This is a genomic window from Oxalicibacterium sp. (assembly GCF_057353965.1).
Genome location: NZ_JBMQZD010000007.1, coordinates 340323 through 395963 on the forward strand (window position 1 = coordinate 340323; position 55641 = coordinate 395963).

General features: G+C 60.8%; 55 protein-coding genes, 2 tRNA genes, 1 pseudogene and 1 riboswitch (2 of these 59 running past the window's edge). Of the genes and pseudogenes, 28 read left to right on the forward strand and 30 right to left on the reverse strand.

The features are described from left to right. A tRNA-Val gene (locus tag ACO1VH_RS13400) sits at positions 1-46 on the reverse strand; it reaches 30 nt to the left of the window's first position. Positions 47-249: 203 nt separating this feature from the next. On the opposite strand from ACO1VH_RS13400, the gene ACO1VH_RS13405 reads away from it, so the two are divergent. Next, positions 250-666 (forward strand): PACE efflux transporter, encoded by a 417-nt coding sequence (locus ACO1VH_RS13405; protein WP_486244971.1) that lies wholly within the window; start codon positions 250-252, stop codon positions 664-666. On the opposite strand, the gene ACO1VH_RS13410 is transcribed toward ACO1VH_RS13405, so the two are convergent. Further along, positions 633-1775 carry a mechanosensitive ion channel family protein gene (locus tag ACO1VH_RS13410; RefSeq protein ID WP_486244972.1) on the reverse strand — a complete coding sequence of 381 codons (1143 nt, stop codon included), beginning with the start codon at positions 1773-1775 and terminating at the stop codon, positions 633-635. The genes ACO1VH_RS13405 and ACO1VH_RS13410 overlap by 34 nt on opposite strands. Before the next feature lie 217 nt (positions 1776-1992). Here ACO1VH_RS13410 and pip point away from each other — a divergent pair, with 217 nt between their 5' ends. The 9 genes from pip to ACO1VH_RS13455 all read left to right on the forward strand — a co-directional run bounded on the left by pip (position 1993) and on the right by ACO1VH_RS13455 (position 8406). Further along, positions 1993-2964 carry a prolyl aminopeptidase gene (gene pip, locus ACO1VH_RS13415; protein ID WP_486244973.1) on the forward strand — a complete coding sequence of 324 codons (972 nt, stop codon included), beginning with the start codon at positions 1993-1995 and terminating at the stop codon, positions 2962-2964. A gap of 89 nt (positions 2965-3053) precedes the next feature. Further along, positions 3054-3512 (forward strand): energy transducer TonB family protein, encoded by a 459-nt coding sequence (locus ACO1VH_RS13420; RefSeq protein WP_486244974.1) that lies wholly within the window; start codon positions 3054-3056, stop codon positions 3510-3512. Positions 3513-3567: 55 nt separating this feature from the next. Beyond that, positions 3568-4350 carry a YdcF family protein gene (locus tag ACO1VH_RS13425; protein ID WP_486244975.1) on the forward strand — a complete coding sequence of 261 codons (783 nt, stop codon included), beginning with the start codon at positions 3568-3570 and terminating at the stop codon, positions 4348-4350. Between the two features lie 104 nt (positions 4351-4454). Next, positions 4455-4889 (forward strand): hypothetical protein, encoded by a 435-nt coding sequence (locus ACO1VH_RS13430; RefSeq protein WP_486244976.1) that lies wholly within the window; start codon positions 4455-4457, stop codon positions 4887-4889. A 138-nt stretch (positions 4890-5027) separates the two neighbouring features. Then, the gene (locus ACO1VH_RS13435) at positions 5028-5510 is read left to right on the forward strand and encodes a hypothetical protein (protein ID WP_486244977.1); all 483 of its coding nucleotides are present in this window, start codon (positions 5028-5030) and stop codon (positions 5508-5510) included. Between the two features lie 116 nt (positions 5511-5626). Further along, positions 5627-7057 carry a dihydrolipoyl dehydrogenase gene (locus ACO1VH_RS13440; protein WP_486244978.1) on the forward strand — a complete coding sequence of 477 codons (1431 nt, stop codon included), beginning with the start codon at positions 5627-5629 and terminating at the stop codon, positions 7055-7057. 200 nt (positions 7058-7257) lie between these two features. Then, positions 7258-7560, forward strand: coding sequence for an ElaB/YgaM/YqjD family protein (locus ACO1VH_RS13445; RefSeq protein ID WP_188421660.1), 303 nt, complete (start codon positions 7258-7260; stop codon positions 7558-7560). 15 nt (positions 7561-7575) lie between these two features. Beyond that, complete coding sequence (locus tag ACO1VH_RS13450; protein ID WP_486244979.1) at positions 7576-7962, forward strand: phage holin family protein; 387 nt, start codon at positions 7576-7578, stop codon at positions 7960-7962. A 15-nt stretch (positions 7963-7977) separates the two neighbouring features. Then, positions 7978-8406 (forward strand): hypothetical protein, encoded by a 429-nt coding sequence (locus tag ACO1VH_RS13455; protein ID WP_486244980.1) that lies wholly within the window; start codon positions 7978-7980, stop codon positions 8404-8406. 64 nt (positions 8407-8470) lie between these two features. On the opposite strand, the gene ACO1VH_RS13460 is transcribed toward ACO1VH_RS13455, so the two are convergent. Continuing rightward, the gene (locus ACO1VH_RS13460; RefSeq protein WP_486244981.1) at positions 8471-9034 is read right to left on the reverse strand and encodes a c-type cytochrome; all 564 of its coding nucleotides are present in this window, start codon (positions 9032-9034) and stop codon (positions 8471-8473) included. Between the two features lie 206 nt (positions 9035-9240). On the opposite strand from ACO1VH_RS13460, the gene ACO1VH_RS13465 reads away from it, so the two are divergent. Continuing rightward, positions 9241-9316 (forward strand) — tRNA-Arg (locus ACO1VH_RS13465). A gap of 282 nt (positions 9317-9598) precedes the next feature. Here the strand turns inward: ACO1VH_RS13465 and ACO1VH_RS13470 are convergent. The 3 genes from ACO1VH_RS13470 to ACO1VH_RS13480 all read right to left on the reverse strand — a co-directional run bounded on the left by ACO1VH_RS13470 (position 9599) and on the right by ACO1VH_RS13480 (position 11268). Further along, positions 9599-9763, reverse strand: a complete 165-nt coding sequence (locus tag ACO1VH_RS13470) for a hypothetical protein (protein ID WP_486244982.1) — start codon at positions 9761-9763, stop codon at positions 9599-9601. 210 nt (positions 9764-9973) lie between these two features. Continuing rightward, on the reverse strand, positions 9974-10669 hold the full coding sequence (locus tag ACO1VH_RS13475) for a YoaK family protein (RefSeq protein WP_486244983.1): 696 nt from the start codon (positions 10667-10669) through the stop codon (positions 9974-9976). Next, positions 10666-11268, reverse strand: a complete 603-nt coding sequence (locus ACO1VH_RS13480; RefSeq protein WP_486245156.1) for a hypothetical protein — start codon at positions 11266-11268, stop codon at positions 10666-10668. The genes ACO1VH_RS13475 and ACO1VH_RS13480 overlap by 4 nt, the downstream gene beginning before the upstream one ends. Between ACO1VH_RS13480 and ACO1VH_RS13485 the strand changes: the two genes are divergently transcribed. After that, the gene (locus ACO1VH_RS13485) at positions 11152-12261 is read left to right on the forward strand and encodes an amidohydrolase family protein (protein ID WP_486245149.1); all 1110 of its coding nucleotides are present in this window, start codon (positions 11152-11154) and stop codon (positions 12259-12261) included. The genes ACO1VH_RS13480 and ACO1VH_RS13485 overlap by 117 nt on opposite strands. Before the next feature lie 172 nt (positions 12262-12433). On the opposite strand, the pseudogene ACO1VH_RS13490 reads toward ACO1VH_RS13485, so the two are convergent. Next, positions 12434-13263, reverse strand: a pseudogene (locus ACO1VH_RS13490) (LysR family transcriptional regulator). Between the two features lie 131 nt (positions 13264-13394). Here ACO1VH_RS13490 and ACO1VH_RS13495 point away from each other — a divergent pair. Further along, a complete protein-coding gene (locus ACO1VH_RS13495) occupies positions 13395-14072 on the forward strand; it encodes an ankyrin repeat domain-containing protein (protein ID WP_486244984.1) in 678 nt (225 codons plus the stop codon). A 101-nt stretch (positions 14073-14173) separates the two neighbouring features. On the opposite strand, the gene ACO1VH_RS13500 is transcribed toward ACO1VH_RS13495, so the two are convergent. The 3 genes from ACO1VH_RS13500 to bglX all read right to left on the reverse strand — a co-directional run bounded on the left by ACO1VH_RS13500 (position 14174) and on the right by bglX (position 18198). Then, the gene (locus ACO1VH_RS13500) at positions 14174-15055 is read right to left on the reverse strand and encodes an EamA family transporter (RefSeq protein ID WP_486244985.1); all 882 of its coding nucleotides are present in this window, start codon (positions 15053-15055) and stop codon (positions 14174-14176) included. 288 nt (positions 15056-15343) lie between these two features. Then, complete coding sequence (locus ACO1VH_RS13505; protein ID WP_486244986.1) at positions 15344-15604, reverse strand: hypothetical protein; 261 nt, start codon at positions 15602-15604, stop codon at positions 15344-15346. Positions 15605-15882: 278 nt separating this feature from the next. Beyond that, the gene (bglX, locus tag ACO1VH_RS13510; RefSeq protein WP_486244987.1) at positions 15883-18198 is read right to left on the reverse strand and encodes a beta-glucosidase BglX; all 2316 of its coding nucleotides are present in this window, start codon (positions 18196-18198) and stop codon (positions 15883-15885) included. A gap of 485 nt (positions 18199-18683) precedes the next feature. On the opposite strand from bglX, the gene ACO1VH_RS13515 reads away from it, so the two are divergent. Further along, positions 18684-20198: a glucan biosynthesis protein G gene (locus ACO1VH_RS13515; RefSeq protein ID WP_486245150.1), complete on the forward strand. Its 1515-nt coding sequence runs from the start codon at positions 18684-18686 to the stop codon at positions 20196-20198. Positions 20199-20329: 131 nt separating this feature from the next. Here the strand turns inward: ACO1VH_RS13515 and ACO1VH_RS13520 are convergent, their stop codons facing one another. From ACO1VH_RS13520 to ACO1VH_RS13535, 4 genes are all read right to left on the reverse strand, one after another. Next, complete coding sequence (locus ACO1VH_RS13520; RefSeq protein ID WP_486244988.1) at positions 20330-20749, reverse strand: CBS domain-containing protein; 420 nt, start codon at positions 20747-20749, stop codon at positions 20330-20332. Positions 20750-20824: 75 nt separating this feature from the next. Continuing rightward, entirely contained in the window at positions 20825-21061 is a 237-nt protein-coding gene (locus tag ACO1VH_RS13525) for a hypothetical protein (protein WP_486244989.1), read from the reverse strand. 60 nt (positions 21062-21121) lie between these two features. Then, positions 21122-21451 (reverse strand): plasmid stabilization protein, encoded by a 330-nt coding sequence (locus ACO1VH_RS13530; protein WP_486244990.1) that lies wholly within the window; start codon positions 21449-21451, stop codon positions 21122-21124. A gap of 47 nt (positions 21452-21498) precedes the next feature. Beyond that, a complete protein-coding gene (locus ACO1VH_RS13535; protein WP_486244991.1) occupies positions 21499-21681 on the reverse strand; it encodes a hypothetical protein in 183 nt (60 codons plus the stop codon). Between the two features lie 226 nt (positions 21682-21907). On the opposite strand from ACO1VH_RS13535, the gene ACO1VH_RS13540 reads away from it, so the two are divergent. Continuing rightward, positions 21908-22111: a hypothetical protein gene (locus ACO1VH_RS13540; protein WP_486244992.1), complete on the forward strand. Its 204-nt coding sequence runs from the start codon at positions 21908-21910 to the stop codon at positions 22109-22111. 55 nt (positions 22112-22166) lie between these two features. Here ACO1VH_RS13540 and ACO1VH_RS13545 read toward each other — a convergent pair whose 3' ends face one another. The 5 genes from ACO1VH_RS13545 to ACO1VH_RS13565 all read right to left on the reverse strand — a co-directional run bounded on the left by ACO1VH_RS13545 (position 22167) and on the right by ACO1VH_RS13565 (position 27373). Beyond that, on the reverse strand, positions 22167-23774 hold the full coding sequence (locus tag ACO1VH_RS13545) for an MFS transporter (RefSeq protein ID WP_486244993.1): 1608 nt from the start codon (positions 23772-23774) through the stop codon (positions 22167-22169). Next, positions 23771-24145: a DoxX family protein gene (locus ACO1VH_RS13550; protein WP_486245151.1), complete on the reverse strand. Its 375-nt coding sequence runs from the start codon at positions 24143-24145 to the stop codon at positions 23771-23773. Before ACO1VH_RS13550 ends, ACO1VH_RS13545 begins: the two co-directional genes overlap by 4 nt. A gap of 108 nt (positions 24146-24253) precedes the next feature. Beyond that, positions 24254-26143: an amidohydrolase gene (locus ACO1VH_RS13555; RefSeq protein WP_486245152.1), complete on the reverse strand. Its 1890-nt coding sequence runs from the start codon at positions 26141-26143 to the stop codon at positions 24254-24256. 163 nt (positions 26144-26306) lie between these two features. Next, positions 26307-26573, reverse strand: coding sequence for a XapX domain-containing protein (locus tag ACO1VH_RS13560; RefSeq protein WP_486244994.1), 267 nt, complete (start codon positions 26571-26573; stop codon positions 26307-26309). A 113-nt stretch (positions 26574-26686) separates the two neighbouring features. After that, positions 26687-27373 carry a hydrolase gene (locus tag ACO1VH_RS13565; protein WP_486244995.1) on the reverse strand — a complete coding sequence of 229 codons (687 nt, stop codon included), beginning with the start codon at positions 27371-27373 and terminating at the stop codon, positions 26687-26689. A 389-nt stretch (positions 27374-27762) separates the two neighbouring features. On the opposite strand from ACO1VH_RS13565, the gene ACO1VH_RS13570 reads away from it, so the two are divergent. Further along, entirely contained in the window at positions 27763-28686 is a 924-nt protein-coding gene (locus tag ACO1VH_RS13570) for a LysR family transcriptional regulator (protein WP_486244996.1), read from the forward strand. A 38-nt stretch (positions 28687-28724) separates the two neighbouring features. Here ACO1VH_RS13570 and cphA read toward each other — a convergent pair whose 3' ends face one another. Both cphA and ACO1VH_RS13580 read right to left on the reverse strand, forming a co-directional pair. Beyond that, entirely contained in the window at positions 28725-31292 is a 2568-nt protein-coding gene (cphA, locus tag ACO1VH_RS13575; protein WP_486244997.1) for a cyanophycin synthetase, read from the reverse strand. A 102-nt stretch (positions 31293-31394) separates the two neighbouring features. Next, positions 31395-33590, reverse strand: coding sequence for a cyanophycin synthetase (locus tag ACO1VH_RS13580; protein ID WP_486244998.1), 2196 nt, complete (start codon positions 33588-33590; stop codon positions 31395-31397). Between the two features lie 289 nt (positions 33591-33879). On the opposite strand from ACO1VH_RS13580, the gene ACO1VH_RS13585 reads away from it, so the two are divergent. From ACO1VH_RS13585 to ACO1VH_RS13595, 3 genes are all read left to right on the forward strand, one after another. Further along, positions 33880-36132 carry a cyanophycin metabolism-associated ABC transporter gene (locus tag ACO1VH_RS13585; RefSeq protein WP_486244999.1) on the forward strand — a complete coding sequence of 751 codons (2253 nt, stop codon included), beginning with the start codon at positions 33880-33882 and terminating at the stop codon, positions 36130-36132. Further along, positions 36129-36602 carry a cyanophycin metabolism-associated DUF1854 family protein gene (locus tag ACO1VH_RS13590; protein ID WP_486245000.1) on the forward strand — a complete coding sequence of 158 codons (474 nt, stop codon included), beginning with the start codon at positions 36129-36131 and terminating at the stop codon, positions 36600-36602. Before ACO1VH_RS13585 ends, ACO1VH_RS13590 begins: the two co-directional genes overlap by 4 nt. A 61-nt stretch (positions 36603-36663) precedes the next feature. Then, positions 36664-37632: an NAD(P)H-dependent flavin oxidoreductase gene (locus ACO1VH_RS13595; protein ID WP_486245001.1), complete on the forward strand. Its 969-nt coding sequence runs from the start codon at positions 36664-36666 to the stop codon at positions 37630-37632. Between the two features lie 95 nt (positions 37633-37727). On the opposite strand, the gene ACO1VH_RS13600 is transcribed toward ACO1VH_RS13595, so the two are convergent. Beyond that, positions 37728-38303: a TMEM165/GDT1 family protein gene (locus ACO1VH_RS13600; protein WP_486245002.1), complete on the reverse strand. Its 576-nt coding sequence runs from the start codon at positions 38301-38303 to the stop codon at positions 37728-37730. 18 nt (positions 38304-38321) lie between these two features. After that, positions 38322-38490: riboswitch (yybP-ykoY riboswitch) on the reverse strand. 150 nt (positions 38491-38640) lie between these two features. Here ACO1VH_RS13600 and ACO1VH_RS13605 point away from each other — a divergent pair. Further along, positions 38641-38970, forward strand: coding sequence for a hypothetical protein (locus tag ACO1VH_RS13605; RefSeq protein WP_486245003.1), 330 nt, complete (start codon positions 38641-38643; stop codon positions 38968-38970). A gap of 65 nt (positions 38971-39035) precedes the next feature. Here ACO1VH_RS13605 and ACO1VH_RS13610 read toward each other — a convergent pair whose 3' ends face one another. The 3 genes from ACO1VH_RS13610 to ACO1VH_RS13620 all read right to left on the reverse strand — a co-directional run bounded on the left by ACO1VH_RS13610 (position 39036) and on the right by ACO1VH_RS13620 (position 42039). Then, complete coding sequence (locus tag ACO1VH_RS13610; RefSeq protein ID WP_486245004.1) at positions 39036-39821, reverse strand: phytanoyl-CoA dioxygenase family protein; 786 nt, start codon at positions 39819-39821, stop codon at positions 39036-39038. A gap of 90 nt (positions 39822-39911) precedes the next feature. After that, positions 39912-41444, reverse strand: coding sequence for a sensor domain-containing diguanylate cyclase (locus ACO1VH_RS13615; RefSeq protein ID WP_486245005.1), 1533 nt, complete (start codon positions 41442-41444; stop codon positions 39912-39914). Between the two features lie 127 nt (positions 41445-41571). Beyond that, complete coding sequence (locus tag ACO1VH_RS13620) at positions 41572-42039, reverse strand: 2,4'-dihydroxyacetophenone dioxygenase family protein (RefSeq protein WP_486245006.1); 468 nt, start codon at positions 42037-42039, stop codon at positions 41572-41574. Between the two features lie 106 nt (positions 42040-42145). Between ACO1VH_RS13620 and ACO1VH_RS13625 the strand changes: the two genes are divergently transcribed. Continuing rightward, positions 42146-42979 (forward strand): aldo/keto reductase, encoded by an 834-nt coding sequence (locus ACO1VH_RS13625; protein ID WP_486245153.1) that lies wholly within the window; start codon positions 42146-42148, stop codon positions 42977-42979. 27 nt (positions 42980-43006) lie between these two features. Here ACO1VH_RS13625 and ACO1VH_RS13630 read toward each other — a convergent pair whose 3' ends face one another. Further along, a complete protein-coding gene (locus ACO1VH_RS13630; RefSeq protein WP_486245007.1) occupies positions 43007-43591 on the reverse strand; it encodes an IMPACT family protein in 585 nt (194 codons plus the stop codon). Between the two features lie 139 nt (positions 43592-43730). Continuing rightward, positions 43731-44873 (reverse strand): YeiH family protein, encoded by a 1143-nt coding sequence (locus tag ACO1VH_RS13635; RefSeq protein ID WP_486245008.1) that lies wholly within the window; start codon positions 44871-44873, stop codon positions 43731-43733. Positions 44874-44993: 120 nt separating this feature from the next. Between ACO1VH_RS13635 and ACO1VH_RS13640 the strand changes: the two genes are divergently transcribed. Then, on the forward strand, positions 44994-45884 hold the full coding sequence (locus ACO1VH_RS13640) for a LysR family transcriptional regulator (RefSeq protein ID WP_486245009.1): 891 nt from the start codon (positions 44994-44996) through the stop codon (positions 45882-45884). Between the two features lie 255 nt (positions 45885-46139). Then, positions 46140-47861: a methyl-accepting chemotaxis protein gene (locus ACO1VH_RS13645; protein WP_486245010.1), complete on the forward strand. Its 1722-nt coding sequence runs from the start codon at positions 46140-46142 to the stop codon at positions 47859-47861. Between the two features lie 84 nt (positions 47862-47945). Here ACO1VH_RS13645 and ACO1VH_RS13650 read toward each other — a convergent pair whose 3' ends face one another. Next, positions 47946-48587, reverse strand: coding sequence for an NrsF family protein (locus tag ACO1VH_RS13650; protein ID WP_486245011.1), 642 nt, complete (start codon positions 48585-48587; stop codon positions 47946-47948). Then, positions 48584-49168, reverse strand: coding sequence for a sigma-70 family RNA polymerase sigma factor (locus tag ACO1VH_RS13655; RefSeq protein WP_486245012.1), 585 nt, complete (start codon positions 49166-49168; stop codon positions 48584-48586). Before ACO1VH_RS13655 ends, ACO1VH_RS13650 begins: the two co-directional genes overlap by 4 nt. Before the next feature lie 124 nt (positions 49169-49292). Between ACO1VH_RS13655 and ACO1VH_RS13660 the strand changes: the two genes are divergently transcribed. The 4 genes from ACO1VH_RS13660 to ACO1VH_RS13675 all read left to right on the forward strand — a co-directional run bounded on the left by ACO1VH_RS13660 (position 49293) and on the right by ACO1VH_RS13675 (position 51858). Beyond that, positions 49293-50087 (forward strand): DUF1223 domain-containing protein, encoded by a 795-nt coding sequence (locus ACO1VH_RS13660; protein WP_486245013.1) that lies wholly within the window; start codon positions 49293-49295, stop codon positions 50085-50087. Between the two features lie 11 nt (positions 50088-50098). After that, on the forward strand, positions 50099-50692 hold the full coding sequence (locus ACO1VH_RS13665; protein WP_486245014.1) for a cytochrome b/b6 domain-containing protein: 594 nt from the start codon (positions 50099-50101) through the stop codon (positions 50690-50692). A 57-nt stretch (positions 50693-50749) separates the two neighbouring features. Then, positions 50750-51481: a molybdopterin-dependent oxidoreductase gene (locus ACO1VH_RS13670; RefSeq protein ID WP_486245154.1), complete on the forward strand. Its 732-nt coding sequence runs from the start codon at positions 50750-50752 to the stop codon at positions 51479-51481. 83 nt (positions 51482-51564) lie between these two features. Next, on the forward strand, positions 51565-51858 hold the full coding sequence (locus tag ACO1VH_RS13675; protein ID WP_486245015.1) for a pentapeptide MXKDX repeat protein: 294 nt from the start codon (positions 51565-51567) through the stop codon (positions 51856-51858). A gap of 106 nt (positions 51859-51964) precedes the next feature. Here the strand turns inward: ACO1VH_RS13675 and ettA are convergent, their stop codons facing one another. Further along, the gene (ettA, locus tag ACO1VH_RS13680) at positions 51965-53632 is read right to left on the reverse strand and encodes an energy-dependent translational throttle protein EttA (protein WP_486245016.1); all 1668 of its coding nucleotides are present in this window, start codon (positions 53630-53632) and stop codon (positions 51965-51967) included. A 223-nt stretch (positions 53633-53855) separates the two neighbouring features. Between ettA and ACO1VH_RS13685 the strand changes: the two genes are divergently transcribed. Further along, positions 53856-55641: the 5' portion of a potassium transporter Kup gene (locus tag ACO1VH_RS13685; RefSeq protein ID WP_486245017.1), read on the forward strand. It continues 92 nt past the right edge of the window; only the first 1786 of its 1878 coding nucleotides appear in the window; the start codon lies at positions 53856-53858; its stop codon lies beyond the right edge, outside the window.

Genomic DNA, 55641 nt, shown 5'->3' on the forward strand with positions numbered 1-55641 from the left:
CCTACGCCTTGTAAGGGCGCCGCTCTACCAACTGAGCTAAGCACCCGCAAAATGCGCACTGCTCAGTCAAACCATGTTGGTGTCGGCCAACACTGCCTGAAGGGGCAGAAGTATAGAACACATTCCTGGAAAAGTCACCCCGTTTTTATAAATCTTTGCCGCGAAGCGCGGCCGGCTGGAATTGCGCCGGTTTCCTATAATGGAGGCCCTGCTTTTGTTCTTGTCGAGATTGTCATCAATACCACGTTATTGCGGCGCATCGTCCATGCCGTCCTGTTTGAATTCTTCGCATTGATCATCCTGGTGCCGCTGATGTCCTACGGCTTCGGCATGGAGATGCTGCATTTCGGCGCGCTGGCGCTGATCCTCGCCTTGTGCGCCATGGCCTGCAACATGGCGTACAACCATGTGTACGAGGCATTCGAGCACAAGTTCGGCTGGCGCCGCACGGTGCGCATGCGCGTATTCCATACGCTCGGATTCGAAGCCTGTTTCATGGCCGTCGCATTGCCGTTGACTGCATGGTGGCTGGGCATCACGGTGCTCGACGCGTTATTCCTGGATCTGACGTTCTCCGTTTTCTTCATGATCTACGCGTTCTGCTACAACTGGATTTTCGATATCGTCCGGCATCACCTCGCAAAACGTCCGCCGTTGTCGCGTTGACCTTCGGGTGCTGTTTCGGTGCCTTCCGCAGACGATGCGATATCCGGCTGCCGCATAGTCAATTCGGTGGCGGGTGCAAGCTGCATCACCAGATTCGGATAGGCAAAACCGATGTCGCGTTCGGCGCAGGCGCGCATCAGATCCAGATTGATCTGCTGTTGAATATCCATGTAGACGTTGTAGTCGGGGCTAAGGACGTAGTAGACGACTTCGAAGTCCAGACTGCTGGTGCCAAACTTGAAGAAATGGGCCCGATCGAACCGTATGTTTGATTGCGCTTCGATGGCGCTGCGTACGAGACCGCCGACGATGGCAACTTTGTCGATCGGCGTTTCGTACTTGATGCCGAAGGTAAAAACCACGCGCCGCTCCGCCATGCGCTTGTAATTGCGGATTGCGGATTTGAGCAGTTCCGCGTTCGAGCGGATCAGTTGTTCACCGCTCAGGCTGCGCAGCCGCGTGGTCTTCACGCCGATATATTCGACGGTGCCCATCAGGTCGTCGACGATGATGAAGTCGCCGACCTCGAAGGGTTTGTCTAGGCCGATCGACAGCGAGGCGAACAGGTCGCTGAGGATGGTCTGCAGCGCCAGCGCGATTGCCACGCCGCCGATGCCGAGGCTGGCGACGAAGGCCGTGATGTTGACGCCGAGATTGGCCAGCACGGCGAGCAACACGGTCAGCATGATCGCCAGGCGCAGCAGGAAGACCATGGTCGTGGTGGTCGCCCGGTTGCGTAGCGCCGGATCGGTATTGGGGTCGACCACCTTTTCCATCCACGTGCTGATGGCGCGATTGAGCCAGATCGCGACCTGCAGGCCGACGACGATCACCAGCGCCTGCGACAGCCTGGTTTCCGTCTTGGCCGAGAATTCCATCATGTGCAGGCCGATCAAAATGGCCAGCAGGAAGATCAGGAAATTCTTGGTGCCAGCCAGCGCGGCGGCAATCACGTCGTCGACGCGACTGGCGGTGCGTTCCGACAAGGCGGTGATGTGGCGCGTGAGAAAGTGCGAAACGAGGCTTAGCACCAGATAGGCGAGGGCGGCCACGACCAATGCCTGCAGCCAGCCTTCGATCGGCGCCCAATTCTGCAACCATGCATCCATCGGCACTTCCTCCTTTGCAGTCGGCAATGTAATGACAGAGTTTGCATGGCAAAAATAGTTCGTTGCCGGCATTGCCTTGCGGCATGGAGTCGGCCTTGCCGGTGTCACATCGAAGTAATTGATGTGAAGGCAATACCGACACAATGCAGCGAAGGTGCGCGCCAGCACCGCACGGCAACAAGCTTGGATACAATCGCGGCATCATTCCGGAGACGACATGGACGATTCTTCCGCCGCATCACCGTTGTTCCCGCCTGTGCAGCCATTGCACAGCGGCAGGCTGCAGGTCAGTGCGCTGCATACGCTGCATTGGGAAGAGTGCGGCAATCCGGCCGGCATTCCGGTGGTCTTCCTGCACGGCGGACCGGGCGGCGGCATTTCTCCGGTACATCGCCAGTTCTTCCATCCGCAGCATTACCGCATCATCCTGTTCGATCAGCGCGGCGCCGGCAAATCGACGCCGCTTGGCGAGTGGCGCGACAATACGACATCGCTGCTGATTGAGGATATCGAAGCGTTGCGCACCATGCTGGGCATCGAGCAGTGGCTGGTGTTCGGCGGTTCGTGGGGCAGTACGCTGGCGCTCGCTTACGGGCAGGCGCATCCGGAACGCTGCCTCGGCTTCATCCTGCGCGGCATCTTCCTGTGTACGCAGCCGGAAATCGACTGGTTCTTGTACGGCATGGCGGCGTTCTTTCCGGAAGCGCATGACGCTTTCGTCGCACCGATCCCATTGGAAGAACGCGGCGACTTGTTGCGCGCCTATCAGCAGCGTCTGTTCGGCGACGATGCCGAAGCGTCGCTGCAGGCCGCGCGCGCGTGGAGCCGCTACGAAGGCAGCTGCCTGTTCCTGAAGCCCCGACCCGAGATGGTGGATGTATTCAGCGACGATGCGGTGGCGCTCGGCATCGGGCGGCTGGAAGCGCATTACTTCCTGCATCGGGGTTTTTTCGACGACGATCAGTTGATACGCAATATCGATCGCATCCGGCATCTGCCGGCGATCATCGTGCAAGGGCGTTACGATGCGGTCTGTCCGCCGTCGGCTGCGTGGCGCTTGCATCAGGCATGGCCGCAGGCCAGATTGCAATGGATCGCCGATGCAGGTCATGCTGCACTCGAACCCGGCACGGCATCGGCGCTGGTGGCGGCAACCGAACAGTTCCGGTTGCAGCGCAGCTTCGACTGACGCGGATGCCGCAATGCAAGACAGGTTTGCCTGTCATACAGAAACAACTTTCACTTTTCAACAAACAGGATTCAGCGAACAGGATGGCGATGAAAAACGGATTACGGCTTCTTTCCCTGTGCGTCGTGCTGGCCGTCACGGCTTGCAGCAGTCTCGATGTGCATCAGCAAGTGGGTACAACCGCAGACGGCACATCGGCGGCCGATTCGCTGGGCGAATACAAGCTGGCGCTGGCGCAACGCGTTTCCCAGGTCAATTCCACGCATGTCTTCATCGGGCGGCCGCAGGCGCTGCTGCGCTCGGTCGTGGTCATACGTTATGTGGTCGACGCCAACGGGTCATTGGTGCGCAGCGAAATCATGCGTTCGAATCGCGATCGCGCTACGGAATCGACCGCGCTGACGACCTTGCGCAGGACGTCGCCTTTTCCCAAGCCGCCGGCCATGCTGTTGCGCAACGGCCGTGTCGAACTGGTCGAAACCTGGTTGTTCAACAATGACGGCCGTTTCCAGTTGCGCACCGTTGCCGAGCCGCAGATGGGCGAATGAGCCAGCCGTTACTTTCTTCCTGCAATAACCGACAACAGAAACGACAGGAACACGGATGAGTCTCAGCTGGATCATCAATTCGACGGCAAGTGCCATCTTGCTGCCGCCGCTCAATCTGGTATTGCTGTGCGCGCTCGGCTTGTGGCTGCGCCGCCGCTGGCCACGCGGCGGCAAGCTGCTGTCGATCGTTTCGCTGTTGCTGCTGCTGTTGCTCAGTACGCGTATGGGCGCGACATTGCTGATCGCACCGCTGGAAGCATGGAATCCGCCGTTGCAACCGGCACAAGCGACAGGCGCGCAGGCGATCGTCGTGCTCGGCGGCGGCCGCATTGCCGATGCGCCTGAATACGGCGACCAGGACATTCTTTCCGCCACCACGCTGCAGCGTGCAAGCTATGCCGTGCGGCTGCAGCGCGAGACCGGTTTGCCGGTGCTCGCCAGTGGCGGACAGCCCGACGGTTCGAAGGAATCGGAGGCCGCGATCATCGCACGTACGCTGCAAGCCTTTTCTGTTCCGGTGAAGTGGCTGGAAGGCGAGTCGAACAATACAGCCGAGAATGCACAGTTTTCGGCGCGCATGCTGCGTGCCGACGGCATCACGCGCATATTGCTGGTGACCGATGCCCTGCACATGCAGCGTGCGAAACGTATCTTCCGCGAAGCGGGCCTGGATGTGGTGGCCGCGCCCACGATTTTTTATACGGCGCAGCGATGGTCGCCGGACGATTTCCTGCCGAAGGCGGTATGGCTGCAACGTTCTTCCTACGCAATGCACGAGTGGATCGGTCTTGCCTGGTATCAGTTGCGGCATCGCAATGCAGTCCGTAATCAACCCTGATCACCCTGAATGTAACGCACTGATACACAGTATTTTCCTTTCGGGCGAACCACCGGGCGCCAGCCTTCTCCAATCATGACCTTCCCATTTTTCAAGGAGCTGTCATGGATTTACAGAAGACAATACGTTCTCTCTCCTTCGTGGCGCTCGCTACGGTATCGTCGATTGCCCTGGCGCAAAGTGCCGGTGTGGGCGTGGGAGCAGGCGCCAACGTCGGAGCCGGCGGTGCATCGACCGGAGCAAATGTCGGCGCAGGTGCAAATACGGGCGCAGCCGGTGTGGGCGGCAATGCCGGTGGTGCCGTCACGGGACGAGGAGCGGGCGGTGCCGTGCTGAGTCCGGACAACGTGAATCGTCCGAGCGTCAATACGCCCGATACACGCAGCAGTACCAGCACGTCGACCGAAGCCAGCCGACGCAACGAGCAGCAGCGTATGGAGCGGGAACGGCGCGATACCGAAATGCGCATGGATCGCGAGCGCCGCGAGGCGGAAATGAGCGGACGGTCGGAAACGCGCATGCGTGCACCGAGCCAGTGACGGCAATTGCATGAAAAAAGCGGCCTGCGCGGCTGCTTTTTTTTCGCGGTCCTGCCTGCCGACGGTTTGCTGCACATGGCGGATTCTGTTTAAATGATCGCTCTGGTCGACGAGCGACATTTTCACGGGATGCTCTCCATGATTGCTGATAAACGGCCACCGAAGCTGTATTACTTTTCCGAACGTACCGAACTGGAACGTTCGCTGACACTGGGCGAATTCCGTTTGGTAACGCCGCCGCAATCTCCATTGCAGGCGACTCCCGCCAACGATGCCAATTACCTGATTCTGAGTCTTGCGCAAAGCTGGGATGGCGCATTGTTCGAAGGCAAGCGCGACAGTACCGCCTATCTGGTCGTTCATGATGCCGAAGCATTCGGCGAACGCCTGCATCGCACCGTGCAGAAAATCCTGCCGAACTGGGCTGGCATCGATGCGGCGATGTCGTACGGTGCATCCAGCCCGCTGGGGCGTTTGTTCTCGCTGCCAAAGGAGCGTGCCGCCGAAAAGGAATGGCGCTTTGCATGGCGGCCGATGCGCAACGGCCTGTCGGCCAAGCCTGTCGTGATCCAGCTCGGCAGCATTGCCGACATTGCCGAACTCCGCATCGCAAACGCCTGATGCGGGGCGGCACGATGCCGCCATGTTGCGAAAGACGTTGCGCGTGAGAGGGCGCGATGGCGTGACATGGCATCGTGGCTTGTTGTCGTAACTTCTGTCGTGCCTGAAGGAGAACGATGAAGACCGTACACACCGAAGTGGCCGTGATCGGCGCCGGCAGCGCCGGCTTGTCTGCCTTCCGTGCCGCCAAGGCACGTGGCGTCAGTGCATTGCTGATCGAGGGCGGCGCCTATGGTACGACATGCGCCCGCGTGGGCTGCATGCCGAGCAAGTTGCTGATTTCGGCTGCGGACGTGGCGCATGCCGCTGCGACTGCCGATGCATTCGGCGTACAGGCCGACGTGCGCGTGGATGGCCGTGCAGTCATGCGCAGGGTCAAATCCGAACGGGACCGGTTTGTCGGTTTCGTCGTTGACAGCATCGATCGCGTGCTACCTGGCGAACGCTTGCGCGGCCATGCGCGGTTTCTTGCTGCCGATACGCTGCAGGTCGGAGAAGATGTGCAGGTCAAGGCGGCGCGCGTGGTGATTGCGACCGGCAGTTCACCCTCGGTGCCGGATGTGCTGCGGGGATTGGGCGATCGCGCGATCGTCAGCGACGATGTGTTCGACTGGGATGACTTGCCCGAATCCGTCGCTGTTGTCGGTGCCGGCGTGATCGGGTTGGAGCTGGGGCAGGCATTGCACCGGCTCGGCGTGCGGGTGGCCATATTCGGCCGCAGCGACCGGCTGGCACAAATCGCGGACGATGAACTCAACGAGGCGGCGGTTTCCTGCCTCGGCGATGAACTGGACTTGCGTCTGGGCGCTGCCGTTCTGTCGGCAAAGCAGGAAAACGGGCAGGTCTTGCTGCATTCGCGCGATGCCGATGGCCGCGAACGTACGGAACATTATCGTTACGTCTTGGCGGCGACAGGCCGCAGACCGAATCTCGCCGGGCTTGGACTGGAGCATACCGGACTGCAACTGAACGAACGCGGTATCCCGTTGTTCGATCCATTGACGATGCAATGCGGCGACAGCACGATCTTCATCGCCGGCGATGTCGATGGTGACAGGCCGTTACTGCACGAGGCAGCCGACGAGGGCCGTATCGCCGGCAGTAACGCGGCGCGTTATCCCAACGTAGCTGCCGGTTTGCGGCATGCTCCCATGGCGATTGCCTTCACCGATCCGCAGGTGATGGCCGTCGGGCAGACGGCGCGAACATTGAAACCGGGGCAGTACCAGACCGGTCGGATTTCCTTCGCGAATCAGGGACGCAGTCGCGTCATGCTGCAAAACCGCGGCATGCTGAAAGTCTACGGCGAACGCGGCACGCATCGTTTCCTCGGTGCCGAAATGGTCGGGCCGCGCGCCGAACACATCGCGCATCTACTGGCCTGGGCCTGCCAGAGCCAGATGACGGTGGACGACATGCTTTCCATGCCGTTCTATCACCCGGTGGTCGAAGAGGGCGTGCGGACTGCCTTGCGCGATCTGAAGGAAAATCTGATGAAACAGGTCTACGAAATCGAGCACTGTTCGGACTGCACGCCAGGCATCTGATTGCCGTTTGTGTGCGGTAACGCCTGTTCGTGCGCGGCGGACTGTGGTAAAACCTTTCATGAACGCGACTTTGATGACGTGCTGCAACCAAACGGGGATGCAGCTGTCAGAACTGAGCCTGACGGCAATCGCGGAAGCGGCAATTCAATCTGCAGTACCGTCCGAAGCGGATACTGATTTCAATAAAAAGAGGTCATCACATGAAAGCATCTACTTTGAAAACGACACGTACCGATATGAAAGCTCTGGTCAAGGACGCGCAGGAATTGTTCCGCGAAGCGGCCAGTGCCACCGGCGAACGCGCCGACGAGTTGCGTTCGCGCGGCCTGCAGCTGCTCGATTCCGCCGTGGTCAAGGCGCAGGAAGTCCAGACCGCCGCGATCGAAACCGGCAAGGAAATCGCCGAGAAGACCGACGACTACGTACATGAAAATCCATGGCGCGCCGTGGCGATCTCGGCCGGCGTCGGCCTGTTGATCGGCCTGCTGGTCTCGCGCAAGTAAGCGGCTGCCGTCCCCATGGAACAGCAAAACCCGCGCTCGTCGCAGGAAGGGCTGATCAGCGGCCTGGCCAGTCTGGGCCGCAACATGTTCGGCCTGATGATGAGCCGGATCGAACTCGCTGCGCTGGAACTGGCGGAAATTCGCGCCAATGTGCTGAAGCTGGCGGTTCTGTTCGTGCTCGGCATCATCGCCGCATGGTTCGCCGTCGCTTACTGGACGGCGCTGATCGTTTATCTCAGCTGGCCGTCGCTGGGCTGGAAAATCCTGCTGATCATCGCGGTGATAGCAACGGCCGTTGCCATCGGCATGCTGTTCTATGTGAAATCGCTGCTGCGGCAAGGCAAGCTGTCGATGCCGGCGACGATGGACGAGCTGCGCAAGGATCATGATGCGCTGCTGTAACGGAAGGAATCGGACATGACGAATCGCGATCCGAACGATCCGAAAAACCGCACCGAGACGCTGGCCGAGCAGAAGGAACGGCTGATCCTGCAATGCCGTGCCTACCGGATTGCCGTCGGCAATGCCAGAAGCGTGGTGCGCGCGAACATGGGGCGGGAGGCGATCGCAAAGACGGCGGTCGGCATGGTCAGCGCGCGTGCGCAATCGGCATTGGCGAATTTCTCCGATCTGGTCGATTTCCGCAGCCTGTCTGGCGCCAAGCTGCAGAAGCTGCTGCCGCTGGTGATCAGCGGCGCTTCGCTGCTGTCCAGGCGTGCGCTATGGAAGCCGGTGCTGCGTGGCGCGGCTGTCGTTGGCGCAGTCGGTACGGGCTTGTATCTGTTTTCCCGGCGCAAGAAGACGCACGAACAGCACGAGCACATCGCCCGGCATAAGCAATTGTGATTTGCCGATGCAGAAATAAAAAAGCCGACTGATGTCGGCTTTTTTATTGCGTGTATGCGAAGAACTACTTGGCTGGTGCTGCGGCGGCATCGGCAGCGGGCGCTTCCGCCGGAGCCTTCGGCGCAGGGACTTCCGGCTCCTTGAACTTCGCACCTGCGGCGTTGGCCATCATCACGACCACACGTTCGACCTCGATATCGTCCAGATCGGGATTGCCACCTTTGGGCGGCATCGCGCGCAAGCCTTCGATCGCATGCTTGGCCAGCGTATCGTAGCCTTCCGCGATACGGGCTTTCCAGGCTGCGGCATCGCCGAGTTTCGGCGCACCGGCAACACCGGCCGTGTGGCAGGCGGCGCAGGTTGCCTTATAGACCTCTTCGGCCGACTTCAATACCTTGGGCGCGCTCGGATCCTTCAGATGGAAATCTTCGGCGGCAACAGGCTTGATGCGCTGGGCAATGGCTTCCGGCGTCATCGCGTCGGAGCCGGCACCGGTCTGCTTGTCATTGGTGACGTAGATGACCAGCAGGACGATACAGACGATAGGGACAAGGAAACCGGCCAGGACGGCCAGAATCAACTGCTTAGGCGTTTTGATTGCGGATCCTTCGTGGTGTGCGTCGCTCATTATTCCCCTCATTACAATTTTTAGAAATCGTTATAAGGCGCGGGACTCCCATCCGCGCGGGTGATGCTGCTGCTCGACCTTGCCGGATTCGGCAAACCACTGATTATAGTCACAAATAATTGCCGTTGAGCGGGAAAACAGGCTTTGCGTGGACGGAAAGAGAGAAAAACGGTATTCTTCAGGCCTCCTCAGAAGTTCTTCCCTCCGCGGCTGTAGCTCAGTGGATAGAGTATTGGCCTCCGAAGCCAAGGGTCGTGGGTTCGATCCCCGCCAGCCGCGCCAATGTAATCAAAGACTTAAATTCCCGTTCGCCATAAAAAGTATTTTGGTGAAATTTCTCGGGATGGGCCTTCGCGCTGTATTTACTGACGCGAGCAAGGCTCGCTCAGACCTTCGGAACCTTCGCGTTTTACAAGACAATCGAAGCGGTGTTTTGTTCTTCTCTCGCTTTTTTTTATAAGTAACACCAGCCAAGCGACACCATCGTCGCATTGCTCGTGATCTTCCTTTACCTTGCTTGTTAAAAGAAAGGACCCGCATGCGGGCCCTTTCTGAGTGAAGCTCTTAGCAATTGCCTTTCTTGGCCTGGCCGGGAGGACAGAAAGTCCCGCCATTTCCCGGGCCGCCTGGGCCGGGATCAACCACGACAGCGCCATCAGGCGTATAGACTGCGCATCCGCTCAGCAAGGTGGTGGCGACCACCGCCAGAATTCCTAAAAATTGTTTCATCGTAGATCCTCTGTTGGATTTCTTCATCTTGTCTCGCGCCATTCAGGCCAACATCAAACAGGAATCTTCGTGTTGACGCTGGTGACAGAGATCAGTGTAACTGACGGTGAAGCGTTTTGGTGATGCAGTATCCATGATTGATACTGAAGCGAATCAGCGAATCTCTATGAACCGCAATACCTACATTCCTGAGAGAACGAGGTTGCGCAGCTAGCTGCGAACCTCATGCCATGTCTCGATGCAGGCGAGAATCAGAACCAGGGCGATAGGTAGCCACAATGCGTGGAATCCGAATCGAAGATACGCAAAAGCTGCAATAAGCGATCCGGTGCCAAAGAGAATGATGGGCCAGAGATACTTCGCGCATTTGTTCAGCGCCGCCTTGTTGCCGCCTTCCTTCAGAAGCTGAAAGAATTCGACGACGAGTTGCGTAACGTTGCCTGTCATCATCACGGTTGGCGCAAGATCGGGCAGCAGCAACCGACCACAAGCACTATGTACGCCCATTGCCAGCGTGCCCATCACTCCTGCAAAGATCGCCGCACTCGACATGTTTTCTTCAATCGGGCCGGCGATCAGTCCGGTGAGCATGAATGCCGTGAGAAGCACCATCTCGACCACATACAGGACGATGAGTGCATTGCGTTCTTTCTTTTCCCATGCCGAGGCAATCATCGTGGCCAGCGCCACGCCGACGATAAACGCCGGAAAGGCCAGAATTTTCAGAAGCGGAAAAGTATGCTCGGGCGTTGCGAGCTCTGCGCCGAGCAGCACAAGGTTGCCGGTGATGTGCGCCGTGAACAGGCCGAACAGCGCCATGAAGCCGACGGCATCGACGTACCCGGCCAGGAAACTCAAGCTGATGTTCAGCGTCAATGCCGAAGGAGTTTTTCTATCGGTTCTCATTCGCCTCTGTAGCAATTGCGTTCAGTCTTTCGGGCGGCGATGCCAACGGCCCAGGCCATGAATACGACGGCTTGAAGACGGTGCGTGTCCTCCAGCTGCCATTCGCGACGTGCGTGATACGGAAGAATGCAGATCGAATGTAAAACGCCGCTTGATCTTGGCGTACGCCCGATCATAGGAGGGCAGAGATCGGCAAACTTGTTCGGAGGCGCACTATTTGTTGCCGATTTGCCCGGATGGCGGTTTCTTGCACGCCGGGAATGGCGGGTGCGAATGGCGAAGAATTTGAAAAACGAATGCCACCAATTCCAATATTTAATTGGTGAATGCAAGCCAGGACCCTTATCTTGTACCTCAATAGAAGCCAATGAGGGCGTTGCCGTACGGGACGCCTTCTGTAATGACACCACGTTTCGTGAAGGTACAGGATGAACGATCGCATATTTACCAACGCCGTCGATGCTGATGGCAAACCTCTCCATATCGCCGTCAAAGATGGACGTATAACCGCTATCGGTCAGCAGCGCCCGGAAACGGGGACGGCCGAAGTCGTCGACCTGGGCGGGAAGCTGATATTGCCCGGTTTTGTCGATGGCCATATTCATCTGGACAAGAGTTTTGTCGGCGATCGTTGGCGGCCGCATCAGCCTGTCACGAGTTTGCGGGAACGGCTGGCGATCGAAAAGCGCGAGCTGGCGACGGCACCGCCCATCGTCGAGCGTGCGGATGCGTTGATTCGTCAGGCGGCATCGTTCGGCACGATTGCCATGCGCTGTCACGTCGATGTGGATGCGACAACCGGTCTGACGAACCTGCGCGCCGTCATGGAAGCGCGCGAAAAGTGGAAAGACCTGATCGACATAGAGCTTGTCGCCTTCCCGCAGGCGGGTGTGATGTCCTGTCCCGGAACGGCTGAAATTCTGGAAGCGGCGATTCGTGAAGGCGCACAGGTCGTCGGCGGCATCGATCCCACGACGCTGGATGGCGATGCCGACGGACAGCTTGACATCATCTTCGATATCGCCGACAGGTACGGCGTCAAGATCGATATCCATCTGCATGAGCCGGGCGAAACGTGCATCCAGCAATTGCACCGCATTGCATCGCGCACGCGTGCGCTGGGAATGTCCGGTCGCGTCGCGGTCAGTCACGCTTATGGACTGGGCGATGTGTCCGCTTCCGAGCTGGACCAGATTGCCGAAGTGCTGCGTGCGGCCGGCATTGCCATCATGACCAATGCGCCGGGCAACCATGCCTTCCCGCCCATCCTGCGCTTGCGCCAGGGTGGTGTCACGATGTTTACCGGCAACGACAACATCCAGGATGCCTGGTGGCCTTACGGCAATGGCGACATGCTGCAACGCGCGATGCTGATCGGTTATCGCTCGGGTTTCTACACGGATGAGGAACTGGAAACCGCCCTGCAGATGGCGACCGATGCCGCCGCCAGCGTGATGGGCAAAGCCGACTATGGCTTGAAGGTGGGGAACGAAGCGAGTTTTGCTATCGTCAAGGCGCCGAACGCGGCTGCTGCGGTCGCCGCGGTGCCTTACGAGCGTTCCATCGTCAGGCACGGCCAGTTCTGGGAATGATCGGTCGGCCTGGATAAGCGCCGAATCGTTTGCGTGTTATCCGGAACGCGGTTCGGATGAAATCCGTATTTGCTTGCCAGCGATAGACGACGTGCCCTTGCAGAGATTGTTGCTCCGCGGGCATGCGGTCTGTCGCATGCGGTGAATCAATGCTGTGAATTAATGCAGTGAATCAGGGCATTTCACGCTCGATCACTTTTCCCAGAATGGCGGCAAGCTCCTTGACCAGGGGATCGGCAGTTGCGCGGTGATGAATCGCGATTTCGAATGCGGTGATCGGTTGAAATCCGTGTTTGCGATTAAGAACGGTATGTCCCGATGTAACGGCTCTTGGTGGCAGCAGGCTGATTCCTATGCCATGTGCGACTGCTTCCTGAATGCCGGCGAGGCTGGAACTGGTGAAGCTGATGCGCCAGCTGCGACCTGTCGCTTCTATTGCATTGATCATGTCGTCCCGATACAAGCCGCGAAGCGGAAACGTGACGAGAGGAATGGGATCCTGTGCGAAGCAGGGATACCTGGCGCTGTCTATCCATGCCATGGGCTCGGGCCGGCAGAAGACAGCCTCGCGGCTGTGGCGACGTTGCTTCATGAGAATCAGATGGTAACTTCCAGTTTGACCTTGGGATTCTTTCGATTGAAGGCTGCCAAAGCCGGTATGGTTTTTCCGGTGACGAAGTCGTCGGGCACGCCGAGCCGCACGGTGATCGATGCGCCGCCGGAAAGCGCCTCGCCCAGTTGATCGCTGACGGCGAGCAAGTGTCTGGCGTATCCCAGCAGGAGTTCGCCGGCATCCGTCGGATGGATTTCGCGGTGCCCGCGTTCGAGAAGCTGTTGACCGACCATCTCTTCCAGCCGGCGCACCTTCTGACTCACTGTGGATTGCGTGGAATGAAGCCGTGTCGCCGCGGTGGTGAAGCTGCCACAATCGGCCACCATGACGATCGCCTTGAGCAGGTCCAGATCAAAAGGCACTCTATTCGATTTCGGACTGATAGCCATCGGATATTTAACTTCTAAATATGTCGTTGGACTTCTATCATGCCTGAATCGCGTGCCCAACGCTTGAGGTGACGTAGTACAAGTTGCCTTGTCCGAGCGTCGCATCTTTCCGTTTCATCAGGAGATATTCCATGCTCATCGAGCGACTTTCCATCTTTCTAGGAGTTATCGCCGCCATGTTTGCTTCAGTGACTGTCGCTGCCGGAGGTGGCGCACCTGAAAACCAGTTGCGCGATGCGGCCAGAGAAGGAAATGCCGCAGAAGTGCGGCGCCTACTCGATCAGGGCGCGCGTATCGATTCCAGGGATGGTTCCGGCGCAACCCCGCTCCTTATCGCGACCCACAAGAACAACGTTGAAGCGGCCAAGGTGCTGATCGATGCCGGCGCCGACGTCAACGCGAAAGATCGGATCAACGACAGCCCGTATCTCTATGCCGGCGCACGCGGGCATAACGCCATTCTCAAGATGACGCTCGCACATGGCGCTGATCTCAAGAGTACGAATCGATACGGTGGCACTGCGTTGATTCCGGCGGCCGAGCGAGGCCATGTCGAAACGGTGCGCATATTGATCGCGGCCGGCGTGGATGTGGACCACATCAACAATCTGAACTGGACAGCCTTGCTGGAAGCCATATTGCTTGGCAATGGCGGTCCCGACCATGTCGCGATCGTGCGCGAACTGATCAAGGCCGGTGCCGATGTCAATCTTGCCGATGGCGACGGTGTGACCCCGCTGCAGCATGCGCGCCGCCAGGGATACAAGGAAATCGAGAAGATTCTGCTGGCGGCGAACGCACAAGGTTAGTCGGTTCTTCCGTCGTCGAAAAAACACGGCACGGCTTTTGCGGGTCATGCATGCAAGAGAGGTCCGCCATAACCGCTCACTCGATCGGGATGAACGCCGTGCTATCCCAGCGCCAATGCCGAAACGCCGACGGCAATCAATAGCGCGCCCAGAAGACGCTGAAGCTGATCGCCTTCCTTCAGCAGGTGTCCGCCGATCAGGGCGGCGAACAGCATCGACACTTCGCGCGCCGGCGCTACATGCGAGATCGGTGCAATCTGGACCGCATACAGCACAAGGACGTATGAAACGGGGCTGATCGCACCCACGACCAGCGCATACTTCCACTGCTGTTTCCACAGTGCGGTAGCGGACTTCCTGTCGTTGAAGCAAACCGGTGCCAGCACGGCCAGGCGCACAAAATTCCCCATGTAGTCCACCAGAATGGGCGACATCAGCATGAACTTCACCGCATAGCCGTCGACGACCGTATAGCTGGCGATGAACGCGCCGGTGAGCAGCCCATAGGCGATGCCGACGTGTGCGCGCCGCTTTTGAACGGGATCATGCGTCTTGCGCAGCAGCTTGGGGCCGCCGGCGATGAGGAAGACACCGAGCACGACACCCGCAATGCCGAAGCCTCCGAGTGTGGACAATGTTTCACCAAGAAACAGCAAGGCAAAAAGGGAAGACAGAAGCGGGCCGGAGCCGCGCGCCATCGGATAGACGACGGTGAGATCAGCCTTGCGGTAGCCGCGCAGCAGGATGACGTAATAGCCGACGTGCAGCAATCCGGTCACCACGATCAGCAGCCATTCGCGCCATCCCCAGGCCGGCACGGCATCCATTGCAATCCAGATGCCGACCGGCGCCCAGACGATCGCCAGGAAGACGCTCGTGAAGAATGCAAAGCGCGCATCGCCGCCGGCCTTCTTTGCCGTGATGTTCCAGCTGGCATGGATGAGTCCGGCAACGAGAACGAGCGCGAGGGCAGAAAGAGGCATGACGTATACGCGTGGGCTTGATCCCTTCCTTGAAGGGGAGCCTGTTTGAAACGGTCGGCTTTTCGAACATCGGCCGTGCGCCGACGCTTCGAAGAATGAAAGCCGCGCGCATTGAAACTGTTACGGCTTCGTGACAGAGATTATGAGGCATGACGGGTTTGCTGTCTGCCTCAGGAAAGAATGCGCGGGGTGAATGGCAGCTTGCAGAAACAACGTGGGTACGGCGCGAAAACGTCTTCGCGCCGACGGCTTGAGGATGGCGCTATTGAGAGAAGAGTCGAGTGCGTACTAGGGTCTGGCGGAAAGAATCATGTCCAGCTGTCCGGCATTTTCCTCGCTGGCCTGATCCATCAGAATGCCGACGCGATATCCCTTGAGTCCGACAAGCGTGCAATAGGCGACGGCGCCGGTGAGGTTCAGGGTGGCGATGCGTCCGTCGACCAAGGTACGGAAGTGGATGCTGCAGGAGCGGCCGATCTTGACGGGCGTATCCATCATCAAGCCGACGACCTGTTCCGAAACGTCGGTCGTCTGTACCGACAGGGTCATGGCGCCGGTTTTCATCCAGCGTTTGCGATGAAAGACGATTTTTTTTTCCGTGCGTTCGTTTTCGCCGGGATGAAGTAATGCAATTGCAGTCACGATGTGTCGAATCCGTACAACGAATATCGTGATTGTGCGTGGCATTTATGACCGCATGATGGCGACTTGTGGAATGGCTTTTTCGTTGCCGTAACGGCAATGGCAAAAGCGGAATGCGAGGCAACGATTGCGGCGGTAAAAAAAAGCCGGCATGGGCCGGCTTTTTTGCTTCGTTATCGAAAGATCTACTGCAGCACAAACTTCTGCGTCTTTACCGCCTTCGAATCCAGCCCGATCTCGACATTGAAATCTCCGGGCTCGGCAACGTATTGCAGTTGCGCGTTGTGGAATTTCAGCTTGCTCTCGTCGATCGTGAAGCGCACCACCTGTTGCTCGCCGGCCTTCAGCATCACCTTGCGGAAATCCTTCAGTTCCTTGACCGGCCGCACGACCGAAGCGGCAACGTCCTGGATATACAGCTGGACAACCGTCGCGCCGTCACGCTTGCCGGTGTTCTTCACCGTGATGGCGGCTTCGATCTTGCCGTCACGTGCCAGCGTGTCGTTCGACAGCGTCACGTCGGACAGCGAGAACGTCGTATAGCTGAGACCGTAGCCGAATGGATAGAGCGGACCGTTCGGTTCCTCGAAGTATTGCGACGTGTAGTTACCCGGCTTGCCTTCGGTGAACGGCCGGCCGACGCGTTGATGGTTGTAGTAGGCGGGAATCTGGCCGACCGAGCGCGGGAAGGTGATCGGCAACTTGCCCGACGGATTGACGTCGCCGAACAGCACGTCGGCAATCGCGTGGCCGCCTTCGGTGCCGCTGTACCAGGTTTCGAGGATCGCGTCGGCGTTGTTGCGCTCCCAGTTCAGTGCGAGCGGACGGCCGTTCATCAGTACCAGCACCAGCGGCTTGCCGGTTTTCTTCAATGCTTTCAGCAGCGCCAGTTGATTCGCTGGCAGATCGAGGCTGGTGCGGCTAGACGATTCGTGCGACATGCCACGTGCTTCGCCGACGGCAGCGACGATGACGTCCGACCGTTTCGCGATCTTCACCGCCTCGGCGATCATCGCTTCCGGCTTGCGCTTGTCCTGCACGACTTCCGGCGTATCCCAGTTCAGGAAATTCAGGTAGTCGACGATGCGCTTGTCTTCGGTGATGTTGGCGCCGCGCGCGGTCAGCAGTTTCGCCTTGCCGGCCAGCGCATCCTGCAGGCCCTGCTTCAAGGTGATCGATTGCTTGGCGACGCCGGCGGCGGACCAGCTGCCCATCATGTCGATGTGCGCATCGGCGAGCGGACCGACCAGCGCAATCGTGCCTTGCTTCTTCAGTGGCAATGTCTGGTTGCGATTTTCCAATAACACCATCGACTTGCGCGCGACGTCGCGGGCTTCTGCACGATGCAGCCGGTTTTCCGCATTGATGTCGGCCGGATCGTGCGAGCCGTCGCCGATGCGCAGATACGGATCGTGGAACAGGCCCATGTCGTATTTCGCGCCGAGGATTTCGCGCACCGCATTGTCGATTGCGGCCATCGGCACCTTGCCGGAGCGTACCAGTTCCGGCAGTTCCTTCAGGTAGATCTGGTCGGCCATGCTCATGTCGATGCCGGCCTTGATTGCCAGCTCGGCGGCTTCGCCTTCATTGCTGGCGACGCCATGCTTGATCAGCTCGAAGATCGCGCCGTGATCGCTGACGGTCAATCCCTTGAAGCCCCAGTCCTTGCGCAACAGGTCCTGCAGCAGCCAGGTATTGGACGAGGCCGGCACGCCGTTGATCGAGTTCAGCGCGACCATCACCGCGCCGGCACCGGCATCGACCGCGGCGCGATACGGTGGCAGGTAGTCGTCGTACATGCGCATCGGATTCATGTTGACGACGTTGTAGTCGCGCCCGCCTTCCACCGCGCCGTACAGCGCGAAATGCTTGACGGCCGCCATCACGCCATTCGCGCCGATCGGCGATTTGCCGTCCGCTCCGCGATCGCCTTGCAGTGCTTTTACAGAAACGCGTGCGATTTCCGAAACCAGATATGGATCTTCGCCGAATCCTTCGGAGGTGCGGCCCCAGCGCGGATCGTGCGTGATGTCGACCATGGGTGCGAAGGTCATGTCGATGCCGTCGGCGGCTGCTTCGATGGCCGACGTGCGCGCGCTCAAGGCAATTGCATCCATGTCCCAGCTCGATGCCTGCGCCAGACTGATCGGGAACGTCGTGCGATGGCCGTGCACGACGTCGTAGGCGAAGAACAGCGGAATCTTCATGCGGCTCTGCCTGACCGCGGCATCCTGCAGCGGCCGGTTCTCGGCGGGCGTGACGGTATTGAACGAGCCGCCGATGCGGCCGGCGGCGATTTCCTTGATCAGCTGCGGCTTGGGCATGTCGGCGCCGATGCTGATCAGGCGTAACTGGCCGATTTTTTCATCCAGCGTCATCTGCCGCATCACGTCGGCGATGAAGGCGGGTTTGTCGTTCAGCAATGCGCGGTTGATGTCGGCATGCGCCGGTGCACTGAACAAGCCGGCCGCTACCACCGCCAGCGTGCAGAGCAGGGCCAACGGGCGACGCGCGGGAATAAAGCAGGAAGTTAAGCAAGAAGCAGAAATAGAAGCTGAAGAAGCAGGTGGGCGATGCGGGTTCGTGATGGCGTGATGTGGCACTGGTGATCCGATCCTTTGAAAATACGATGCGCCATGTGAGGCGACTTGAGCAACTTGGCGGAATGCCGCGCCCAGCGGGCCGGCGGCAGGCGTTGCGGACGGGAAATGGTCCGCTTTGCGGGCGGCGAAGGCGGCTTGCCCGCGTGCTATTCTGTTTCGTTTTTTGCAAGGGCACAAGTGCGGAGCCGAACACAGCGCGATGGAAAAGCCGTAAAAATTGCGGTCAAAAGCATTTCCGCATGCAAACAAATGCAACCATGTGCGCGCGGCGGCATCTGAACAGCAGCATCATTCTGGAGAGATTCGTGATTTTCAACGCTTTCAATATTTCCGCTCGTCAAAAAATTCCCGCCATCCTGTTTTCTGCCGTCTCCGCCTGTTCGCTGCTGCTGGCCACGCAGGCCCATGCCTTCTCGCTGGACGACGTGACGGCCAAAGCCAAGGCACTGGCTGCCAAGCCGTATGCGGCACCGGTCAGCAATCTGCCGCCGGCCTTCAGCAAGATGCAGTTCGGCGATTACGTGAAAATCCAGCCGCGCCGCGAGACTTTCGAATGGCGCAGCGAACGCACGCCGTTCAAGCTGGCCTTCTATCACCAGGGCATGCATTTCAATACGCCGGTGAAAATCAGCGAGATCGTCGGCAACGACGTCGAGGAAGTGCACTACGATCCGGCGCGTTTCGATTTCGGCGGCCTGTCGTTCGACAGCAAGACGACCAGCAAGCTGGGCTATGCAGGTTTCCGCGTGCTGTATCCGATCAATCGCGCCGACAAGGAAGACGAGATCATGAGCGTGCTCGGCGGCAGCTATTTCCGCGTGATCGGCAAGGGTCAGGTGTACGGCTTATCCGCACGCGGTCTGGCGATCGATACCGGATTGTCGAAGCCGGAAGAATTCCCGCGCTTCACCGAATTCTGGATCGAGCGTCCGGCGCCGCAAGATAAACAGATGGTCTTCTACGCCTTGCTCGATTCGCCGCGCGCCACCGGCGCCTACCGTTTCGTGCTGACGCCGGGAGCGGATGCCGTGCTCGATGTGCAGGCACGCGTGTTCATGCGCGGCGAAGTCGACCGTCTCGGCATCGCACCGCTGACCAGCATGTTCCTGTTCGGACCGAACCAGCAATCGAGCAAGCGCAATTTCCGTCCGGCGATCCACGATTCCAACGGCCTGGCGATTCATACCGGTTCCGGCGAATGGCTGTGGCGCCCGCTGAACAATCCGCAGAACGTGGAAGTGAGCTCCTTCCAGGTCGACAATCCGAAAGGCTTCGGCCTGCTGCAGCGCGGCCGCAATTTCGCCAACTTTGAAGACCTGAAGGATCGCTACGATCTGCGGCCGAGCGCGTGGATCGAGCCGCGCGGCAACTGGGGTAAGGGCGTCGTGCAGCTGGTTGAAATCCCGACCGCCGACGAAACCAACGACAACATCGTCGCCTACTGGTCGCCGGCCGAAATGCCGCGCAAGGGTGTGCCAATGGCGTTCGATTACCGGATGCACTGGACGATGGACGAGCCGGCACTGTTGAAGAAGGATGTTGGCTGGGTCAGACAGACTTTCCATACCGACGGCGAGCTGACGCAGGCAAATCTGATCCGCCATACCGACGGCACGATGGCGATGCTGGTGGACTTCGAAGGTCCGGCGCTGGCGAACCTGCCGTCGGATGCGCCGGTGCGTCCGCAGGTCAGCGTCAGCGACAACGCGGAACTGGTCGATACGCAATTGCAGCCGAACCCGGCAATCGGCGGCTGGCGGCTGACCTTGCGCATCAAGATCAAGGATACGGCGAAGCCGGTCGAGATGCGTGCGGCACTGGTGGATGGACAGCGTGCGCTGACCGAGACGTGGAGCTATCAGCTGTCGCCGCGCTCCAACGTGCAGCGTGCCTTTTGATGCGGAACAGCGTAGACAAGAAATAACGATTGGCGCCGAAAGGGCGAAATAAAAAAGGGCGATGCCTTGGCATCGCCCTTTTTTATTTGTCGAAATTACGGCTCTGTCGTGATGCCGTTGCGATTACGCCGTCAGGCAGGCATCGAGATTTCCGACAGCGTCGCGCCGACCGCCTCGATATCCGCGCTTTCCACGGCAAAGTCGCCGAGCGCGACAATGCCGACTAGCCGCTTTTGCGCATTGACGATAGGCAGGCGACGAATCTGGTGATCGCTCATCAGGCGTGCGCCTTTTTCCAGCGAATCGTCCTCGTAGGCCCAGACGATGCCGTCCGACATCGCTTCGCGCACCTTGGCGGTCGGCGGCTTGCCTTCGGCAATCGCGCGTACGGCAATGTCGCGATCGGAAATCGCGCCGATCATCCGATCGTTCTCGCCGACCGGCAGCATGCCGAAATCGCCGTCGCGCATCTGCTGCGCGGCTTCCTTCAACGACGCTTCCGGGCTGATCACCTGCACATCGCGGTGCATGACTTCCTTCAGTGTCTGCATGTCAGTTTCTCCTGATCGTTTCCTGATCGATTAAAGATGAAGGCGAAGTGCATCGCACCCGGCGTCATCCTTTTCTCATACTCTGTCACGCAATGTCGTCACGCCGCTTTCTTCCGCGCAGTGGTCGCAGCAGAACATGCGGCCCTCTGCATCTTCCAGCCCGTGCCCGATGATGCGCATCTTGCAGTGCGCGCATGACGGCGCCAGCTTGTGGATCGCGCATTCGAAACTGTCGAACGTCCAGCTCTTGCCGGCTTGCGTGATCTGAAAAGCCTTGTCGTAATCGTTGCCGCATTGATCGCATTTCGCCATGCGTGTTCTCCGTCGATCGATGTATTAAAAATCCGGCGTTTAATTGAGTCTATTGAACGCCTATCTCGCCAGCGCTTTCTGCAACTGGGACTTGTTCATCTTCGAGCGGCCATGAATGCCTTTGTGGCGCGCCTCGTTGTACAGCTGCTCATAAGTGCGTCCGGCAGCGCCGCTGTGCGAACGCTGGCCGCCGCGGCGCGACGGCGACATGTCGTGTGTCGAGGAACGGCTGCTTTCCTTCGCTTCACCATGTTGTGCGCGTTCCTTGTTGACGGTGCGCGCGGCAATTTCCTCGGCGCGGCCGGCGCTGCGGCCGCCGCGGCTGCGCACGCTATCCTTGATGTGCTGGTATTGGCGTTCGCGCTTGTTGCTCCATTTGCTTTGCGGCATGTCGTTCTCCTTGATGGAATCCTTCGCAAAAAGGATCAACTCCGTGTTCAGCTCCGTTCGATGCCGCGCCGTCCGCGCGGATGATCGGAAGTCTGCCAGTCGGTGCTGCGATAGTCGGGGCCGCCGGCAGTGCGATAGCCGTTGTTGAACTGTGCGCCGCCGGCGCTGTAGCCGCGGCCGAACGTGGCGTTGCGGTTGCTTTTCGATTGCGTGCGTTTGCGTGTGTCCATTGCCGATCCTTCTTTCGGTTGAAAAGAGGAAAGCAGGCCACGTGGCCTGCCGCGATGTTGAAAAGTCTACGCTTGCACGCTTGTCATGCCTGTAGGATTTCCCGGCGACCTCGCGTCAGAAAAACAAGTGTCGTGCGCCTGGGAAACAGAGGAATCGCGAACGAGGAACGCCGCAACTTCGTGCCGGGTGGCCTGTCAGACAGATTCACGATGACGGGAGGTCCAGATGAGCACGCCACATCCGCCGATACCGCCGGAGATTCCGGTTGTCCCCCAGCCGCAGCCCGAGATTGCGCCGTACGAAGTGCCGGAGCCGGAAATCCCGCCGCCATCCGATCCGACGATTCCGCCGGGGCCGCGCGAACCGGAAATCGTGCCTGAACACACGCCGCCGGAAGCACCGCCGACACCGCCAGAGCATCTGCGGTAGTCGGCTGCGCTGAAGAACGCATTTCCGTTATACAGCGGAAACAAGAAAATTTCCTTTATTTCCCTCTGTGCGGATGATTGAAGGCGAGGAAGTGGCGCACCACGGGAGGAGATTCCCCGCGATGAAAGCGCAATACCTCTTCCTGAACATCAGCGTCGGCCTTGGAGACGCGTTTGTGCTGGCGCAAATGTTCGGCCCAGGATTCGACTTGAAACCACTCAAGTATCAGTGCAGGATTGGCTGAATCCTCCGCCACGCCCCAAGCGTAGGCACCGTCACGACGACGCTCGGCCGACAGCCGCGCCACCGCCTGCAGGAAAGCTGCGCGTTCTTCCGGCGCGATCTGGTATTCGATCTGGATCAGCACCGGCCCGCGATCATGTTCGATGGGTGCAACCGTCAGCGGTTCCGGCCAATGGTTGGACGGCATCAGATCGGCCTCTCCCATGGGCAGCTTAACCCGGTGCGCGATCAGGCCGACCAGTACCAGTCCACCTGCACCCACTAGTAGTGCGAGTGGCACACCGATCGCTTCGGCCGCAGCACCCCAACCCAGACTGCCGGCAGTCATGGCGCCGTTGAACACGGTCAGATACACCGCCAACGTACGACCGCGCACCCAGTTCGGCAGGATCGCCTGAGCCACGCCGTTGAGTGTAGTCAGCGCCGTGATCCAGGCAGCACCCAATACCAGCAGCGCAGCGACTGCCGCCCATTGCGGCGGGGCGACGGACAGGAAGGCCATGACCGCGGCGGTGACCAGTGCCGCTGCCAGCAGTAGGCCGTCGGCGCTCAGCCGCGCGCGCAACTGGGGCATGACGATGGCGCCACAGATGGCGCCCAGTCCGACCGCGCCAAGCAGGATGCCGTAGAAGCCGGCGCCACCGCCCAGCAACTGGCGCGCCACCAGCGGCAACAGCGCCCAGACCGCGCTGGCCAGTGCGAAGAACAGGAAGGCGCGCAGTAGTACGACGTGCAGTTCTCGGCTGGCGCGCGCATAGCGCAGCCCGGCGCGGAAAGCACCCGCGAAACGTTCGCTCAGCACGTCCTGTTCGGCCACCGGCCGCCGCCACCACAGCAGCGCGGCAATGACGAAGACATAGCTGACGACGTCCACGCCGTAAGTGAACGCCGCACCCAGACTGGCTAGGATCAGCCCACCCAATGCAGGGCCGACTGCGCGCGCGATATTAATGCCCAGCGAGTTCAGGGCAACGGCGCTCTTAAGGTCCTTTCTTTCGACCAGTTCAGGCACGATGGCTTGCCAGGTCGGTCCCATCAGCGCTGCGCCAATACCGCCGACAAAGGTCAGCGCTACTAACGACGTCACCGACTGCAGGCCGGCGGCCGACAGCAGCATCAAGCCTAGGCTGGTGCAACCCAGCAGCAACTGAATGCCGATCAGGAATTTGCGGCGGTCGAGAGTGTCGGCCAGTACGCCTGCAGGAATCGCCAGCAGAAACACCGGCAGCGTCGCAGCGGCTTGCACCATGGCCACGGCCGCCGGCGAAGGAGACAGGTCTGTCATCAGCCAGGCGCTAGCGACGTCGCGAACGAAGCTGCCGGTATTGCCAATGACGGTGGCGATCCACAGGACGGCGAAAAGCGTCTGCCGTAGCGGAGCAAAACCACCAGTGGAAGCGGATTGCGGAGACTTGTTCATGATGTCTCTCGTTCTTTCAGATCGAGCCAGGCTACCAGCAGGAAGCCGCCGACCAACCCCAGATGCTCGAAGAACGAATTGGCTGCCATGAAGCGTTCCTGACCGGCGGGTAGTTCCCAGAAACGCAGGGCGATGCCGGTCGCCAGCAGGGTGAAGCCGGCCAGCGCCAGCGCACCGAGCCAGCGCAGCACGCCGACGAGGATCATCACGGAAGCGCCTAGTTCGAGCACGATGACGCCGGCTGCGAACAGTGGTGCCGGCGACAGGCCGAAATGCGTCATTTCGCCGATCGCTCCGGAGAAATCCGTGAGTTTGATCAGTCCGCCTTGCAGGTAGGCGGCGCACAGGCCGAGATAGGCGATGAAACGCATAGTGCGGCTGGCCAGCAGCGTGCGAATCAGGCCGGTCGGCTTGTGATCGGAAGAGTAGTACGTTGACATGCCGCGTGCCTTCCTTTTATACGTTTTCTTGTGCGTTTCTCATACGGCCCAGCACGAGCAGCCGAGCGCTCCGAAGAAACCTTTCAGGTCCGACGCCGGCACTTTCGACGCCCACGCACCAGCATGGTCGTGACCGTGCAGCCCGCAGGCGCTGGCGCAGCCGCAGGAAGCAATGGCCTGATAACGCGCCGGATGCAGCGAGTTGCGGCCCGCGCCTTCCGGTTCGCCCCATGCACCATAGCCCTTGAAGATACGCGTCGGCGACCAGTCCGGCATCGCCGGCGGCACCGGATTGTCGTCCAGCGAGGCAAACGTGCCGGCGCCATAGACGACGCGGCCGCCGACCACGGTCAGGTCCGACGTCAGGAAGGAAATCTCGTCCTCCGGCACGCTGAAGAAATCCTTGCTCGGCACAATCAGGTCGGCGAAATGGCCTTTCTTGATGCAGCCGCGTGCGCCTTCCTCGTTGGAGAACCACGCGACCTTTTCGGTCCACATGCGCAGCGCGGTCTCGCGGTCCAGACAGTTGGCGCGCGGATAGAGCTGCATGCCGCCGACGGTCTTGCCGGTAATCATCCACGACAGCGACACCCACGGGTTGTAGGAAGCCACGCGTGTGGCATCGGTGCCGGCGGAGACCTTTACGCCCTTGTCCAGCATGCGTCGGATCGGCGGCGTAGCCTCTGCGGCCTTCGCGCCATAGCGCTCCACGAAGTATTCGCCCTGGTAGGCCATGCGGTGTTGCACGGCGATACCGCCGCCGAGTGCGGCGATACGGTCGATGGATTTGTCGGAGATGGTTTCGGCGTGGTCGAAGAACCAGTTCAGGCCCGTGAAGGGAATGTCGCGGTTGACCTTCTCGAACACGTCGAGCGCGCGCGAGATGGTTTCATCGTAGGTAGCGTGCAGCCGCCACGGCCAGCGGTTCTGCGCGAGGATACGCACCACTTCCTCCAGCTCGCCTTCCATCTCGGGCGGCATATCAGGACGAGGCACGCGGAAATCCTCGAAGTCGGCGGCGGAGAACACCAGCATCTCGCCGGCGCCGTTGTGGCGGAAATAGTCGTTCCCCTGCTTGTACTTCACGCTCGACGTCCACTTGAGGAAGTCTTCTTTTTCTTCCTTCGGTTTCTGCGTGAACAGGTTGTAGGCCAGACGTACCGTCATCTGGTTTTCGTCGGCAAGCTTCTGGATCACCGCGTAGTCGTCAGGATAGTTCTGGAAGCCGCCGCCGGCATCGATGACGCCGGTCACGCCGAGTCGGTTCAGTTCGCGCATGAAGTGGCGCGTGGAATTGACCTGATAGTCGAACGGCAGCTTCGGCCCTTTCGCCAGCGTCGCGTAGAGAATGGTCGCATTGGGTTTGGCCAGCAGCAGGCCGGTCGGGTTGCCGCTGGCGTCGCGTACGATCTCGCCACCCGGCGGCGCTGGCGTGTCCTTGGTGTAGCCGACGGCGCGTAGCGCGGCGGCGTTCAATAATGCGCGATCGTACAAGTGCAGCAGGAAGACCGGCGTGTCAGGTGCGATGGCGTTGATTTCGGCGATGGTTGGCAGGCGCTTCTCGACGAACTGATGTTCGGTGAAGCCGCCGACCACGCGCACCCATTGCGGTGCGGGTGTAATGGCGACCTGGCGCTTGAGCATGTCCAGCGCGTCGGCCAGTGAGCGCACGCCGTCCCAGCGCAATTCCATGTTGTAGTTCAGGCCGCCGCGCACGACGTGCGTGTGGTTGTCGCACAGGCCCGGTAGTACACGCCGGTTCTGCAGATCGACGATGCGGGTGCCGGAACCGGCCAGCGCCAGAATTTCCTTGCCCTGACCCACGGCGACGAAGCGGCCGTCTTTGACGGCGATGGCATCGGCTTCGGGATGGGTGGGATCCAGCGTCGTGATGCGGCCGTTGTGGAAAATGATGTCGGGGGAATCCATGGCGGATGCTCCTTTGTCGAGGGAGTTGGCAATAGCGTTACGTCCCGGCATGCCGTTCAGTGCGAGCGTGGAAGCCAGCGCCGAAGCAGCACCAAGTAGTTTGCGTCGAGTAATCATGCTCTTACCTCCCGTGAGGTACAACGTAACAAAAAACCGGGCGCGCTCACGAGTGCTCTTTGCGGTCTTTTTCGGCATGCCGGCCTGGCAGTTCACCGAAAACGTGGTTGACCGTCTTCGTCTCATTGCAGGCAGCGCTGAAAGCGCTGCCATTCAGCAATTGCTTGCCGACAGGAATGACCTGTTCGCCGATAAGAATGCCGAGCAGGCCGACGAGAGCAACCAGCGGCGGCGCTGGCGAGCGCACGTTGAGCAAACTGTAGACGATGCCGACGAGCAGACCGGCGCCGAGGGAAAGGACGTAGAGTTTCATGGGCACACCTCGAATTGGCGTTGGGCCGCATCGCCTGATGATGCGGCCCAGCTTGCGCAAGGAAAGGACAGAGGCACACGTTCATATTGCATGCCTGTTTGTCCGATGCCAAATTATTTCTTGGCGGGATTCGGCCCGATGCGTTCGCCGTGTTTGACGCGTTCAGGGCCTTTGTGGACATGGGTGACCGCATAGTCGATGCCCATGCCATAGGCGCCGGAATGTTCTTTAACGAGGCCGGTGACAGCGTCGTAAGTTTCCTTGCGTGCCCAGTCGCGCTGCCATTCGAGTAGCACCTGCTGCCAGGTCACCGGCACTGCGCCAGCCTGCACCATGCGATCCATCGCGTACTTGTGCGCGTCGAGCGAGGTGCCACCGGAGGCGTCGGCCACCATGTAGATTTCGTAGTCGCCTTCGAGCATCGCGCATAGCGCGAACGTCGTGTTGCAAACCTCGGTCCACAGTCCGGAGACGACGACCTTCTTGCGCCCGGCGGCGGCTAGCGAATCGCGCACGTTCTGGTCGTCCCACGAATTCATCGACGTGCGTTCGAGAATCTTTTGTTCGGGGAAGACGGCCAGCAGTTCCGGGTAGGTGTTGCCGGAGAAGCTGTCGGTCTCGACGGTGGTGATTGTTGTCGGGATATTGAAGATCTTCGCTGCCTTGGCCAACCCCACGACATTGTTCTTGAGCGTCTGCCGGTCGATAGACTGCACGCCGAACGCCATCTGTGGCTGTTGATCGATGAAAATGATCTGACTGTTCTGCGGGGTCAGGACCTCAAGATATTTGTTCGACATGAATGACTCTCCTTTGTGGTGATTAATGTGGCGGCATGGTGTCGGGGACATGCGATCTACCGATAGCAATAAAGTCGCTGGCCCGAGTCGGGCGCGGGGGAAGAGCCGCTATAACTCCCGCGCCGGAAAATGGTCAGCTGGCGGGTAGCGTGCCAAGTGAGGAGCTGGCGTGGACCGCATTACGGCTGAAGGGAAAGCGTCCTGACATGGCGGTACTCCGTGCGATGGGCTATTTGCGATGCAGGCAGTGTAGGAGGCTTCGCCGACAATGAGAATCGAAGAAAAAGAATTCCACCCTTTCCAAAATGGATGCAATTCGGTCAATTTTTCTTGTGCCGCCAATATGGCATCTATATCATCGATCCATCTTCATTCTTTCCAAAAACCACATGAAAAAACTACCGGATTTGGAAGCATGGGCCATTTTCGCGAAGGTTGCGGAGACGGGATCGTTTGCCCGTGCTGCCAGCGCGTTGTCCGTCTCGCAGGCGACGGTGTCCAAGGCCATCACCCGGTTGGAAGCGCGTATGAAGACCATGTTGTTCCATCGCACGTCGCGTCGCATGACGCTGACCGAGAGCGGCTATGTCGCATTGGAACGTGCGGCACGCATTCTGGAAGAAGGGGAGGCAGTGGAGGCCGAGATTGCCGAGCAGTCCAGCGCTCTGCGTGGAGTGATCCGCGTCTCGGCGCCGATGTCGTTCGGCATCTCGCATCTTGCGCCGGTATTGCCGGAATTCATGGCAGCGTATCCTGACGTTGAATTGGATATCCAGTTCAACGACAAGCATGTGGATCTCGTGGCCGAGCGTTTCGATCTCGCGCTGCGTATCGCCAATCTTGTCGACTCCAGCCTGTTGGCGCGGCGGCTTTGCACGGTACGCATTCTGCTCGTCGGCACGCCCGCGTATTTCGCACGTTACGGACGGCCGCAACATCCGCGTGACTTGGTGAATCATCGGGCCTTGCAATATGTCTACGCCCACTACGGAATGAGCTGGCGCTTTCACCATAAAGAGCATGGAGAATTTTCCCAGTCGATACCGGTGCATTTGCACGTCAATAACGCTGAAGCGCTGGTACCTGCATTGCTAGCCGGGCAAGGGTTGGCGTTGCAGCCGGAATTCCTGGCCTGGCAGGATTTGCAATCAGGCGTGTTGGAAACGGTGATGGAGGATTGGGAAGCAGTACCAATTGGTTTGCATATCGTGACCCCGCCCGGACGCAGCCGGCCTGCACGTGTGCAGGCCCTGATCGAATTTCTGACCGAGCGTTTCTCCAATGCACCTTGGGCCTATGGCGCCGAAGACTGAACGCGCTGTATGTGCGTGTTACATGCAGTAATGCGATATCAAGCCTTGATGCGCGACGCAATATGCGCCAGCGCTTCTTCCACCTGATCGACGAGGATCAGGCACAGATCGCCCGATTTCAAATGATCCAGCGCAGTATCGATGGCGAGGAATTCGCCGCGGATTTCGTTGATCGATTGCGTGCGTTTCGCCTTCGCCAATCCTTCGCGCAACAGCTTCACCACTTCGCCGTCGGCGCGTCCGCGCTGGCACTGGTCTTCGTAGAGGATCACATCGTCGAATGCATCGCCGAGGATTTCGGTCTGGCGGCGGATGTCGTCGTCGCGCCGGTCGCCGGCGCCGCTGATGACCACCGTGCGGCGTTTCGACGGCATCGCTTCGACGGCGCTGGTCAGCGCCTGGATCGCATCCGGGTTGTGGCCGTAATCGGCGATGACGGTGGCGCCGCGATGCGTGAACATGTTGAAGCGGCCCGGCGTGGTGTCTGCGCCGTTCTGGAAAGTGCGCAAGCCTTTGCGCACCACGGCCCAGTCCAGTCCCAGCCCCCATGCAGCGCCGATGGCGGCCATCGCGTTTTCGACCTGGAAGCCGATTGCGCCGTTGTAGGTGATCGGAATCTCGGACAGCGACAGACGTTGTTCGAATTGTCCTTCGACGGCAACGATCGCATCGCCATCGAGATGGACGACGCGCTTGCCTTGCGCGCGATGCGCGGCCAGTACGGTCTGGTTGCGGTCTTTTGCAAAGTAGATGATGTTGCCGGGGCAGCTGGCAGCCATGTTGGCGACCATCGGATCGGCTGCGTTCAGCACGCCGTAACCGTTCGGCGCGACGTTCTGCACGATCACACGCTTGACGACGGCGAGGTCTTCGACGGTGGAGATGAAGTTGAGTCCGAGATGATCGCCGACGCCGATGTTGGTGACGACGGCGACGTTGCAGCGGTCGAAGGCGATGCCTTCGCGCAGGATGCCGCCGCGCGCGGTTTCGAACACGGCAGCATCGACATCGGGATGTTGCAGCACGTTGCGCGCACTGCGCGGACCGCTGCAGTCGCCGGTATCGATGCGTTCGTTTTCGATGTAGACACCGTCGGTGGTCGTCATGCCGACGCGGTATTTGTTGGTGCGCAGCATGTGCGCGATCAGGCGCACCGTGGTCGTCTTGCCGTTGGTGCCGGCGACGGCCACGACCGGAATACGGCCATCGTCGCCTTCCGGGAACATCGTGCTGACGATGGCTTCGCCGACCGGGCGGCCCTTGCCGAACGACGGCTTGATGTGCATGCGCAGACCCGGCGCGGCGTTGACTTCGACCACGCCGCCGCCTTGTTCTTCCAGCGTCTGGATCACGTTTTCGCAGACCAGGTCGATGCCGGCGATGTCGAGGCCGACCATTTGTGCGGCTTCGACCACGCGCGCCGCCAGTTGCGGATGCACGTCGTCGGTGACGTCGGTCGCGGTACCGCCGGTGGAGAGATTCGCATTGTCGCGCAGCAGCACCGGCGTGCCCTTGGCGGGAATGCTGTCGAGCGTGTAATTCTTCTTCGCCAGCGTGGCCAGTGTGATGCTGTCGACGCGGATCTTGGTCAGCGGTGTCGCATGGCCGTCGCCGCGCAGCGGATCGAGATTCACCTGTTCGATCAGTTGCGCGATTGTGTGCTCGCCGTCGCCGATCACGGCAGGCGGCGAACGGCGCGCGGCGGCGACCAGCTGCTTACCGACCACCAGCAGACGGTAATCCTGGCCCGGCAGATAGCGTTCGACGACGACGTCGTCGCAAATCCTGAATGCGACTTCGAACGCGGTCTTCACTTCGTCTTCCGTCTTCATGTTGACGGCGACGCCCTTGCCCTGGTTGCCGTCGCGCGGCTTGACGACGACCGGCGCGCCGATTTCCTGCGCCGCGGCCCAAGCATCGTCGGCGGTCGAGACCGAGCGGCCGTCCGGCACCGGCACGCCGGCGGCGGCCAGCATGACCTTGGTCATTTCCTTGTCCTGCGCGATCGATTCGGCGATGGCGCTGGTGAAACCGGTTTCGGCCGCCTGGATGCGGCGTTGCCGGCTGCCCCAGCCGAACTGCACCATGCTGCCTTCGGTCATGCGGCGGAACGGTACGCCGCGCGCGACGGCAGCGTCGACGATGGAGCCGGTGCTCGGACCGAGGCGGATGTCTTCATCTAGCGCGCGCAGGCGGGCCAGCGCTTCGGCCAGATTGAACAGCTGATCATTCGCGGCGGCATTGCACAGTTCCAGCGCCAGATCGAAGGCGAGTCGGCCGACCTGTTCTTCCGTGTATTCGACAACGACCTGGAAGATGCCGTGCTCGACCGTGCGGATCGCGCGGCAGAAGGTGACGGGGCAGCCGGCCTGCGCCTGCAGGCCCAGTGCAGCGGCGGCCAGTACGTGAGCGACCGAGACACGGCCTTCGTCGCGTGTGACGTCGAGGAACTTGATCTTGGGGAAGCGGGCGCGGATGCGATCCTCGAAGCCAGGCAGGCCGGCGATGTCGTGTTCGGGATCGGTGCACGACACGATCGCTTCGAGCGACGTGTGGCGACTCCAGAGGTTGGGACCGCGCAAGGCGCGAACGCGAGAGATTTCCATCAGGTATTCCTTGTCATGGGCGTGCGCCTGTTCGAGCTGTCCCGTTTGTTCGTCATGGGATGGCGCGCGTGTCTTTCTATTTGCATGTTCGGGGAAGGAGGCTCAGGCGGTGACCGGTACGTCGGCCGCATGCTCGAAGGTTTCGAGGCCGGTGCGGATCAGCGCTGCATCGAGGCCGAGCGCCCAGGCGGCGGCCGTCGCGGCGAGCACCGCTTCCGTCATCAACGGTTGAGAGGCCGGATCGGCATACGGCAGCATCGCCAATTGGCCGGCGACGATTTCCTGCATGCCGGTCGCCAGCACGATGCTGTCGTCGCGCAGCACGACGCTGCGGCCGTTCTGCGCGCGATGCGCCGCCAGTGGTGCGGCATCCGGCGTGACGGAGAAGAAGATCACTTCGCCGTCGCTCAGTTCGGCCAGCGCCGCCACGCGCGCATCGGCGGCGTTCAGCACGGCAGCACCGTCCGGCAGCACCAGATCGACCTGCGTGCGCATGACCTTTTCGGCCATCTCGTCGGCACTGTCGATGTAGTGGCGCGGCAGGCTGTGGCCGGCATCGATACGGGTGACGACGCCGATCTGGCAGCGGTCGTAGATCACGCCTTCGGTGAGGATGGCTTCGGCGCCGTTTTCCAGCACGGCGATTTCCACCATGCGGTTCATCAGCACTTGCCGCGCGGCGTTGCCGTTCGCGCTGTCGCGCCTGACGACCTTGCGTTCGCGCAGGAACAGTCCGTTGCTGCAGGCCAGGCCCACGTAGTTGCCCTGCAGATGCAGCAGCCAGGCGATCAGGTGCGCGGTCGGCGTGGTGCCGGACGAGCCGGTAATGCCGACCACCGGGATGCGGCCGCTGCCGGTTTCGCCGAACAGATGGTCGACGATGGCGCGACCGACCGGACGCGGTTGGCCGCTGGCCGGTTTCAGGTGCATCAGCAGGCCCGGGCCGGCATTGACTTCGACGATGGCGCCGCCCTGTTCGGGCAGCGGTTTCGAAATGTCTTCGGCGACCAGGTCGATGCCGGCGATATCCAGCCCGACCACGCGCGCGGCTAGCGTCGCGGTGGCGGCCACGCTCGGATGCACCTGATCGGTGATGTCGAAGGCGACGTTGCCGTGGCGCTGCACCAGCACTTCCTTGCCGGCCGGCGGCACCGATTCGGTCGTGTAACCCTGGCGCGACAGTTCCAGCAGGATCACACCCGGATCGTCGTTCTCGTCGATCAGCAGCAGGTTCAGCGGATGTTCTTCGCTGGCGCCGCGGCGCGGATCGCTGTTGAGTTGCGTGTCGATGAGTTTGGCGATGGTCGATTTGCCGTCGCCGGTGACGTAAGCCGATTCGCCGCGTGCGGCGGCGATCAGCTTGCCGCCGATGACCAGCAGGCGATGTTCGTGGCCGCGGATGAAGCGTTCGACGATGACGTCGCTGCCTTCGCGGTCGGCCAGTTCCCACGCCGCTTCGATTTCGGCCTGCGTGGAGAGATTGGTGGAAACGCCGCGGCCGTGGTTGCCGTCGGACGGCTTGACGACGACCGGCAGGCCGATGTCCTGCGCGGCTTCCCACGCATCGGCCGGGCTGTCGGCCACGCGGCCTTCCGGCACTGGGATGCCGCAGGATTCCAGCAGGCTCTTGGTGAGTTCCTTGTCGCTGGCGATGCTTTCGGCGATGGCGCTGGTCTGGTCGGTTTCGGCAGTCCAGACGCGGCGCTGTTTGGCACCGTAGCCGAGCTGCACCAGGTTGCCGTCGTTCAGGCGCAGCGACGGAATCTTGCGGTCGGTAGCGGCATCGACGATGCAGGCGGTGCTGGGGCCGAGTGCGACCGATTCATGGATTGCGCGCAGCTTGTCGACGGTGGCGGCGACGTCGAAGGGTTTGTTTTCGATGGCGGCCATCACCAGATCGCGCGCGGTGGCCAGCGCGGCACGGCCGACTTCTTCGTAGCGCACGCGCACGACGACCTTGTAGACGCCGCGCTGCGAGGTTTCGCGCGCCTTGCCGAAGGCGCTCGGCATGCCGGCCAGGTTCTGCAGTTCGATCATCACGTGTTCCATGATGTGCGCCGGCCAGGTGCCGTCGCGCAGCCGCTGCACGAAGCCGCCGCGTTCGCCGACGCCGCAGTGGTGTTCTTCCAGTGTCGGCAGGAAGCCGACCAGGCGCTCGGCGAAGCCGGGAATCATGTTGGACGGAAAGTCCTCCAGCTCGCCGATATCGACCAATGCCTCCAGCGCCGGATGGTAAGTCCAGATGTTCGGTCCCCTCAGATGCATCGTCTCGATGATCCGGATGGTTTTGTTATTCATTTGTTGTTCGTTAGATAACGAATTTGATTGGTGGGGAAGCCAAAAAACAGTTGGCTAAAGAAGGCCTCAACGCGTGCCGGATGACTTTGGTTTACAGGATGTTGAAATTATTCTTGTCTGCGTGCGGATCATACGCGCGAAGCCCGACAGCAGGTGAACGTTTGGATATACTTGCCGCCACTTGCGGCAAAAACGCAACCCTTTTGCTCACCACTCGATCACCATTCGCGACCCGCCTCGAATTCGACAGCATGAACGACCGCCCTTCCCCGGTTTCCGGGGCGCTCTGATGAATACCGTTGCCCCTCTTTCCGTTACCCGATCCGCCGTGCCGGCGGCCTGGCAGGATGTGCAATCGCGGCTGGGCGATGGCGAGACGATTGTTGCCTGGCTGGAACTCGATCTCGATGCCGCGCTGCATTTCACGCCCGGCATCGTCGTGCTGACCAATCTGCGCCTGCTGTCGCGCGGCCAGGGCGATGCAGGCTGGCAGGATTGGACGTTGCACCCCGACCTGTCGCTGCGCCATGCCGATCATGCCGGCGTGGGCAACCTGGAACTGGTGGATGCGGCATCACGGCTGGTGCTGTGGCGCTATACGCTGGGCCGTAATCCTGCTGCATTGCAATTGATCGCCGCCTTCGAAGCGCTGGGTAAGCAGCCGATTTCCGGTGCGCCAGCCGAAGCGGCGCAGACTGAAGAGGAGGAGGACGACAGCGATGCCGATGGCGAAACCGAAGAGCAGGCATCGTCGCCGGCCGCGCTGTTCCGCCTGTGGCGTTTCGCCAAGCCGTACAAGGGCCAGTTGATTCTCGGTTTCCTGCTGACGCTGGCATCGACCGCCGCCACGCTGGTGCCGCCGTATCTGTCGCTGCCGCTGATGGACAACGTGCTGATCCCGTACCAGAACGGCGTGCCTATCGATCACCATCTGGTCTCGCTTTACCTTGGCGGCCTGTTCGCCGCCGCGCTGCTGGCGTGGGGACTGGGCTGGATGCGCACCTACATCCTCGCGCTGGTGTCCGAGCGCATCGGCGCCGACCTGCGCACCACCGCCTACGAACACCTGCTGAAGCTGTCGCTCGAATATTTCGGCGGCAAGCGCACCGGCGACCTGATGACGCGCATCGGTTCCGAAACCGACCGCATCTGCGTGTTCCTGTCGCTGCACCTGCTCGACTTCGCCACCGACGTGCTGATGATCGCGATGACGGCCGGCATCCTGATTTCGATCAATCCGTGGCTGGCGCTCGTCACCTTGCTGCCGTTGCCGTTCATCGCGTGGATGATCCACGTGGTGCGCGACAAGCTGCGCAACGGCTTCGAGAAGGTCGACCGCATCTGGTCGCAGGTCACCAACGTGCTGGCCGATACGATTCCCGGCATCCGCGTCGTCAAGGCGTTCGCGCAGGAAAAGCGCGAAGCCGCGCGCTTCCGCGATGCCAACCAGCACAACCTGCAGATCAACGATCGCGTCAACAAGGTCTGGTCGCTGTTTTCGCCGACCGTCACCTTCCTGACCGAAATCGGCCTGCTGGTGGTGTGGGCGGTCGGCATCTGGCAGGTGGCGAACGACCAGATCACGGTCGGCGTGCTGACGGCCTTCCTTGCCTACATCAGCCGCTTCTACACGCGCCTCGATTCGATGAGCCGCATCGTTTCCGTCACGCAGAAGGCGGCGACCGGCGCCAAGCGCATCTTCGACATTCTCGATCACGTATCGTCGGTGCCGGAGCCGGCCAATCCGGTGAAGCTGGAAAAAATCCGCGGCGACATCGTCGTCGGCAATATCGGTTTCCGCTACGGCAATCGCGCAGTAATCCGTGGCCTCGACCTGCACATCCATCCCGGCGAGATGATCGGCCTGGTCGGCCACAGCGGTTCCGGCAAGAGCACGCTGGTCAACCTGATCTGCCGTTTCTACGACGTCTCGCAAGGCGCGATCACGGTCGATGGCGTCGACATCCGTTCGATCTCGATTCCCGACTACCGCCGCAATATCGGCCTCGTACTGCAGGAACCTTTCCTGTTCTTCGGCACGATCGCCGACAACATCGCCTACGGCAAGCCGGATGCGACACGTGCCGGAATCATCGCCGCTGCGCGTGCTGCCAACGCGCATGAATTCATCCTGCGCCTGCCGCACGGTTACGATTCGATGGTCGGCGAACGCGGACAGACCTTGTCCGGCGGCGAGCGCCAGCGTATCTCGATCGCACGCGCGCTGCTGATCGATCCGCATATCCTGATCCTCGACGAAGCGACGTCGTCGGTCGATACCACCACCGAGCGTGAAATCCAGAAGGCGCTCGACAATCTCGTGCACGGCCGCACCACGATCGCGATTGCGCATCGCCTTTCCACACTGCGGCGCGCCGACCGCATCGTCGTGATGGATCGCGGCCAGATCGTCGAGATCGGTTCGCATGAAGAACTGCTGGCGCGTCGCGGTGCCTACTTCAAGTTGTATCAGGCGCAGGCGCGCCAAGCGGAAAACGATCTGCTGGAAGATGCGGCATTGCTGAACGGAGGCGAGGCATGAGCGATTTCTCGAACATCCGCCTGACGCGCAATGCCTTCGGCAGGCTGGCTTTCACCGGTGCGGACGGCGTCGCGCACGACAACGTGGTGCCGGTGCGCGCCTTCCCGATCGCCGCGCCCGAAGAAGGTATCGCCATCGTCAGCGCCGACGGTCACGAATTGTTGTGGATAGACGCATTGAACGCATTGCCGGAAACGGTACGCGCGTTATTGAAGGAAGAACTGGCGAATCGCGAATTCCTGCCGGAAATTCTGCGCATCAAGAATGTGTCGGCTTTCGCCTCGCCCAGCACCTGGCAGGTCGAAACCAGTCGCGGCGATACGGCGCTGGTATTGCGCGGCGAGGAAGACATTCGCCGTATCGGCGATGCTTCGCTGATGATTGCCGATACGCACGGTGTGCAATTTTTCATCCGCGATTTGAAGAAACTCGACAAGCACAGCCGCAAGCTGCTGGACCGCTTCTTGTAGCCGCAATCCTGTACCGAATACCGGCGCTGCATGAATGTGCGCCGTCCTCGAAGGAGGCAGAATGTCCGATCACTTGCCGGAAGCGTTGCGCAATCTCTCTCTGCCCGTCATCGCCGCGCCGATGTTCATCGCCAGCGGTCCCGCACTGGTCGCCGCGCAATGCAAGGCCGGCATCGTCGGCGCATTTCCCGCGTTGAATGCAAGACCGGCTGAAGTACTCGACGGCTGGCTAACCGATATTCAGTCGGAACTCGCTACGTGGAAGCATGCGCATCCGTCGACAACAGTCGGCCCGATCGCCGTCAACCAGATCGTCCATCAATCGAACGACCGCCTCGCGCACGACGTTGCAGTCTGCGTGCGGCATCGCGTGCCCATCATCATTTCTTCGTTGCGCGCGCCGCCGCGCGAAATGCTGGATGCGATTCATGGTTACGGCGGCATCGTGCTGCATGACGTTATCTCAATCCGTCATGCGGAGAAGGCGCTGGAAGCCGGCGTCGACGGTTTGATCCTGGTCTGCGCCGGTGCCGGCGGCCATGCCGGCACGCTGTCGCCGTTTGCATTGGTAGGCGAGGCGCGCCGGCTGTTTTCCGGGCCGCTGGTGTTGTCCGGCGCGATCGCCACCGGCGATGCGGTGCTGGCGGCGCAGGCGATGGGCGCGGACCTCGCCTACATCGGCACGCGCTGGCTGGCGACGCAGGAAGCCAACGTCGCGCCGGCCTATCGCGATGCGCTGATTGCATCGTCTGCGGCCGATGTCTTCTACACGAACCTGTTTACCGGCGTGCACGGCAACTACCTGCGCGCGTCTATCGTCAACGCCGGCCTCGACCCCGACAATCTGCCGGTGGCCGACAAGTCGAAGATGAATTTCGGTTCCGGCGGCGACAGCAAGGTCAAGGCATGGCGCGACATCTGGGGCGCAGGACAGGGCGTCGGCCTGATCGACGATGCGCCAAACGTCGCCGAAGTCGTGCAGCGGCTGAAGACGGAATACGATGCGGCGCGGGCGCGCCTGAAACTCTGACATCTTTCAGGTCTGCCCGCGCAGCCATGCGATCGCATGATCGATGCGCGTGATCGCAATCCACGAATTACCGTCTTCGCACTACAGCCCCCGGATTACAGCCCCATCTCGCTGCCCATCCCCATCAGCGTCATCACGCCGAGTATGACGAAGATCACGGCCGCAATCCGGTGCACCAGCGTCACCGGCAGGCGTCCCGCCAGCTTGCTGCCGCAATAGACGGCGGGTACGTTGGCCAGCATCATGCCGAAGGTAGTGCCGGCCAGCACCGGCCAGAAGGCATGGAATTTCGCGGCCAGCGCGACGGTGGCGATCTGCGTCTTGTCGCCCATTTCGGCGAGAAAGAAGGCGATCAGCGTGGTGGTGAAGACGCCGTATTTTGCCAGCTTGGCATCGTCTTCATCGAGCTTGTCGGGGATCAGCATCCAGCCGGCCATTGCGATGAAGGAAATGCCGAGTATCCAGCGCAATGTTTCCGGCCCGAGCGCCTGCGTCAGCCATGAGCCGATCGCGGCGGCAAATGCATGATTGAACAGCGTGGCGACCAGAATGCCTGCGGCGATCGGCAAGGGTTTGCGGAATTTTGCTGCGAGAAGGAAGGACAGGAGTTGTGTCTTGTCGCCGATTTCGGCCAGCGCGACGATGCCGGTCGAGACGAAGAAGGATTCCATCAGAAGAGACTTTCCAGGGCCGGACGATTCAACCAAAGACCAAGCAACGACTCCGGCCCTTGCAAGTCGTCGGTTGATCAATGGTCTCGCCAAATCTTGCGATCATCTGCACCATGGCCTGCGGGCCAAATGTGTTGATGCAGATGCCTTCGTTGCCGAAGGCCGGCTACTCCCCAGAGTTCGGACGCGAGTCTAGCAAACTGCGCGCGGAGGAACAAGGTTTTTTCGTCCGGCAACGCAAAATCGGCAACGGGAATTATTACCGTTTCGTGCGTTCTTATTGATGATGCAATCTTTCTGCGCAATTGCGCTCACGCAACCTCAAGGAGGGCCACACATGCAGACGGACAAGCCGGGCACGACGATGCCCGAAGCACAGGTTTCTACCGACAAGCGCCACGACAGCCGGGCCGGCATGCGCGAAGAGAAGGATGGCGATCGTTCCTCGCCGCGCCTGCCGCATGAACATGATGAATCGTTCGACAGTCAGGACGATGCGCCGCGCGACATCATCAAGCGCGCGCACGACGATATCCAGGAAGGCCAGCTCGACACCGACAGGCGCGGCATGGCGGGCGTGGAGGAAATCCGGCGTGATCATCCCGATGCGACACAGAAGCAATTACCGGAATCGTCCCGCAATCCGCCGAGCACACCGAAGAAGTGATGATGGCGTGAACAAACAAAAAGCCCTCGCAAGAGGGCTTTTTTACGTTGGCCGTACGTCGATCGTCAATCGGCGATGCGTATGTCGCCGGATGCGGAAGAGCGTGTGTTCGGCAGCGGCTGGTTGCTGCAGCCGTGATAGGCGAAGGCGACGGAAGTTTTCACCTTGTCCGACGTGTTCACGCCGGCGGCGTGGAACAGCAGGCTGTGGAAGAACACGACGTCGCCGCGATGCAGTTCCACTGCCTTGCCTTGCTTGAACAGCGCCTGGTTCTCCGGATGTTCGGGGCGCAGGAACAGCAGTTCGTCCAGGCGATCAGGCGCGATCTGCAGGCGATGCGAGCCGGGAATGAACTTCAGGCTGCCGTTGCTGGCAACTTCATCGCCCAGCGCCAGCCAGACGCAGATCAGGTTCGGTTGCGAGAACGACCAGTAGCGGATGTCGCGATGCCAGCCAGTGGCGGTGCCGTATTGCGGATGCTTGGTCATCACGCAGTTGTGATGCGCCAGCGTCAGGCAGACCGGTTCGCCGAACAGCTGGCGCAGTTTGCCGGTCACGCGCGTATCTTCGGCCCAGTCGTGGAAGACCGGCGCGCGGTCGTAGGCGCCGCGCAGGCGGCGTATGGTGCGGCCGCCTTCCGCCTCCAGCGATGTCGGCGCGCCGGCATAGCCGAGCTCCGCTTCGTATTCGAGCGGCTGCTGCGCTTCCTGCAGCTGCTGTTGCGCGACGGCCAGCATGCGTTCGCATGCGGCTGCATCCTGCATGTTCCTGAAGACCAGATAGCCGTCCTGCTCGAACTGCGCGATCTGCGCAGGCGACAGGGCGGATTCGGCGGCGGTGGGCGTGCTCATGGGGTCCGTTGATACGTGGTTGGCGTGAAGCAATCAGTGTAGCGCCGATCGCTCCGTTTTGCCGACGGCGCGTGCCGTCGGCGGGGCGTATCAGGCGTCGGCAGGATTTTTCGCTGCGGCGTTCTGCGGCTGCGATGGTGATTGCGGCTGTGCTTGAGATTGCGATACGGCGATACGATTGCGGCCTTTTTCCTTGGCCTGATAGAGCGCGCGATCGGCGCGCGTGAAGAAGTCGGCCGACGATTCGTCGCGCGCATATTCGGCGATGCCGAGGCTGGCCGTCAGCAGGATATCGCCGCCGCGCAGCGCGAAGTCGTGGTTGGCGATGGTGCCGCGCAGTTTTTCGGCGATGGCGATCGCCTGCTGCAGCGGACAGTCCTTCAGCAGGATGAGGAATTCCTCGCCGCCCCAGCGTGCAACGATGTCGTTCTCGCGCACCGATTTCTTCGTGATGGTGGCGATTTCCTGCAGGATGCGGTCGCCGGCCAGATGGCCGTAGTTGTCGTTGACCATCTTGAAGTAGTCGATGTCGAACAGCACGGCACACAGCGGGCTGCCGCGCCGTTCGCTGTCGAGGATGGCCTGATGGAACACCATCTCGAATGCCTGGCGATTCAGCAGGCCGGTCAGCGTGTCGGTGCCGGCGATGGTTTCCATCTGCTCGTGCGAGCGGCGCACGATGAACAGCACCATGCCGAGGATCAGCAGCGTGACGATCGCGCTGATGGCGATGTTGATGTACAGCATGCGCTGCAGCGGCAGCACATCGTCGGCGAGATCCTGTTCGACCAGCAGGTACCAGTCGAGCTCGGGAATGAAGCGCGAGCTCATCAGGATCGTCTCGTGATCGCGCTTGTATTCGAGTTGCGTCGGCGTGGTGCTCTTGTTGCCCAGGATTTGTTTCGCGATGGTGGAAACGCCGGGCAGCTTCTGGATCGTGCCATGCATATCGTGCATGGCGCGCATCGATTTGCCGGTCAGCTTGATGGCGCCGTTCTGATCGACGAAGTAGATGGTGCGATGGAAGCGGGTCTGATAGCTGTCCAGCAGGCCGGCCATCGTATCCAGCGTCAGGCCGACGCCGGTTGCGCCGAGGAAGTTGCCGTCGTAGTCGACGACGCGATGATTGATGAAGATCGTCATCGCATCGCGGTTGGCCATGTCGATGTCGACGTTCGTTTCGTAATCGGTCTTCATGTCACGCACGCGGTAATACCAGACGTCGCGCGTTTCCTTTTCGCTGACCGTCTTCAGCAGGCCGTCGCCGTAGTAGTAGCGATGCGTGGGGTCGGAAACGAGAAAGCTGCTGATCGTGCCGTATTTTTCCTTGACCTCTTTCAGGTAGCGCGCGATCTGCTTGACGTCGGTTTCGCCGGCCAGCATCCAGTCGCGCAGGAAAGTGTCGTTGGCCATCAGCGACGAGATGAAGACCGGGCGCAGGATGTCCTTCTGGATTTCGGAATAGATGTTGTCGCTGGTCAGCGGCAGCGCCTGTTCGGCGACGCGCTGGCGAATCGCATCGCGCGAGACGACGTAGCTGATGACGCTGGTGGTGAGGAAGCCGGCAACCAGCAGCAGGCTGATCCAGATGAGCAGGCGGTATTTTTCCGGAAGAAGACGCATAGGCTGAAGAAAGGGAATCGGTCGCAACGATGTCCGTGAGGTGCGGCTCTCCCGGCAACGGGCAATTATAAGGAGGACTGCTGCGGCGATGGCGGAATTTCGCGCATGCTGTTGCAGCGCGGATGCATCATTCCGTCAGACCGTCCGGCGTGTAGGCGTTGCCGGCCTCGTTCCATTTCTTCACGTGCCACTTCCAGTGGATGCGGCCGGTCACGTTGCCTTCTTCGTCCAGACCTTCGACCGGGCCGTGGAAGACGGCGAACATCACGCCGCCGTGCGGGCTGACGGGCTGATGCACGGCGCCTTCGTTCTCGTACAGATAGCTGCCGGCATCGAAGCGCGTGTCGGGATCGTCTTTGTAAAAGAAGCCGCCTTCGAGCATGTAACCTTCTACCGCGCCGACATGGCGGTGGACCGGCGCTTCCGCACCGGCTTCGAAACGGATCAGCAGCGTGAAGCTGCCCGTCGTTGCGTTCGCATGCAGCAGCTTGAACTGTGCGCCGGGCATGGCCCACGGTACCCAGTCCATCGTGTCGGGACGGCAGGTGGAGAGTGTGGCGGGCGTGGTCAGGGCGTCGGGGCGTGGAGCGGACATCGATGTTGCGCACAGGCGTTACGTATAATCGGCCATTCTATAACGACCCCTTCGGGCCTGCCGTCGCCATGCGGCAAGCGCGAAGGCCGAAACAGAAAGGACCATGATGCGTACGACAACTCTTCCTTCCGGCGAAACCGTTCCCGTGCTCGGCCAGGGCACCTGGTTCATGGGCGATCATCGCAACCGCCGCGACGAGGAAATCGCCACGCTGCGCACCGGCCTCGATCTCGGCATGACGCTGATCGACACGGCCGAGATGTACGGCGACGGCGCGTCGGAAGAGCTGGTCGGCGAAGCGATCGCCGGCCGCCGCGATGAGGTTTTCCTGGTCAGCAAGGTCTTGCCGAGCAATGCTTCGCGCAACGGCACGATCGCCGCTTGCGAACGTAGCCTGCGCCGCCTCGGCACCGACCGCCTCGATCTCTATCTGTTGCACTGGCGTGGTCGCACGCCGTTTGCCGAAACCATCGAAGCGTTCGAAAAGCTGCAGCGCGACGGCAAGATCCGCCGCTGGGGCGTCAGCAACATGGATGTTCACGATATGAAGGAACTGCTGCGCGCGCCGGGCGGCGATGCGGTGGCGACCAATCAGGTGCTGTACAACCTGACGCGGCGCGGCATCGAGTTCGACCTGCTGCCGCAGGCGCAACAGCGCGGCCTGCCGCTGATGGCATACTCGCCGATCGAGCAGGGACGCCTGTCGCATTGCCCCGAGGTGCAGGACATCGCCGAACGCCACGGCGTAACGCCGGCGCAGGTGGCGCTGGCGTGGGTACTGCGCCAGCAGGGCGTGATCGCGATTCCGAAGGCATCGAAGACGGAACACGTGCGGCAGAATCGTGCGGCGCTGGACCTGCAATTGACCGAGCAGGATCTGGCAGAGCTGGACGAAGCGTTTCCGCCGCCGTCCAGCCCCGAACCGCTGGAAATGCTCTGATACGAATCCGTGTGACGGATTGCGGAATCAGGTTTCCGATATCTGCAATCCGCCGCGCAGCAGGTCGACCGCCAGCCGGCAGAAAGCGTCGGCCTGGCTTTCCTTCATCCGCGCATGCAGCGTGACCGCATCGCCATAGACCGCATCGAGCACGACGACGCCGTGCTGCTCGCATAGACGGCGCAGCGTCGATTCATCGGCGAACGGCAGGACGAAGCGCCGTTCGCACATCGCTTCCACCGGCATCAGCTCCGCCAGCTTCATCGCCTCCGACACCGCCTGCCCGTAGGCACGCGTCAACCCGCCCGCGCCCAGCTTGATGCCGCCCCAGTAACGCACGACGACGGCCAGCACGTTGAATACATCCTTGTGCACCAGCACGTTGTACATCGGTCGCGCCGCAGTGCCGGACGGCTCGCCATCGTCGTCCAGTCCCGAATCGCCGTCGCAGACCAGCACCCAGCAGAAATGCACGGCGTTCGGATGCTGCGCACGCAGTTCGGCCAGCTTTGCCTGCGCTTCGGCGCGCGTGGTCAGCGGATACAGCAGCGCGATGAAACGGCTCTTCTTGATTTCGATTTCGGCGGAAACGGGAGCGGCGAGTTGATGCATGAAGAAGCGGCAAACGGTGAGGGCGCGATGCAAACGAGATGGAATCGGACTGCAATGAAGCACAACAAGGTGCAACAAGATGGAAATGATAAGCGATGTGCCGCTGTCATCGTGCGCCTGCGCCGTTTATCCGTTCATGTCATCCGGCCAATGTGCCGGTCAGCGTGGTGACGAGGCGATTGATCAGCGCGCCGCCGGCGATCAGCCAGCCGAACAGCAGCGCCGCCAAAATCAGAGGTTTGATGCCGGCGCGGCGGATCGCCGAAAGATGCGTCGTCAATCCCAGCGCGGCCATCGCCATCGTCAGCAGCCAGGTATCGATGTCGATTGCGTCGGCGCGCAACGCGGGCGATAGCGGTGCGACCGTATTCAGGCCGACCACCGCGAGGAAGGCGAAAGCGAACCACGGAATCGTTACGCGCGCCGCTTTGCCGTCGCGGTGCGATGGATGATGCCCATCCGACTGCTGTACCGCAGATGAATCGCGACGCATCCACAACGACAGCGCGAGCAGAAAGGGCGCCAGCATCATCACGCGCACCAGCTTGGCGATGACGGCGCTGTCGGCGGCCTGCGGGTCGATCGTGCGCGCGGCGGCCAGCACCTGCGCTACTTCGTGCACGGTCGAGCCGATATAGATGCCGAATCCGGAGGCGTCGGTAGGCAGCAGGCGCCAATCGGGATGCCAGTGCAGATTCCACTGATACAGCAGCGGATAGAGCGCAATCGCCAGCGTGCCGAATACGACGACAGTCGATACTGCAACGGTCACCTTCTCGGCGCGCGCCTTGACGATGGGTTCCGTCGCCATCACCGCGGCGGCGCCGCAAATGGCGCTACCCGCACCGATCAGCACAGCCGTATCGCGATCCAGCCCCAGCATGCGTCGGCCGACGAACAGCGACAGCGCAAACGTCGACGTGAGCACGAGTGTGTCGATGACGATGCCCGCTGTGCCGACGTGACCGATGTCGTGAAAGGTCAGCCGGAAGCCGTACACCACGATGCCGGCGCGCAGCAGCGTCTGCTTGGCGGCGGTGACACCGGGCCCGCATTGCGTGCCGATATGCGGATAGACGGTATTGCCGAGAACGATACCGAGCAGGATGGCCACGATCAATGCACTCAGCCCATGCGCCTGCAGCCACGGCAGTTCGCCGAGCCGGATCGCCGCCAGCGCGATCGCGGTGCTCAGCGCGAAGCCGGGCAGCCAATGCAGCAGACGCGGTACGGATATGCCGCGGGTCGAGGCAGAACGAGAAACAGGGCGGGAGGTATGCATACAGGCTACGGCAAGGAAGGGAATGCCGTGAGTCTAGGCAAGGTAGATCAATTGATAAAACGATTTGTTTATCTATAATCAACCTGAAAAATCGATATGTGAATTTGAAAGGCAAAGGACATGCGCCTCACCCTCCGACAATTGCAGATCTTTCTTGCCGTTGCAGACCACGGCAGCACGATGGCCGCCGCCGATGCCGTGGCCCTGTCGCAATCGGCTGCCAGCGCCGCGCTGAAGGAACTGGAAAGCCTGCTCGGCATTCACCTGTTCGATCGCGTCGGCAAGCGCCTGATCCTCAATGACAACGGCCGCATGCTGTTGCCGCAGGCACGCCAGATGCTTGATGCGGCAGCGACCATCGAAGCGCAGTTCCACCAGCCCGATGCCGCCGATGCGGTTGGACTGCGAATAGCCGCCAGCACGACGATCGGCATTTATCTGCTGCCGCCGATGCTGGCGCATTTTGCGCAGCATTCGGCATCGGTGCCGCAGGTCACGATCGCCAACACGCGCGCTGTGGCAGCCGCGGTGGCGGCATTCGACGTCGACGTCGGCCTGATCGAAGGGCCGTGCCACGAACCGGAACTGCGCGCGGAACCGTGGCTTGCCGACGAGCTGGTGGTGGTCTGCGCGCCGCATCATCCGTTTGCCGGGCGCGACGGCAAGGTGCCGCTGGCCGATCTGCGGCAGGCCGGCTGGCTGCTGCGCGAAGTCGGCTCCGGCACGCGCGAAGCGGTCGAGCATGCGCTGCTGCCGCATCTGCACATGCTGCATTCGGCCGGCGAATTCAGCAATGCGGAAGCGATCAAGCATGCGGCGGCGGCCGGTCTGGGCCTGGCCTGCCTGTCGCGGCTGGTCGTCGCCGATCTGGTGGAAGCCGGTCGGCTGGTCGAATTGCGTACGACCTTGCCGCGCCTGCAGCGCCACTTCTATCTGATCCATCGCCGCAACAAGCTGTTGTCGGCACGACTCGAATTCTTCATGCAGTTCTGCCGCAACTGGGCGAATTGATCTCGATGGGTGCTGACCGATGTCGATTGACATTGCGGCATGCCGTTGTGGCATGTCGCGATCGCATTAAAAAAACGTGAGGTATTTCTCAGAATTTCTTTAAGAAGTGCAGTCTGTCCGCCGATAAGAAAGTTTTGGTAGTTGATTTCGGGGCATGGCTGCAAGATCAGCTCGGCGCGTTCGGTAAACCTGCCGATTGTTCTTCGTCCGCCTGCAATGACATTGTGTGATCCACTTCATTGAAAGAGACGGGAAATGAAAAATCTGAAGATCGGCCAGCGTCTGGCCTTGAGTTTTGGCAGTGTCGTCGTCGTGTTGATCATCCTGGCAACGATTGCCTTTTCCCGCATCGATCGTCTCGATCAGGCCATCACGCTGACCAACGAAGACCGTTATCCGAAGACCGTGCATGCCAACACCATCATGGACGAGCTCAACGAGACTGCGCGCAACATGCGCAACACTCTGTTGATGACGAGCCCCGACGAGATCAAGGGCGAGCTCGACAATATCGCAAAGAGCTCGCAGGTGATCACGCAGTCGCTGGACGCACTGGACAAGACCATCAAGTCGGAAGAAGGCCGCAAGCACATGGCGGCGCTGATCGAGGCGCGCGGCCAGTTCAGTCCGCTGAAGGATCGTTTCGTCACGCTGATGTCGGATGGCTTGAAGGAAGAAGCGCATGCCCTGCTGTTTGCCGAACTGCGTCCGGCGCAACTGGCCTACATGGTGGGACTGGGAAAACTGATCGATTACCAAGGGCTGCTGATGAAGCAGTCCGGCGACGAAGCGCATAGCATGGCGAATCAGGCGAAGGAACTGGTGGCGGCGCTGTCGGCGATGGCTGTCGTCATCAGCCTGATCCTGGCTTTCCTCGCGACGCGCAGCATCACGCGTCCGCTGACGCAGGCGGTTGGCCTGGCGCGCAAGGTCGCCGATGGCGATCTGACTGGCACCATCACCGTCACGTCGAAGGATGAAACCGGCCAGTTGCTGCAGGCGCTGAAGGAGATGAACGAAAGCCTGGTGAAGATCGTCTCGCAGGTGCGGCTCGGCACCGATACGATCGCCGCCGCTTCCACGCAGATCGCCACCGGCAACCTCGATCTGTCGGCGCGCACCGAAGAACAGGCCAGTTCGCTGGAAGAAACCGCGTCGTCGATGGAAGAGCTGACGTCCACCGTCAAGCAGAATGCCGACAACGCGCGCCAGTCGAACCAGCTGGCGCAGAGCGCATCCGAAGTGGCGGTGCGCGGCGGCGAGGTCGTCTCGCAAGTGGTGGAGACGATGGGCTCGATCAACGATTCGGCCGGCAAGATCGTCGACATCATCGGCGTCATTGACGGCATCGCGTTCCAGACGAATATCCTTGCGCTGAACGCGGCGGTCGAGGCGGCGCGCGCCGGCGAGCAGGGGCGTGGCTTTGCCGTCGTCGCAACCGAAGTGCGCAACCTTGCGCAGCGCAGCGCCAGCGCGGCGAAGGAGATCAAGCTGCTGATCAACGATTCGGTTGAAAAGGTCAACACCGGTTCGCAACTGGTTAACGAAGCCGGCACGACGATCAAGGAAGTGGTCGACAGCGTGCGCCGCGTGACCGACATCATGGGCGAGATCACGGCTGCCAGCCAGGAACAGACATCCGGCATCGAACAAATCAACGAAGCCGTCATGCAGATGGACCAGGTCACGCAGCAGAATGCGGCACTGGTCGAGGAAGCGGCCGCCGCTGCGGCATCGCTGCAGGATCAGGCGAGCAATCTGTCGCACGTCGTCAGCGTCTTCAAGCTGGACGGCAATGCGGTCGTCATCCCTTCCGCTGCGCCGAAGGCGCTTGCCGGAACCGCCGGCAGCAGCGTCGCGGGCAGTGTGAAGCCGCAACAAAAGCCGGCGCCGAAACTGAAGGCTGTGGCATCGAAAGCCGAAAGGAAGGAACCGACGGCAGTGCCTGCCGGCGAGGGCGACTGGGAAGAGTTCTGATCGTCGTTTGACGATGAAAAGTAAAAGGCCATGCAATGCATGGCCTTTTTTACGATGATGCGCGATGAAGTGTCGCGAGAAAAATTACCAGCGCAGGATGCGCGGCCCGAGCGATGCGCCGAGGATGGTCGGAATCGCGACGCCGAGCACGTACCAGAAGCCGAGGAAGGGCGCGGCGGTCTCCGGGCAATGTATCGAGTAGACGACGGTGGCGGCCGTACCTGCAGCAAAGCCGGCACCGGCACCAGCCAGATGCAGGCGCGTCGGCGCCAGATGACGCATGATCTGCAGCACCGCGGCGAAGATCGGCAGCGACAGCAGGGTGATCAGCAGCGTGCAGTAACGCCAGGTATCGCCCCAGAACAGATGGCTGCGCTGGCCCGGTGTCGCATGCATCAGCGAAACGGCGGCGGCGATCCAGATCAGCAGCAACGGCGCAGCGATCAATGCCGGCAGGACAGTCGTGCGCGCGCCCGGCATCGACAGGCGTGCTGCCGCGACGCCGCCGGCGCTTGCCAGCGCGACGACGAACACGACCTTGATCCAGAATGCCGGCAGCGTTGCCAGCTCGTCCAGGTTGGGCCGCACGCCGAGCAGCGCTAGCATCAGCAGCACACTTGCCGCCAAACCGGCCGACACGAGCAGCAGGAAGCGGCGCACCGGAATTTTCGGTGCCGCGACGTCCGGCCCGCTGGCCAGCATGTTGATCAGGTCATCTGTCTTCATGATTCTTCATTCCGCAATTTTGCCGCCAGCGCCTTCAGGCCGCGATGCACGGCGACCTTGACCGACGCTTCGGAGATCTGCATCGCTGCCGCCGTTTCGCGCACCGACAAGCCGCCCACTTTCGTATGCAGGATGGCGGCGCGTTGCTGTTCGGGCAGCATGGCCAGCACTTTCTCCAGATCGCGTTTCGCTTCGCTGCCATCCGCTTCGGCAGTGGAGAACAGTTCGCTATCGTCTTCCAGCGGATCGTTCAATCCTTCATGCCGTGCATGGCGGCGCAGCCAGTCGATCAGCTTGTATCGCGCGATCGCATACATCCACGCGGTCAGCGGGGCGTCGCGGTCGTAGGTCATGCGCTGGTTATGCAACGCCAGCAGCGATTCCTGCACCAAGTCCTCGACCTCGTCCGGCCAGCGGCTCAGACGGCGACGCAGGAAAGCGCGCAAATGCGTTGCGCTTGCCTGCAGGAAATCGCGGTAGGCGGCTTCGTCCCCATCCATGCCAAGGAGCAGAAGGGACCGCAGCCGCTCTTCCGTCTGCGCAACGCCAGTCTTTCCCTCTCCTTCCGGTATACGGTGCATCGGTGCTTTCGGTTACACGTGAATGAAATAAAAACGCGGAAAAGTCGAAATTTTTTTACGGGGCATGTAACCCGTTCCGTTTTTCTTGCGAATTACCTTGCACATCATTCAACGGTAATCGCACATGAAACCAATCGCACTGATTGCCCTTGCCGGCGTCCTTGGCATGACAGGGACGCCATCGTATGCCGGGAACGCCTGCGAAGTCAAAAGCGGTTCCGCCACGGCCGCGCTGATCGAACTCTACACCAGCGAAGGCTGTTCCAGCTGCCCGCCGGCCGATCGCCAATTGAGCGAACTGAAGAACGATCTCGGCAAGGATGCAGCGATCGTGCCGTTGTCGATGCATGTCACGTACTGGGACGATATCGGCTGGAAGGATATCTTCGCGCAGAAGACATTCGACCGGCGTCAGAGCGATCTGGTCGCGGCGCGTCACAGCCGTGTCGTCTATACGCCGCAATTCTTTGTCAGCGGTAAAGAGCTGCGTGCATGGCGCGGCAATTTGCCGGAAACCATCCGGCAGATCAATGCGCTGCCGGCACCCGTCACGATCACGCTGAAGGCGACACCGACTGCGACCGCTTCGGTGACGCTCGATGCCGTCGTCAACGCGCGAGGCAGCACGGAGGTTGACGGCGATCTGTATGTCGCCATCAGCGAGGACAGCCTGGTATCAAAAGTGTCGCGCGGCGAAAACAGCGGTGCCACCTTGCACCACGACGGCACGGTGCGTCAGTGGTACGGCCCGATCCGTTTGTCGCAAGGACACGCACAGTTTCATCAAGACGTGACATTGCCGGCGGACTGGAAGCGCAACAATCTGCAGGCCGTCGCCTTCGTGCAGGCACCTGATCAAGGCCGCGTGTTGCAGGCTGTCAGCACTGCGCAATGTCAGCCGGCGACGCGGGGTTTGTGATGGAGGCCGCCATGCAATCGACGCGCACCATTCATCCGGCCTGGCTGCGCATCACGCACTGGCTCAATGCCGTTGCCGTCATCGTGCTGGTCACCAGCGGCTGGCGCATCTATAACGCGTCGCCGTTCTTCGATTTTCGTTTTCCTTCCGACATCACGCTCGGCGGCTGGCTGGGCGGCGCGCTGCAGTGGCATTTCGCCGCGATGTGGCTGCTGGTCGTCAACGGCGTGATCTATCTGGCGATCAATGTTTTCTCCGGTCGGATCAAGCGGCAGTTCTTTCCGCTGAAGCCGCGTCAGATCGTCGCTGACCTGATTGCCGCGTTGAAGGGAAAGCTGTCGCATGCCGATCCCCGCCACTACAACGCGGTGCAGCGCGCCGCCTATCTGTTCGTCATGCTCGACATCGTGACGGTCGTGCTGTCCGGACTCGTATTGTGGAAATCGGTGCAGTTCCCGCTGCTGCGCGAGCTGCTGGGCGGTTACGAAGCGGCGCGGCGCATTCACTTCTTCGCCATGTCCGGGCTGGTTGCATTCTTCGTTGTCCATGTCGCGATGGTGGCGCTGGTGCCGCGCACGCTGCTGGCGATGATTCGAGGCCGTTGAGAAGCAGGAGTCATCATGATCAAGAAGAAAATCAGCTATTCAAAAGACAGCGAACTGATGCTGGCCGATGCGATTCGGCGTGTTGCCGCACCGTCGCGTCGCACTTTTCTGCAGCGCACGATCACGCTCGGCGGTTTGGCGATGCTGACCGGCTGCTCGCTGGACGACGACAGCAGCATCGAATCTGCGCTCGGTCAGGTATCGCGATGGAACGATCGCGTGCAGGGCGCGCTGTTCGATCCGAACCGCTTGGCGCCGACCTATCCCGATTCGATGATCACGCGCCCGTTCCCGTTCAATGCTTTTTATGGCGAAGACGAAGTGCCGCAGATCGACGGCGACGAATGGCGGCTCGAACTGAGCGGCCTGATCGCCGACCGCACGCCATGGACGCTGCGCAAGCTGCGTGCGTTGCCGCAGACCGATCAGGTGACGCGTCATATCTGCGTCGAAGGCTGGAGCGCAATCGGCAAGTGGGGCGGCGTGCCGTTCGCGACCTTCCTGAAGCGCGTCGGTGCCGATCTGAATGCGAAATACGTCGGCTTCAAGTGCGCCGACGACTATTACACCAGCATCGACATGGCGACCGCGCTGCATCCGCAGACGCTGATGACGCTGACCTATGACGGCCAGACCTTGCCGGCGCAGTACGGCTATCCGATGAAGCTGCGGATGCCGACCAAGCTCGGCTACAAGAATCCCAAGCATATCCAGGCGATCTTCGTCACCAATGCCTACCCAGGCGGCTATTGGGAAGATCAGGGATACAACTGGTTCGGCGGCAGTTGAGCCATAAGCACGACTGTTCGCAAATTGAGCAGCACCCGCGTTACGACTTAAATTTTTTACTTACTTACCGAAGAGGAAACATCATGAAAAAACTTGCTACCGCCATTATTTCCGCAACGCTGCTGATGTCGACCGCTGCATTCGCTCAGGATGCGATGAAGAAGGATGAAATGTCGCACGATGGCATGGCCAAGGACGGCATGTCGCATGACGGCATGAAAAAAGATGGCATGAAGAAGGACCATATGTCCAAGGACGGCATGAAGAAAGATGCGATGAAGAAGGATCACATGTCGAAAGACGGTATGAAGAAAGGCGAAATGTCGCACGACGGTATGTCCAAAGACAGCATGGGTAAGGACGGCATGAGCAAGTGATGCATGCTGTCATGCACGGGTTGCTGCGTGCATGAACATGAAAAAGGGAGAGCGATCGGATGATCAGCTCTCCCTTTTTGTTGGCTGGCGCCTGTTGCGCCAGGCGTCAGGTCGTCAGCGGCTTGTAGCGGATGCGCTTCGGCTTCGCGCCTTCCTCGCCGAGGCGTTTCTTCTTGTCGGCTTCGTATTCCTGATAGTTGCCGTCGAAGAAGACGACCTGCGAATCGCCTTCGAACGCGAGGATGTGCGTCGCGATGCGGTCGAGGAACCAGCGATCGTGCGAGATCACCATCACGCTGCCGGCGAATTCGAGCAGTGCATCTTCCAGCGCGCGCAGGGTTTCGACGTCCAGATCGTTCGACGGTTCGTCCAGCAGCAGCACGTTGCCGCCCTTGAGCAGTGTCTTCGCCAGATGCAGGCGGCCGCGTTCGCCGCCGGACAGGTTGCCGACGATCTTCTGCTGGTCGCCGCCCTTGAAGTTGAAGCGGCCGAGATAGGCGCGCGACGGCATTTCGAAGCGGCCCACGCTCAGGATGTCGGCGCCGCCGGAAACGTCTTCGAACACAGTCTTGGTGTTGGCAAGATCGTCGCGCGACTGATCGACCAGCGAAATTTTCGCAGTTTGTCCGATGACGACTTCGCCGCTGTCCGGCTTGTCGAGGCCGGCGATCATCTTGAACAGTGTCGATTTACCGGCGCCGTTGGGGCCGATGATGCCGACGATGGCGCCCGGCGGCACGGTGAAGGAGACGTTGTCCATCAGCAGGCGGTCGCCGAAGGCTTTCGAGACGTTCTTGAACTCGATGACTTCGTTGCCCAGGCGTTCGGCCACGGGGATGAAAATCTCCTGCGTCTCGTTGCGCTTCTGGTATTCGTATTCGGAGAGTTCGTTGAAGCGGGCCAGCCGCGCCTTCGATTTGGCCTGGCGCGCCTTCGGATTCTGCCGCGCCCATTCCAGTTCCTTGGCGAGCGCTTTCTGGCGTGCCGATTCGGTGGCTTCTTCTTGTTTCAAACGCGCCTGCTTTTGATCAAGCCACGACGAGTAATTGCCTTTCCACGGAATGCCGCTGCCGCGATCGAGTTCCAGAATCCATTCGGCGGCGTTGTCGAGGAAGTAGCGATCGTGGGTAATACCGACCACGGTGCCGGGGAAGCGCAGCAGGAACTGCTCCAGCCATTCGACCGATTCGGCGTCCAGATGGTTGGTCGGCTCGTCGAGCAGCAGCATGTCGGGTTTGGAGAGCAGCAGCTTGCACAGCGCGACGCGGCGCTTCTCGCCGCCGGACAGCACGCCGATCTTGGCGTTCCACGGCGGCAGGCGCAGCGCATCGGCCGCCATTTCCAGCTGCAGGTTCAGGTTGCCGCCGTCGGATGCGGCGATGATCGCTTCCAGGCGCGCCTGCTCGGCGGCGAGCGCATCGAAGTCCGCATCTTCTTCTGCATAGGCGGCGTACACGGCGTCCAGCTTGGCTTGCGCTTCGAAGGCTTCGCCGAGGCCGGATTCGACTTCCTGGCGTACGGTCTTTTCCGGATCGAGCTGCGGTTCCTGCGGCAGGTAGCCGATGTTCAGGCCCGGCATCGGGCGCGCTTCGCCCTGGATGTCGGTGTCGATGCCGGCCATGATCTTCAGCAGTGTCGATTTGCCGGAGCCGTTCAGGCCCAGCACGCCGATTTTGGCGCCGGGGAAGAACGACAGCGAGATGTCCTTGAGGATCTGGCGCTTGGGCGGAACGATCTTGCCCACGCGGTTCATGGTGTATACGTAATTGGCCATTGCGATTGCACTGTTCGGTGGAAGAAAAACCGCACAAGGATACCCGATCGCACCATGGAAAACACGGCACGCGCATGGCAAGCGCATCTTTTTGCGTTTGTAAACCGCCAGCCGCGCTTTTCGACGCCGAAGCAACAGCCCTCCTGCACGAAAGCCGATTTCCTTGCATTATGGAAGCGCTTGGCCTATCGTGCGACGCACGGTCCTATCGAGAGAGCACTCTTTGGCTTCACAGGATAAAAAAAACAGTCTTGCTGCGCTGACACTGGCAGCAGTCGGTATCGTCTACGGCGACATCGGCACCAGCCCCCTCTATACGATGAAGGAAGTGTTCTCCAAGGAACACGGACTTCCGCTGACTCCGGAAAACCTGATCGGCGTCGTTTCGCTGATCGTCTGGGGCCTGATCATCATCGTTTCCCTCAAGTACGTCACGCTGGTCCTGCGCGCGAACAACCGCGGCGAAGGCGGCATCATGGCGCTGATGGCGCTGGCATTGTCATCGGTCGGCCGCCATTCGCGCTGGTATTTCCCGCTGATGGTGATGGGCCTGTTCGGCGCGACGCTGTTCTACGGTGACAGCGTCATCACGCCGGCGATCTCGGTGCTGTCGGCGGTGGAAGGTCTGAGCGTGGCGACTTCCGCTTTCGATCCTTATGTCGTGCCGCTGACGGTGGTCGTGCTCGGCGTGCTGTATTCGGTGCAGCAGCGCGGCACGGCCGGCATCGGCAAATGGTTCGGTCCGATCATGGTGGTGTGGTTCGCGGTGCTGGCGATCATGGGCATCGTCAACATCATTGCCGAGCCGGCTATTCTGGCTGCGCTCAATCCGCTGAACGCACTGCATTTCCTTGAGGGCAACAAGCTGCTGGCTTTCATTTCGCTGGGTGCGGTGGTGCTGGCCTTCACCGGTGCCGAGGCGCTGTATGCGGACATGGGCCACTTCGGTGCCAAGCCGATTCGTGCTGCATGGTTCATGGTGGTGTTTCCGTCGCTGGCGCTGAATTACCTGGGACAGGGCGCGCTGCTGCTGATGCATCCGGAGGCGGTCGACAATCCGTTCTATCAGCAACTGGGCGCGTGGAGCATCTATCCGCTGGTCGTGCTGGCGACGATGGCTGCAATCATCGCGTCGCAGGCGACAATCTCCGGCACCTTCTCGATGACCAAGCAGGCGATCGCGCTGGGTTTCCTGCCGCGCATGAAGATCGAGTTCACGTCGGCCAGCCACATGGGCCAGATCTACATTCCGGCCGTCAACTGGCTGCAGATGGCCGTCGTGATGATGGCGGTGATCGGCTTCAGTTCGTCGTCCAATCTGGCCGCAGCGTACGGTATCGCGGTGACGGCGACGATGACGGTGACGACGATGCTGACCTTCTTCGTTATCCGCTATCGCTGGAAATACAACCTGCTGCTGTGCATTGCCGCCACCGGCTTCTTCCTGACGATCGATCTCGGCTTCCTGTCGGCCAACATGCTCAAGCTGCTGCACGGCGGCTGGTTCCCGCTGCTGCTGGGTGCGATCCTGTTCACCGTGATGACGACATGGAAGCGCGGCCGCGAGCTGGTGTTCGAGAATCTGCAGCGGCATGCGATTCCGCTGGAGGATTTTCTTTCGTCGCTGTTCGTCGCGCCGCCGACGCGCGTGCCGGGCACCGCGATTTTCCTGCGCGGCGAATCGGACGGCGTACCGCATGCGATGCTGCACAACCTGTCGCACAACAAGGTACTGCACGAGCGCGTCGTGTTCCTGACGGTGCACATGAAGGAAGTGCCGTACGTGCCGGTGGAAGAGGAAGTGCGCATTTCACCGCTGGGCGACGAGTGCTACCAGATGGATGTCTACTACGGCTTCAAGGATGTGCCGGACATTCCGCGTGCGCTGGCGCTGGCGGCGGAGCGCGGACTGGAATTCGAGATGATGGAAACCTCGTTTTTCATCGCGCGCCAGACCGTGGTCGCGCATCCGACGCGCGGCATGGCGATGTGGCGGGAACATATCTTCG

Coding starts and splice junctions, on each gene's coding strand:
- ACO1VH_RS13520 (WP_486244988.1), bottom strand. CDS start 20,749: ATGCAGACACTGAAGGAAGTCATGCACCGCGATGTGCAGGTGATCAGC.
- ACO1VH_RS13540 (WP_486244992.1), top strand. CDS start 21,908: ATGAGCACGCCACATCCGCCGATACCGCCGGAGATTCCGGTTGTCCCC.
- cphA (WP_486244997.1), bottom strand. CDS start 31,292: ATGGAAATCTCTCGCGTTCGCGCCTTGCGCGGTCCCAACCTCTGGAGT.
- ACO1VH_RS13595 (WP_486245001.1), top strand. CDS start 36,664: ATGTCCGATCACTTGCCGGAAGCGTTGCGCAATCTCTCTCTGCCCGTC.
- ACO1VH_RS13550 (WP_486245151.1), bottom strand. CDS start 24,145: ATGCGTTTCATCGCCTATCTCGGCCTGTGCGCCGCCTACCTGCAAGGC.
- ACO1VH_RS13425 (WP_486244975.1), top strand. CDS start 3,568: ATGAGTCTCAGCTGGATCATCAATTCGACGGCAAGTGCCATCTTGCTG.
- ACO1VH_RS13460 (WP_486244981.1), bottom strand. CDS start 9,034: ATGAGCGACGCACACCACGAAGGATCCGCAATCAAAACGCCTAAGCAG.
- ACO1VH_RS13475 (WP_486244983.1), bottom strand. CDS start 10,669: ATGAGAACCGATAGAAAAACTCCTTCGGCATTGACGCTGAACATCAGC.
- ACO1VH_RS13665 (WP_486245014.1), top strand. CDS start 50,099: ATGCAATCGACGCGCACCATTCATCCGGCCTGGCTGCGCATCACGCAC.
- ACO1VH_RS13570 (WP_486244996.1), top strand. CDS start 27,763: ATGAAAAAACTACCGGATTTGGAAGCATGGGCCATTTTCGCGAAGGTT.
- ACO1VH_RS13410 (WP_486244972.1), bottom strand. CDS start 1,775: ATGGATGCATGGTTGCAGAATTGGGCGCCGATCGAAGGCTGGCTGCAG.
- ACO1VH_RS13625 (WP_486245153.1), top strand. CDS start 42,146: ATGCGTACGACAACTCTTCCTTCCGGCGAAACCGTTCCCGTGCTCGGC.
- ACO1VH_RS13670 (WP_486245154.1), top strand. CDS start 50,750: ATGCTGGCCGATGCGATTCGGCGTGTTGCCGCACCGTCGCGTCGCACT.
- ACO1VH_RS13505 (WP_486244986.1), bottom strand. CDS start 15,604: ATGACCCTGTCGGTACAGACGACCGACGTTTCGGAACAGGTCGTCGGC.
- ACO1VH_RS13525 (WP_486244989.1), bottom strand. CDS start 21,061: ATGGCGAAATGCGATCAATGCGGCAACGATTACGACAAGGCTTTTCAG.
- ACO1VH_RS13445 (WP_188421660.1), top strand. CDS start 7,258: ATGAAAGCATCTACTTTGAAAACGACACGTACCGATATGAAAGCTCTG.
- ACO1VH_RS13580 (WP_486244998.1), bottom strand. CDS start 33,590: ATGAATAACAAAACCATCCGGATCATCGAGACGATGCATCTGAGGGGA.
- ACO1VH_RS13640 (WP_486245009.1), top strand. CDS start 44,994: ATGCGCCTCACCCTCCGACAATTGCAGATCTTTCTTGCCGTTGCAGAC.
- ACO1VH_RS13420 (WP_486244974.1), top strand. CDS start 3,054: ATGAAAAACGGATTACGGCTTCTTTCCCTGTGCGTCGTGCTGGCCGTC.
- ACO1VH_RS13560 (WP_486244994.1), bottom strand. CDS start 26,573: ATGAAACTCTACGTCCTTTCCCTCGGCGCCGGTCTGCTCGTCGGCATC.
- ACO1VH_RS13590 (WP_486245000.1), top strand. CDS start 36,129: ATGAGCGATTTCTCGAACATCCGCCTGACGCGCAATGCCTTCGGCAGG.
- ACO1VH_RS13455 (WP_486244980.1), top strand. CDS start 7,978: ATGACGAATCGCGATCCGAACGATCCGAAAAACCGCACCGAGACGCTG.
- ACO1VH_RS13615 (WP_486245005.1), bottom strand. CDS start 41,444: ATGCGTCTTCTTCCGGAAAAATACCGCCTGCTCATCTGGATCAGCCTG.
- ACO1VH_RS13565 (WP_486244995.1), bottom strand. CDS start 27,373: ATGTCGAACAAATATCTTGAGGTCCTGACCCCGCAGAACAGTCAGATC.
- ACO1VH_RS13480 (WP_486245156.1), bottom strand. CDS start 11,268: ATGGCCATCGACAAAACCGGGCAATATCAGCTTCCCGCCCAGGTCGAC.
- ACO1VH_RS13585 (WP_486244999.1), top strand. CDS start 33,880: ATGAATACCGTTGCCCCTCTTTCCGTTACCCGATCCGCCGTGCCGGCG.
- ACO1VH_RS13435 (WP_486244977.1), top strand. CDS start 5,028: ATGATTGCTGATAAACGGCCACCGAAGCTGTATTACTTTTCCGAACGT.
- ACO1VH_RS13635 (WP_486245008.1), bottom strand. CDS start 44,873: ATGCATACCTCCCGCCCTGTTTCTCGTTCTGCCTCGACCCGCGGCATA.
- ACO1VH_RS13495 (WP_486244984.1), top strand. CDS start 13,395: ATGCTCATCGAGCGACTTTCCATCTTTCTAGGAGTTATCGCCGCCATG.
- ACO1VH_RS13535 (WP_486244991.1), bottom strand. CDS start 21,681: ATGGACACACGCAAACGCACGCAATCGAAAAGCAACCGCAACGCCACG.
- ACO1VH_RS13450 (WP_486244979.1), top strand. CDS start 7,576: ATGGAACAGCAAAACCCGCGCTCGTCGCAGGAAGGGCTGATCAGCGGC.
- ACO1VH_RS13545 (WP_486244993.1), bottom strand. CDS start 23,774: ATGAACAAGTCTCCGCAATCCGCTTCCACTGGTGGTTTTGCTCCGCTA.
- ACO1VH_RS13605 (WP_486245003.1), top strand. CDS start 38,641: ATGCAGACGGACAAGCCGGGCACGACGATGCCCGAAGCACAGGTTTCT.
- ACO1VH_RS13470 (WP_486244982.1), bottom strand. CDS start 9,763: ATGAAACAATTTTTAGGAATTCTGGCGGTGGTCGCCACCACCTTGCTG.
- ettA (WP_486245016.1), bottom strand. CDS start 53,632: ATGGCCAATTACGTATACACCATGAACCGCGTGGGCAAGATCGTTCCG.
- ACO1VH_RS13650 (WP_486245011.1), bottom strand. CDS start 48,587: ATGAAGACAGATGACCTGATCAACATGCTGGCCAGCGGGCCGGACGTC.
- ACO1VH_RS13500 (WP_486244985.1), bottom strand. CDS start 15,055: ATGCCTCTTTCTGCCCTCGCGCTCGTTCTCGTTGCCGGACTCATCCAT.
- ACO1VH_RS13660 (WP_486245013.1), top strand. CDS start 49,293: ATGAAACCAATCGCACTGATTGCCCTTGCCGGCGTCCTTGGCATGACA.
- ACO1VH_RS13440 (WP_486244978.1), top strand. CDS start 5,627: ATGAAGACCGTACACACCGAAGTGGCCGTGATCGGCGCCGGCAGCGCC.
- ACO1VH_RS13630 (WP_486245007.1), bottom strand. CDS start 43,591: ATGCATCAACTCGCCGCTCCCGTTTCCGCCGAAATCGAAATCAAGAAG.
- ACO1VH_RS13430 (WP_486244976.1), top strand. CDS start 4,455: ATGGATTTACAGAAGACAATACGTTCTCTCTCCTTCGTGGCGCTCGCT.
- ACO1VH_RS13600 (WP_486245002.1), bottom strand. CDS start 38,303: ATGGAATCCTTCTTCGTCTCGACCGGCATCGTCGCGCTGGCCGAAATC.
- ACO1VH_RS13645 (WP_486245010.1), top strand. CDS start 46,140: ATGAAAAATCTGAAGATCGGCCAGCGTCTGGCCTTGAGTTTTGGCAGT.
- ACO1VH_RS13555 (WP_486245152.1), bottom strand. CDS start 26,143: ATGGATTCCCCCGACATCATTTTCCACAACGGCCGCATCACGACGCTG.
- pip (WP_486244973.1), top strand. CDS start 1,993: ATGGACGATTCTTCCGCCGCATCACCGTTGTTCCCGCCTGTGCAGCCA.
- ACO1VH_RS13530 (WP_486244990.1), bottom strand. CDS start 21,451: ATGCCGCAAAGCAAATGGAGCAACAAGCGCGAACGCCAATACCAGCAC.
- ACO1VH_RS13620 (WP_486245006.1), bottom strand. CDS start 42,039: ATGTCCGCTCCACGCCCCGACGCCCTGACCACGCCCGCCACACTCTCC.
- ACO1VH_RS13655 (WP_486245012.1), bottom strand. CDS start 49,168: ATGCACCGTATACCGGAAGGAGAGGGAAAGACTGGCGTTGCGCAGACG.
- ACO1VH_RS13675 (WP_486245015.1), top strand. CDS start 51,565: ATGAAAAAACTTGCTACCGCCATTATTTCCGCAACGCTGCTGATGTCG.
- ACO1VH_RS13610 (WP_486245004.1), bottom strand. CDS start 39,821: ATGAGCACGCCCACCGCCGCCGAATCCGCCCTGTCGCCTGCGCAGATC.